Below are 55,948 nucleotides of genomic sequence, written 5' to 3'. Positions count from 1 at the left end.
GGGGGTATGTGGCTCGGAGTTCATGCGATAAATCTACCAGCGCTGCCTCAGAATGGGCTTCTTTATTGCCTCCAGATTTGCCTTGATTGAGGACGAATCATCTACTGGTGTTAAAGTTGATGGTGAATTGTTCCTGTAGGGTGGTAAAAACCATGGCAAGCTCCCCAAAGCTGGATGGAACCGACCGGCGCATCCTGCGCGCGCTGCGGCGTGACGGCAGGCTCTCCAACCTCAAGCTGGCCGAGCAGGTCGGGCTGTCGCCCACGCCCTGCTGGAACCGGGTGCGCGCGCTGGAGGAAAGCGGCGTGATCGAGGGCTACGCCGCGCTGCTGAACCAGAAGGCGCTGGGCCTGCCGGACACGGTGCTGATCGAAGTGACGCTGGACCGGCACGATGACGACATGCTGGACCGCTTCGGCGAAGCCCTGGCGGAGTTGCCGGAAGTGATGGAAGCCTACCTGCTGACCGGCGAATACGACTACCTGATCAAGGTGGCGGTGGCCGGCACGGAAGGCTACGAGGAATTCTTGCGGCACAAGCTCTACAAGCTGCCGGGCCTGCGGCACAGCCATTCCACCTTCGTGCTGCGCTGCATGAAGCGGGAGCCGTCGGTCGAGCCTTGACCTTGGGGCTTCAGGTTTCAGGTTTTGAGGATTGAGGATTGAAGCTTGAGGCCCGGCAAGGTGGCGCGCCTCCAGGCCGCCTGCCGTTCAGGCCGCGGGCTGGCTCCAGCGGTCGGTGCACAGCAGCTCCGCCAGCGGGCGTCCCTGGCGCCAGCCTTCCAGTTCCAGCATGGGCGCGGGATAGAAGGCGTCGACCGGACCCAGGCAGAGAATCGCGATCGGCAGGCCGCCCGGCGGCAGCCGCAACAGGGTTGCCAGCGCGCCGGGCTCGAACATGGACACCCAGCCCAGTCCCAGGTTTTCCACGCGCGCCGCCAGCCAGAGGTTTTCAATGGCGCAGGCCGCCGAGCACAGCGCCATCTCGCGCGGCATGGTGCGGCGGCCGAACACGGTGCCATCGTCCGGCGCCAGCGCCACCACCAACAGCTCGGCGCACTCGCGCACGCCTTCCACCTTCAGGCGCAGGAATTCGCTATCGCGTTCGCCCAGCGCCGCCGCTGTCCGGTGGCGCTCGGTCTCGACCAGGGCCGCGATGTCCTGCCTCAGTGCGGGGTCGGCAATGCGGATGAAACGCCACGGCTGCATCAGGCCCACGGACGGGGCGCTGTGCGCGGCCTGCAGGACGCGCATCAACACCGCCTCGTCGACCGCGGCGCCCGCCATGAAGTGCCGCATGTCGCGGCGCGACGCGACAAGGCGGTAGAAGCTCTGCCGCTCCTCTGGCGAGAACGTGGTGCAGGCTGTTTCGGTCATGGTCGCGGGCATGGCGTGGCGGGGGCGCGAAAGCCGGCATTGTAAGCCTGTGGGGAGGGCGGCGGGCGGCATGCGCAGATCCGCCGCGCGGGCCCGGGATGTGGCGGCGCCCAAGCGAGGCTGCCCGCTGGCCGGCGATGGCTGATCCAGCGGGAACTAGCGCGCCGAATCCGGCGGCATCGCACTCACATGGCAGGAAATCTTCCCGCCAATCGCCTCGAACCCCTGCGCCAGATCCGCCAGCAGGTCATCGATATCCTCCAGCCCGATATGCAGGCGAATGACCTGGCCGCGCGCTGACCAGTCGGTCACGCTGCGCGCGCCGCGCAGGTCGGCGATCACGGCAAGGCTCTCGAAGCCGCCCCAGGAGGCGCCGATGCCGAACAGCGCAAGGCTGTCGACGAAGCGCTCGGCCGCATCCGGCGCAGCATCGCCCAGAGAGAACGACAGCAGCCCGTTGGTGCCGCGGCAATCCCGGCGCCACAGTGCATGGCCGGGGTCGCCGGGCAGGGCGGGGCAGAACACCTCGGCCACTTCCGGGCGTGCGCGCAGCCAGTGCGCTACCGCCAGCGCGCCGCGCTCGTGCTGGGCCAGGCGCGCGCCCAGCGAGCGCATGCCTCGCTGTACCAGGTAGGCATCGTCGGGGCTGACGGCCATGCCGAAGGCGTCGGCGGCGGCGGCAAGCGCCGGCCAGGCGGCCTCGGTGGTGCAGACCGTGCCCATCATCACGTCGGAATGGCCGGACAGGTATTTGGTGGCAGCCATCAGCGAGATATCCGCGCCGAGCGCGAGCGGGCGGTATAGCAGGCCGGAGCCCCAGGTGTTGTCGGCCGCCACCAGCGCGCCGTGCCGACGGGCGATGCCGGCAATGGCGGGCAGGTCGCACATCTCGTAAGCCAGCGAGCCGGGCGCCTCGACGTAGACGAGACGGGTTTCCGGCCGCAGCCTGGCTTGCAGGTCGTGGCCGTCGCTGGCATAGAAGCTGGCGGCAATGCCGTGCTGCGCCAGAAAACCCTCGGCGAGCTTGCGTACCGGCTCATAGACGCAATCCGGCAGCAGCACATGCTGGCCGGGGCGCAGGCAGGCCAGCAGCGTCATTGCCGCGGCGGCGAGTCCGCTGGGGAACAGGCGGGTGCGGTAGCCGCCCTCCAGCTCAGTGACCATGTCCTCCAGCGCGAAGGCGGTGGGATTGCCGCGCGCGCCATAGGTGAAGAGCCGCTCGTTGCCGCGCCGCGAGCGCATCTCGCGCATCTGCGCGACGGAATCGAAGAGCACCGTGCTGGCGCGTACCACGGGCGGGTTGACGGGCTGGCCGCCGTCCACGGTGCCGGTACGGCCGGCATGCGCGAGGCGGGTAAGCGTGCTGTGTTTCATGGTTTGGCCCGATCAGGGTGAGGCACCGTACCGCGCCGGCGCGGCCGGCGTGGCTGTGCGTGGCTGTGCGTGCGTATATCGTGTTGCTGGCGCAGGCGGTTGCAAATCCCATGCCCATACCGTTTGCGCGCCGGACTGCGATCCATCAGTCCATGCGCGCGCCGGACAGCTTGACGATATGCGACCAGCGCGCGATGTCTGCCTTGAGCTGCACGGCGAACGCATCCGGTTTGCTGGCCACCACATCGCTGCCGCCGTCATTGATCAGTTTCACCACTTCCGGCATCTGCAGCACCTGCACGATGGCGCGGTTCAGGTAGGCGACGCGCTCGGGCGGGGTGCCGGCCGGCGCGAACACGCCATACCAGTCTTCGAAGCGGGCATTGCGATAGCCCAGTTCTTCCAGCGTCGGCACCTTGGCGAACACGCCGAGGCGGCGCGGGCTGGTCACCGCCAGCGCGCGCATCCGGCCGCCCTGGATAAAGCCGGCCACCGAGGCGGTGGAGGTGATCAGCACGTTCACCTGGCCGCCCAGCAGGTCGTTGATGGCGGGGCCGGCGCCCTTGTAGGGCACATGCTGCAGCGTCACGCCGCTGTCCTTGTCCAGCACCACGCCGACCAGGTGCGACAGCGTGCCATTACCGGGCGTGGCAAAGGTGATCTTCTGCGGCTGGGCCTTGGCCTGCGCAGCCAGTTCGGCAAAGGTCTGCCATGGTGCATTGGCGGCCACCACGATGGCCAGCGGCGCCGCGTTGATCTGCGTGACCGGCGTGAAGTTCTTCACCGGGTCGAAGCCCGGGGCGCCGTACAGGGTCGGGTTGACGGCCATCACCGATACCTGCGAAGTGAGCAGGGTGTAGCCATCGGGCTTGGCCTCGGCAACCAGGCGCGTACCGATATTGCCGCCGGCGCCGCCGCGATTGTCGGTGACGGCGGTCTGGCCGAGCACCTCGCCCAGCCGGGTGGTGACGATGCGGGTGATGGCGTCGTTGCCGCCGCCGGCGGGGAAGGGCGAGACGAAGCGCAGCGGCTGCGACGGGTAGCCGCCGACCGGCGCCAGCGGCTGGGCCGTGGCGGGGGTGGTGGCGAGGGCGAATGCGGCGACGGTGGCGGTAGCGAAGGTGCTGGCCAGGACATGCTTGATGCGTGACATGAAGAACCCCTGTATCTGTAGAGAGATGTCAGTGCGAAGGGAGGCTGGGCGGGCTTCTGCGGCCCCGCGCGATGCATCGCGCGCCGCTCCAGCCCCTGTGTTCCCGGAATGCCGGGGCGTCCCCTTGGCGCTGCACCGTCGAGCCGGTTGGGAATCGTTGCCTTGCGACTCGCCTTGCCGGCTGCGCGCGTCCGTCGCCGTGCCGGTGGGTGGGCGGTGGATGCGCGAGCGGGCTCGGTCGCTGGTGGCGGTTCATGGTGCGAAATGGCTTGGATCAGGCAGGAACGGATCGCATGGCGCTGGCTCAGGCGAAGCGGAAGGTGGCCAGTTCCTGCGCGTCGAGCTGGCCGATCAGGTTGGTTTCCCAGGCCAGGTAGCGGCGCGCGGCTTCCTTGTTGCCGTCGTGGCGGTCGTGCACGAAGAACAGGAAATCGATGCAGCGCGCATCCGGCAGGCAGTCCGCGCTGCCGGTGACCAGCGCGAGGCCCGCGGCCTGCCACGCGCCGACGCCGCCGTCGAGCACGCTTACGTCGCGGTAGCCGAGCGCCACCAGTTCCGCCAAGGCCAGCGCCGCTACGCCAGGCTGCCCGGCGTCCCCGATCAGTACCAGCGCCGTGTCGTGCGGCACATCCGCCAGGTCGCGCGCAACTACGGGGCGGATCGACCAGCGGCTGCCCTGGATGTGTCCCGCGCGATACGCCGCGCTGGGGCGCACATCGAGCGCAAGTGCGCGTTGCCCGGCCAGTTGCGCGGCCAGCGTGGGCGTATCGATGCGGCGGAGCACGGTGGTGGGCGCCGCGGGGCCATCCCGGGCGGCCAGGCCGCCGGCCAATGCCGCGGCAATGCCGCCTTCGAGCACCACCGCGTCGTGCCCCATCTGGCGCAGCCAGCTGGCCACCACGGGGGCACGCACGCCGTCGGCGTCCATCAGCACAAGGCGGGCACGCCGCACGCCCACGTACTGGTCGGTGGCCTGGATGAGCTGGCCGCCGGGCGTGTGCTGGGCCCCGGGCACCGAACCGGCTGCGTATTCCTCCGGCGTGCGAACGTCGCACAGGTAGGTGGTGCGCAAGCGGTCGTCCAGCCACATGCGGGCTTGCGCGGCACCGATGCACGGCACGGCGAAGCGGCTGGCCATGGCCTGCGCGGCATTCCGGGCGGCGTCGAGACCGCGCGGCGCGTCGTTGTCCGGATAGCGGCGCGTGCCGCCATGCTCCAGCTTGAAATCGTTCAGGTACCAGCCCTGGGTGCCGTTCTCCAGGGCGAACACGGGATTGGGCACGCCGAAATGGATCAGCGTCTGGGCGCCGATGATGCTGCGGGTGCGGCCGGCGCAGTTGATCACGATGGGCGTGGTGGCGTCCGGCACGAGGTCACGCAGGCGGTAAGCCAGTTCGCCGTTGGGGCAGCAGATGGCGCCGGGGATATTCATCTTGCGGAACTCGGCGGCCGGGCGGCCGTCGAGCACCACCGGCGGCTGCCCGCTGGCCTGCATGGCGGCCAGCCCGGCGGCCGAGACGCGCGGCGTGCCGTAGTGATGCTCGGCCAGTTCGCCAAAGGCCTTGGAGGGCACGTTGACGCCGGCGAACAGGACGTAGCCCGCGGCCTGCCAGCCGGGCACGCCGCCATCGAGCACAAACAGCCTTGTGTAGCCGAGTGCCGCCAGGGCGTGGGCGGCGCGCGGCGCCACGCCGTCGCCATCGTCGGCCAGCACGATGCGGGCCGAGGCGTTGGGCGCCAGGCGGCCGATGTCGAGCTCGAGCCGGCTATAGGGCAGCGGCACGGCGTAGAACGGGTGGCCTTCGCCGTACTGGCCATGCTCGCGGATATCGAACAGGGCGATTTCATCCTGGTCGTGCAGCCATCCCTTGAGGACGACGGGATCGACCAGGGCGTAATGCGTAGCGGCGGTATCGACCGTATCGGCGGTAGCGGGCGCAGCGAGGAGAGCGGGCATGTGTTTGTTCAGGCAAAAAGGGGGCCTGGCCTCCTGGCCGCGCACGGGCGGGAGGCAAGCGGTAATGCATTGGGTGAGGGTTGGGCCGGGCGTGCCGGCGCGGCAGCCCGGTGTCTGCTAGCGGCGCGTCTTGACGCCCACGCCCATGACCTGGCTGCGGCCGGTCTCGAGGTCGAAGGAGAGGCGGTCGGTCAGGGTTTCGAGCGCGCGGCCGTACATATGCAGATGACGGATCACGGCTTCGCCGCGGATTTCCACCGAATGGATGTCATCGGGCAGCAGCGCGATGCCCGTGCCCGGGCCGACTTCCACGGTGTGCGAATGCGCGAGCGTGCCCACGCCGGGCTGGCTGCCGTCGTCGGTGCGCAGGTAGACGTCGTTGTATTCCGTGCCGACCACGCCCGCCACGCAGGCCCACGTGGTGTGGTTGTGCGGCGGGATGCGCTTGCCGGGCCGCATCACGTTCAGGTATAGCGCGAAGGTCTGGTCGGTGTCTTCGGCAATCAGGTAGCGGGCCTGGCGCTCGCCCTCCTCGGGCGGGGCGAATTCGCTCTCCGCCCACAGTTGCGGGCTGGCCGCGAGTTGCTCCACCTGCGTCAGCACGCCGGCCAGCGAGTCACGGGTGACGCCTGCGCTGGCAACGATTTCCTTGATGGATCGAATGGCGTCCCCGACGGCGGCCTGGCGTTGTTGTGCGATCGACATGTCTCTAGAATCCTTGCTGGGTCTCTGGTAAGTCTTGTGGGATATTGGCTTGCGGGGCGTTGCGTAGCGCCGTCAGGTTTCACTGTAATGAAGGCCACCGCCCGAAACCACTTAATCACCCATGAAAACACTTAAGCAAGTCTAATGAATGCGTAATCTCGATCTGGATCTGCTGCGCACCCTGGTCGCCATTGCCGATCACGGCACCTTCGGCGCCGCTGCCGAGCGGCTGCATCGCACGCAATCCGCCGTCACCCAGCAGATGCAGCGGCTGGAGGAGCAGGTGGCGCTGGCGCTGTTCGAGCGGCAGGGGCGGGGCAAGCAGCTCACCCGGCATGGCAACAAGCTGGTGGAGTACGCGCGGCAATTGCTGAGCCTGAACGACGAGGCGCTGCGCGTGCTGCGCGAGGGCGACCTGACCGGATCGCTGCGGATCGGCGCGCCGCACGATGTGGCCGACACCATCCTGCCGCCGCTGCTGTCCCATATCGCGCGGGCTTCGCCTGCCTTGCGGCTGGAGATCCACGTGGGGCGCAGTCCCTTCCTGATGGAGTCGCTGCGGCGCGGGGAGATCGACCTGACCGTGTCGACGCGCGAAGACACCAGCCTGGACGGCCTGGTGTTGCGCACCTCGCCCACCATCTGGGTTTGCGCGGCGGATTTTGCCTATGAGCACGGCAGCACGGTGCCGCTGATCCTGGCCGATGAGCCCAGCCTGTTCCGCAAGCTGGCGCTGGAGGCGCTCAAGGAGGCTGGCGTGCCGTGGCGCGCCGCCTACCTGGCGCCAAGCCTGATCGGCATCAAGGCGGCCATTCGCGCCGGGCTGGGGATTACCGCGCGCAGCATCGACCTGCTGGGGGCCGACATGCGCGTGCTGGGGGACAAGGATGGGCTGCCGCGCCTGCCGGATGTGACGTACTACCTCTGGGCACGTCCGAATGCCGCCAACCCGGTGGCCCGGCAGGTGTTCTCCATGCTCAAGACCACCTTGCAGCGCGGCCTGTCGGCGCCGTGAGCGGGCCCGGCGGCGAGCGCTGCGCCCGCTCAGGCCACCGGGGCCAGCCGGAAGGCGCCCACCGCTTCGGCAAGCTGGTGCGCCTGCGCTTCGAGCGAGCCGGCGGCGGCGGCGGCCTGCTCCACCAGCGCGGCGTTTTGCTGGGTGACCTGTTCCATCTGCGTCACCGCCTGGCTGACCTGGACGATGCCGGCGCTTTGCTCCAGCGATGCCGAGGAGATGTCCTCCATGATCCGCGCCACGCGGCGTACGGCCTCCACGGTCTCGCTCATGGTCTGGCCGGCCTGCGCCACCAGGGCGTTGCCGGCGCTGACCTTGCTGGCCGAGTCGTCGATCAGGGATTTGATCTCGCGCGCAGCGTTGGCGCTGCGTTGCGCCAGCGCCCGCACCTCGCCCGCCACCACCGCGAAGCCGCGGCCGGCTTCGCCAGCCCGCGCCGCTTCCACGGCCGCGTTCAGGGCCAGGATATTGGTCTGGAAGGCAATGCCGTCGATCACGCCGATGATGTCGGCGATGCGTTGCGAGCTGCCGTTGATGTCGCCCATGGTCTGCACCACCCCGCGCACGTCGTCGCCACCGCGCATGGCCAGGCGGGCGGCCTCGGCGGCCAGTGTGCTGGCCTGGCGCGCGCTCTCCGTGTTGTTGCTCACGGTGGAGGTCAGCTGCTCCATGCTGGCGGCGGTCTGTTCGAGCGAGGCGGACTGCTGTTCCGTGCGGGAGGAGAGATCCGTATTGCCGGCGGCAATCTCGCGCGCGCCGATATTGACCGAATCCGAACTGGCCCGCACTTGCGTGACGGTGCGGATCAGCGCCTCCTGCATGCGTGCCACCGCGGTGAGCACGCGTCCCACCTCGTTGCCGCCCGCGGCTGCCGCGCGCTGGCTCAGGTCGCCCTCGGCCACGCGGCCAAGGTGCTCGGCGGCGGCGGCCAGGGGCCTGACGATGAATGCGCGCAGCCCAAGGTGTACCGCGACGATCAGCCCAAGCGCGGCCGTGATGCCCACGACCACCAGCTTGACCACCAGGCCGTAGCGTGCGCCGCTGGCCTCGGCCTCCTGCTGCGCGAGCTGGCTTGCCTGCTGCTGGAAGGCTGCGGCACCTTTCGAATAGGCGGCGCCGGAGGGTGTCACCTCCTTGTCGTTGACGGCTGCATAGCCGGCGGGGTCCCCGGCGCGCAGCGCTGCCATGGCGCGCTCGACCGTGGCGGCGTGCGCCCGCGCGGCCCCAACGACCTGGCGGCGCAGGGCCTCGTCTTGCCCTTCCAGCGCGGCGGCGGCGCCAAAACGCTGCAGTTGCTCGCCCGAGCGCTTGAGCGATGCCTGCGCCGCGTCGAGTGCGTTGGCATCGACCCCGGCGCTGCCTTCGCGTGCCGAGGAATAGGCGCGCGCCAGCGCCGAGCGGGCGCGGGTCATGTCCTTGTAGGCATCGTCCAGCAGCAGGGTGCGGGCGGCGATCTGCTGGACGCGCTCGGTGGTCTGGTTGGCGGCGCGCAGCGCGAGCACGCCGACGCCGGCGCCAAACACGATCATCAATGCAAAGGTCACCAGGATCGCCAGCAGCCCAGTGCGCACGCTAAGGTTTTTCATCGTCGGGATCGAAACGAGGGTTTGAGGTCAGTCCGCTAACGGCCGGCGGCGTCCAGACTTGACCGGGCGATGGCGTATTGTTTGAGCTAGATCAAGTGCGACAGGCCGTCCGCGGGATGCAGGGCGCCTGTTCCGGCACACAGCGCGGCGCCAGTTCAAGTTTTGTTGCGTTGCACCGATAGAGAGGGCGTCCCCCTCCAGCGAACCGCCCCCTTCGCATCATGATCGCAAGCCTCACCATCCGCGCCCGTCTCATTGCCACGGTTTCCCTGTTGTTCCTGCTTGCGCTCGGCATAGGCGCGGCCGCCTTGCTGGGCTTGCGCGCCGCCAACCAGGCACATGAGGCCACCTATTCGAACCAGCTCGCCTCGGCCCTGGCGCTGGGCGAGGCGGATCTGAGCCTGACCCGGGCCCGCACCGCGCTGGATCGCGCCATGCTTTATCCCGACAGTCCCGAGGCATCCGGTCTGCTGGAGCGCACCGAAGAGCTGGTGGCGCGCTCGGATACCGCGTGGAAGCGGTTCATGGCCTTGCCCCGCGACAGCGAGGAGGACCGCCTGGCCAGCGAGGTCGCCGGCAAGCGGGAGGCCGCCAACCGCGATGGCATTGCGGCCATCATCGCAGCGCTGCGTGCCCGTGACCGTGCCCTGGCCGACCAGATCATGGATGGCAGGCTTTCCAGGCTGTTCCGCGATGCCAATGACAGCAGCCTCAGGCTGAGCCAGTTGCAGCTCAGGATGGCGGCGGGCAATTTCGATGCATCGCAGGTGGCGTACCGTCAATTCCGCAACGGCGTGATTGCCGCCATCGTGCTGTCGCTGCTGGTGGCGGCCGCCTGCGCGGTGTTTCTGCTGCGTGCCATCGTTGGCCCGCTGGAACTGGCGCTGCGGCAGTTCGACCGCATCGCGCAGGGCGATCTCAGCCACCCGGTGCGGGTGACGCGCCGCGACGAGATGGGCCGCCTGCTGGAAGGGCTGGGCCGCATGCAGGGCAGCCTGGCCACTACCGTGGGCCGCGTGCGCGACGGCTCGGAGGCCATCACCGCGGCCACGCGGCAGATCGCCGCCGGCAATGCCGACCTCTCCGGCCGTACCGAGGCGCAGGCGGCATCCTTGCAGGAAACGGCGTCCAGCATGGAGCAGATGACCTCCACCGTCCGCCAGAACGCCGACAACGCGCGCCAGGCCAGCCAGCTCGCAGTCAGCGCGGTCGAGGTGGCGCACCAGGGCGGTGCGGTGGTGGGCGAAGTCATGGCCACGATGGGCGATATCAGCGCGGCGGCCAAGACCGTGGCGGAGATCATCGGCGTGGTCGACGGCATTGCCTTCCAGACCAATATCCTTGCGCTCAATGCCGCCGTGGAGGCCGCGCGGGCCGGCGAACAAGGGCGCGGCTTCGCCGTGGTCGCCGGCGAGGTGCGCAGTCTGGCGCAGCGCAGCGCGGGGGCTGCCCGCGAGATCAAGTCCATGATCGAGACCTCGCTGGCGCATGTAGCGACCGGCAGCGGCCTGGCCGGGCGGGCCGCAAGTACCATGGAGGACGTGGTGGCGGCGATTCGCCGCGTGACCGACATCATGGGCGAGATCGCAGCCGCGTCGCTGGAGCAGAGCAGCGGCATCGAGCAGGTCAACCGGGCGGTGACCTCGATGGACGAAGCCACCCAGCAGAATGCCGCGCTGGTGGAGCAGGCCACTGCCGCTGCGGCGTCGCTGCAGGACCAGGCGCGCCAGCTCGACCAGGCCATTGCCGCGTTCCGCATATAGGCTGACGGGGCGGGCGGGGCGGCGCGCCATGACGCCGCACGCGCACTTTGTACGTTAGGCCCCATTGAGCTAGGGTATACGCGGTGACGAACGCAGCGTAACAGTGCCATCGTTGCCAGCAGGCGGCCGGCACAGGCCGAAGCGCCGGGCTGCCCCCGGTTTCCTCGCAAACGGACCTGAATCGTGCGACGTCGTCTCTGGCCCAGGCTCCTGATACTGGCCCTGCTTGCGGGGGGCGCGTACGTGCTTGGCGCCGTGGTCGCCGAGGAACTTGCCACCTCGCGGCTGCAGGCGCGCTACTTTGCGGCGCGGGCGAAAGGGGTCGCCTTTGCGGTACAGCCCGGCCCGAGCGATCGCATCCGCTTTCCGGAAGACGGTCCCTATGACGTGCGCTTCGGCTATAGCCGGCTGCCGCAGTTCACCGAGTTGCTGGAGGCGCGCGGATTTCGGCGCGAACACCAGGCGCGCTGGTCGGACAGGATGCTCGAGCTGACCGATTCCGGCCTGTTCGCGCCATACCGCGAAAAAACCCATGCCGGCCTGGACCTGCTCGACTGCAATGACGAGCCGTTCGGCCCCCCCCGGCTGCCGCGGCGGGACTATGCCAGCTTCGGCGCGGTTCCGCCGTTGCTGGTGAGCGCCTTGCTCTTCGTCGAGAACCGCGACCTGCTCGACCCCGAGTTTCCCATGCGCAATCCGGCGCTGGATGTGCGCCGTTTTGCGCGCGCCGCCATGGACCAGGGCATGCACTTCTTCAATGAGAAGCACGATGCGGCCGGCGGCAGCACGCTGGCTACCCAGATCGAGAAATACCGCCATTCGCGCGCGGGCCGCACCGGTTCGCCCAGGGAAAAGATCAGGCAGATGGCCAGTGCGTCGATACGGGCGTACCTGGACGGGCCGGATACGGTCGCGGCCCGCCAACGCATCCTGGTCGATTACCTGAACACGGTACCGCTGTCTGCCCGGGCCGGCATCGGCGAGATCAACGGGCTGGGCAACGGGATGTGGGCCTGGTACGGGCGGGATTTCGACGAGGCCAACCGGCTGCTGGCGAGTGCCGTGGGGCCGGGGCCCGGCGCGGGCCAGGCCGAGGGCGAGCAGGGCCAGCTGCAGGCACGGGTGTTCAAGGAGGCCCTCTCGCTGATCATCGCGCAACGCGGGCCATCGCACTTCCTGCGGCGCAATACCGAGGCGCTGGCAGCGCTGACGGATAGCCACCTGCGCCTGCTCGCCGCCGCCGGCGCCATCCCGCCATGGCTGCGCGACGCCGCGCTGGCCCAGCCCTTGAAGCTGTCGCCCGCCGCGCTGGACCGCCCGGAAATCTCGTTCGTGGCGCGCAAGGCCATCAGCGGTGTCCGTTCCGACCTGTTGCGCTATCTCGGGCTGGGCAGCAGCTATGAACTCGACCGCCTCGACCTGACGGCGCACAGCACGATCAACACGGCGCTGCAGCGTGTCGTCACCGACGCACTGCTGGCGGCGGGCACGCGCGACGGCGCCCACGCCGCCGGGCTGTATGGCCACAACCTGCTGCGGGAGGGCGACGATCCCGGCAAGCTGGCCATGAGCTTCACGCTCTATGAACGGGTCGCCGGCGCGAACCTGCTGCGCGTGCAGGCCGACAACCTCGATCTGCCTTTCGACCTGAACCGCGGCGCCCGGCTGAACCTGGGCTCGACTGCGAAGCTGCGCACGCTGGTGACTTACCTGGAGATCATCTCGGAGCTGCATGAGCAGTATGCCGGCATGTCTGCCGCCCAGTTGCGCGAAGTCAGGCCGGCCCCGCTCGATGCGCTGCGCCTGTGGGTGGTGAACTACCTGCTCACCGCCTCCGACAAGAGCCGGCGCGCCATCCTGGAAGCCGCCATGCAGCGCCGCTACTCCGGCGGCGCGGGCGAGGCGTTCTTTACCGGCGGCGGCCTGCAGACGTTTACCAATTTCGAGCGCTGGGAAAGCCTGAAGATCATGCCGGTCGAGGAAGGCTTCAAGCACTCGGTGAACCTGGTGTTCATCCGCCTGATGCGCGATATCGTGCGCTACGAAACCTACCGGCTGCATCCCGACGCCGACGAGTGGCTGAACAACCCGGATGCGCCGCAACGGCATGCCTACCTGGTGCGCTTCGCCGACAAGGAGGGCAGCGATTACCTGCGCGCCTTCTACCTGAAGTATCAGGGCAAGACGCAGGCGGAGGCGGCCAGGCGCGTGCAGGAAGGCCGGACCCTTACCCCTTTGCGGCTGGCGGTCACGCTGCGCAGCATCGATCCCGACGCAGACCTGGCCCAGTTCAGCAAGGCGATGCGCGCAGGCCTGCCGCACGCGCCACTGACCGACGACATGCTGGCCAAGATGTACCGCAAGTACGGACAGGACAAGTTCAACCTCAACGATCGCGGCTATCTGGCGCACGTGCATCCGCTCGAGCTCTGGCTGCTGGACTATCTGCGCCAGCGGCCCGACGCCAGTCTCGACGAAGTATTGCGCGACAGCACCGCGCAGCGTCAGGAGGTGTACGCGTGGCTGTTCAAGACCCGGCATCCCGGCGGCCAGACGCGCCGCATCCGCAGCCAGCTCGAGCGCCAGGCATTCGGCGAAATCGCGCGCCGCTGGCAACGGCTGGGCTACCCGTTCAGCGCCATCACGGCGTCCTACGCCTCGGCGATCGGTGCGGCGGGCGACCGGCCCGCCGCGCTGGCCGAACTGGTGGGCATCATCCTGGCCAATGGCGTGCGCCAGCCGGCCAGTGCCTTGCGGAGCCTGGATTTCGCCGCGGGCACGCCCTATGAAACCGGATTCGGGCTGGGCACGCAGGGTACCCGGTTGCTGAGCGAGGATATTGCCGACGTGGTGCGCGCGGCGATGATCGGCGTGGTGGACAGCGGCACGGCGGGTTCGCTCAAGGCGGCGATGAGCGGCAGCGGCGTGGTGGCCGGCGGCAAGACCGGCACGGGCGATCACCGCTTTGAGGTCTACGGGCCGGGCGGCCGTCTTATTTCATCGCGCGTGGTCAGCCGGTCCGCCACCTTCGTCTTCTTCCTGGGCGATCGTTATTTCGGCAATGTCACGGCCTATGCGCACGAGCCCTATGCCGCGCGCTATGCCTTCACCAGCGCCTTGTCGGTGCAATTGCTGAAATCGCTCGCGCCGACCATCCTGCCGCTGGCGCGGGATGGCGGCACGCGTCCCGCGCTGGCATGCCGGCATTGAATCCGCCTGGCCGCCGGCAGGGCGGCCGGACAAGGACGGCGCTAATCCCAGCCGTGGCGACGGGCGCAGTACTCGTCTTCGGACGCCTGCGCGTCCCGTTCGTATTCGGCGATCACCTGCAGCGTGGCCGACTGGAGCAGGGAGCCCGCGGTCAGCGTGGCGGCAAGCTCGCGCAGGCCTTGCAGGCAAATGGCGGTGCGGGTCGGGGCTTGTTCCTGCATGATGCGTTGCTGGCTCGAAGATGGGCCCGACGCGTGGCCCGATGCTTCGATTGTAGGGAGCCTGCGCCTGCCCGAATGCAAAGCAATGTGTCGGCTCGCACCTTCAAGGCGCGAGGCGGCGCATCAGGCCTGTCAGAGCCATGAAAAGTATCGTGCAAGCAGCCCGGCGGCCAGCAGGGTGCTGCAAATCCACAACACCACGATCACCGCCGCGGCGACGCGGCTGCGCGGGCGTTGCGCGGCCGCCACAGCCGCGGCGCGGAACTCGCCCATCAGTGGCGGGGGGATCATCCTGATGGTCAGGATGACGCCGAGGGGAACCAGCACGACGTCGTCGAGATAGCCCAGCACGGGAATAAAGTCGGGAATCAGGTCGATCGGCGACAGGGCATAGCCGGCCACCAGCAGCGCCATCGCCTTGGCATGCCAGGGCGTGCGCGGGTCGCGCGCGGCCAGCCAGAGGGCGTGCACATCGCGCAGCACCTCGCGGGCCCACTGGCGTCCTTGCCCGGCCAGGCGCAGCAGGCGGGCGCGCAGGTCGTCCATGACCGGCACCACCGCCAGCACCAGCAGCAGTGCCGCCAGGACGAGCGTGGCGCTGAAGCCCAGTTGCTTGAACCCCAGCGCACCGGCAACGCCACCCCCGAAGAACAGCGCCACCAGCGTGGCCAGCACGCGCAGCTTGGGGCGGTTGGCCAGCACCACCGGCGTGGCCGGGTCGGCCCTGGCTATGTTCCAGTAGAACAGCTTGCCGATTTCGATGCCGATATCGGTAATCATGCCGGTGATGTGGGTGGTGCGGATCTCGGCGTTGGAGATCTTGGTGATCAGGGCGTTCTGCAGGCCCATGATGAAGCACAGCACCATCACCGTGGCCGGCACGAACAGCCATTGGCGGGTACCCAGGTTGCCGCCCAGCAGGCCGAAGCAAAGGAGCAGCAGGGCTTCCAGCATCAGCGGCAGGGCGTATTCGCTATGCAGCCGTTCGCGCCGCGCCCAGTTGATCAGGACTGCCGAGGTGGCGGCGCCAGCCAGGAACGACAGCAGGGCCCCGAGCCCCTCCAGGATCAGCCCGGCCTGGCCGAGCGCCAGGCGGTCGGCCATGGCCGAGACGATGCCGGTCATATGCGAGGTGTACTGCTGCACCGCGAGGAAGCCGCCGGCATTGGTGGCCCCGGCCACGAAGCTCAGATAGCCGGCGAGCCGGCGGTTGGCCAGCTGGCTGCGGCGCTGGCCGGTCAGGCTGCGCAGGTAGGCGATCGGCATGGGGGCGGTATCCGTGGGGTGGCCGCTCAGTCGGTCAGCAGTGCGCAGATGACGCGCAGCGCTACCGATTCGTCCACGCCGCTGGCCTGGATGCGCAGGCGGAGCCCTGCGCGCGACGACAGATGCATGACCTCCTTGACGTTCTTGGCGTTGGCCGTGTAGTCGTTGCTGCTCAACAGGATATTGCACTCGAACTGGCTGGCCGTCTTGGTCAGCCGGTCGGCCCTGCGGCCCTGCAAGCCGTGGGGACTGGACATTTCAATCGTTGCTTCTACCACGGCACCCTCGGTCGAACCTCGATAAAGCGTGGATATCGGAGACTGCGGGCACGGGTGGCGCAGAGGCCGGGAATGGCCTCGCCCCACAGGGTTGCCTGTCAGCCAGCATGCGATGATAACCCGCCGCATCCTACTGATCGACCCGGTGAACGGGAAAGCGTTCGCAAGCCTGTGTGCGATACCGGGCGGTCAACTGGCTGGCCGGCTGTTTTGCAGCCATTGGCCAAGCATGCAGCATGACGCACGCGGCGGGTCCGCTGCTGGCAGAATAGGGGGGCGCCGGCTGCCCGCAGTCTCACCTGCGTGCCAGCCCATCTGTCAGCCAACTTCCCGGAGCCTTCGCCAAATCATGCAAGCACGCCTGCCATCCGCTGTCGCCCTTGTTCCTCCGCTCCGGCTGGTGTTGCCGGCGCTGGTTCTGGCCGGCGGTCACGCCTTTGCGCAATCCATCCCGGTGCCCGCGGTGTCGCCGGCGGTGGAGCGGACCTATGCCAGCCTGGAGGCCGCCCCGCTGGTCAAGAAGGTACTGGCCGACGTGAAGGCGGACGACGCGCGCTCGCTGGGAGACCTCAAGGCAATGACCGAGATCCCGGCGCCGCCGTTCAAGGAAAAGGCGCGGGCCGAATATTTCCTGGGCAGGCTCAAGGCGCTCGGCCTGGCCGACGCGCATATCGATGCCGAGGGCAATGTCATCGGCATTCGCAAGGGCGCCGGGAGCGGCCCCCGGCTGCTGGTCTCGGCCCATCTCGACACGGTGTTTCCGGAAGGCACCGATGTCACGGTGAAGCCGCGCGACGGCAGGCTGTATGCGCCGGGCATCTCGGACGACACGCGCGGCCTGACCGTCCTGCTGTCGTGGCTGAAGGTGCTGAACGACAACCAGGTCCGCACCGTCGGCGACCTGGTGTTCGTGGGCAATGTCGGCGAGGAAGAGCTGGGTAACCTGCGGGGCATGAAGGCCGTGTTCCGCGAGCATCCGGACATCGACGGCATGGTCGGGCTGGAGCCCGGGGTGGGCGACCGGGTGCTGACCCTCGGCACCGGCAGCCATCGCTACGAAGTCACTTTCCGCGGCCCGGGTGGCCACAGCTTCGGCGCTTTCGGCCTGCCCAGCGCCATCCACGCCATGGGACGCGCCATCGCCAAAGTCGGCGACGTGCGGCCGCCCGAGGATCCCCGGACGACCTTCACTGTCGGCACCGTGAGCGGCGGCACCTCGGTCAACGCGATCGCAGGCGATGCGCGCATGAGCGTGGATATCCGCTCGAATGCCACGCCTGCCCTGCTGGAGACGGAAAAGCAGATCATGGCGGCCATCGACGCCGGCGTCGCCGAGGAAAACCGGCGCTGGCATGCCAGCCAGGCCGCCAGCCAGATCACCTACCAGGTACGGCTGATCGGCGATCGTCCCGCCGGGCACACCCCGGCCGATGCCACCATCGTGCAGGCGGCGGTGCGCGCCATCAAGGGCTATGGCAAGGGCACGCCGAGCCTGCGCGGCGCCAGCACCGACGCCAATGTGCCGATGTCGCTAGGCATCCCCGCCATCATCATCGGCAGCGGCGGCAAGACCGGCGGCTTCCATGCGCGCGACGAGTGGTACGACCCGGCCAACGCCTGGGAAGGCGCGCAGGTCGGGCTGACCACGGTACTCGGGCTGGTGGGTGTGCAGGGCGTGAGCCAGCCGCTGCTGGAAAAGCGCGCGGCGGCGAAGTAGCGCGGCGGCCCCAGGCTGCCAGTCCGGCGTTCGAGTTCGGCCAAGGGCGGGTTCCAGCAGACTGCCGCGGCCGCAGCGCGCGCAACCTAGGTTTTTTGTCCTAGCGCCGCTTTGTGGATCGCCGCCCGTATGCGCGGATACGTGCCGCAGCGGCAGATATTGCCGGCCATGGCGGCGTCGATGTCCGCGTCGGTCGGCTGGGGTGTCTGCCTGAGCAGGGCGCAGGCGGACATCAGCTGTCCGCTCTGGCAGTAGCCGCATTGCACGACATCCAGTTCCGTCCACGCTGCCTTCAGGGCCTGCGCCTGCGCGCCTTGCAGCCCCTCGATGGTCGTGACCTCCCGCTCGCCCACGGCGGAGACCGGCGTCACGCAGGAGCGGACCGGCGCGCCATCGAGATGCACCGTGCAGGCGCCGCACAGGGCCATGCCGCAGCCGAACTTGGTCCCGGTCATCTTGAGTTCGCCGCGCAGCACCCAGAGCAGCGGGGTGTCGGCCTCGGTCTGCACATTGACCACCTTGCCGTTGATCTTCAGTGAGAGCATGTCAGTCTCCAGGGGCCGGGTCAGGCCAGTTGCAGGGGAAGGGCGCGCAGGCGCTGGCCAGTGAGGGCGAACAGCGCGTTCGCAATGGCCGGGGCGATCGGCGGGGTGCCCGGTTCGCCAACGCCTTCCGGAGGGGCCTGGCTCGGCATGATTTCGGTTTCGATCGCCGGGCAGGCATCGATGCGCAGCACCGGGTAGTCATGGAAATTGCTCTGCTGCACCTGGCCTTCGGCAATCGTGATCTCGCCATACAGCGCCGCCGAAAGGCCGAAGACGACCGCGCTTTCCATCTGCTGGCGGATCAGGTTCGGGTTCACCGGGGTGCCGCAATCGATCACGCAGACCACCCGGTGCACACGGATGCGCTTGTCCGGGCCGAGCGAGACCTCGGCCACCTGCGCGACAATCGAGCCGAACGACTGGTGCAACGCCACGCCGCGCGCCCGCGGGGCGCCGTCGGCGGCGGGCGCAAGCGGCTTGCCCCAGTCCGATAGCGCCGCGGCGCGCTGCAGCACGGCCAGGTGCCGGGGGTGATGCGCCAGCAAGCCAGACCGGAAGGCCACCGGATCCTGGCCCGCGGCAACGGCCACCTCATCGACGAAACTCTCCTTGAAGAAAGCCTGGTGCGAATGCCCCACCGAGCGCCAGAAACCCACCGGCACGGGCAGCTCGACGATCTCGTGCCCGATCCGCGCGTTTGGCCATTCATAGGGCTGGTCGAAGGCGCCTTCCGAGGTGGTCTTGTCGGGACCGGCAGCCGGCAGGCCAAAGCTGCGCGCCAGCACATTCGGCATGATGGCCTGGCCGGCCGAGGTGTTGTGCCAGGCGACCAGCTTGCCAGCCTTGTCGAGGCCCGCCTTGAAGCGAGAGACACAAGCCGGCCGGTAAAAATCATGCCGGATGTCCTGCTCCCGCGACCAGATGGTCTGCACCGGCCGGCCTTCCACTTCGCGCGCGATGGCCGCGGCCTGCGAAATGAAGTCGGCCTCCAGGCGCCGGCCAAAGCCACCGCCGAGCAACTGCACCTTCAAGTCCACCTTGTCGGCCGGAATGCCCAGCGCCCTGGCGGCCTGGTCGCGTGCGATACGGGGCACCTGCGTTGACGCCCAGACGGTGGCCGCCCCGTCCTTGAGCCGCACCGTGCAGTTGGCCGGCTCAAGCGCTGCGTGCGCCAGGTAGGGCGCGTGATATTCCGCAACGACCGTCCTGGCCGCCGTGGACAGGGCGGCATCGACGTCGCCGTGGCTGTAGTAGGCGTGCCCCTGGGCTTCATCCAGCGTCTGGGCCAGTTGCCGCTGGATGGCCGCGCTCGATGCCTGCGCGGCGGCGCCGTGGTCCCACTGCACGGTGACCTGCTTGAGCGCACGCATGGCGCGGTAGGGCGTATCGGCAATGACGGCCACGCCGCCGCTGCCGCCGTTGTGCGCACCGACCTGGATCACTTTGACCACGCCGGGCAGCCTTGCCGCCGCCGTCCCGTCGAAACCGGCCACCGTGCCGCCCAGGGTCGGGCACATTGCGACACTGGCATAGAGCAGGCCGTCCGGCAGGACGTCGATGCCGAAGCGCGCCGAGCCGTCGAGCTTCGATGCCGCTTCAATGCGGCGTACCGGCTGGCCGACAAGCTTGAAGCGTGCCGGATCCTTGAGGGCCACCGTGTCGGGCCGTGGCTGCCGCGCGGCCAGCGCCGCCAGTTCGCCGAAGCTGGCCGTGCGGCCCGAGGCATGCAGCACCTTGCCGGCCTCGGCACGGCATTCGCCCGCCGGCACCTTCCACTGTTCGGCGGCAGCGCTGATCAGCATCGCGCGCGCCGAGGCGCCGGCTTCGCGCATGGGCAGCCACAGGTCCTTGATGCTTGACGACCCGCCCGTCATCATCGTGCCGATCTCGCGCATGAGCTTGCGGGTCATCCATCCCGCCGCCGTCTTGACGGCGCCATCGTCGTCTGGATGAAAAGGCAGTCCATCGACGGTGGCCGCCTGGTTGTTGTAGATCTTGTCGATCGGCGAGTGCTCCACCCTTACCTGGGCCCAGTCGGCGTCGAGTTCCTCGGCCAGCAGCATGGCCAGGCCGGTGTGCACGCCCTGGCCCATCTCTGACTTGCTCATCATCACCGTGACGGTGTTGTCGGAAGCCACTTTGACCCAGCCGTTGAGTCCCGCCTGCGAATCATCCAGCGGCAGCGGATCGGCCGTGACCAGGCGCTGGCGCGGCGGCATCACCGACCAGCCGACCACCAGCGCGCCCATGGCCCCCGCGATGCCGGCGCTGCGGAGCAGAAAGGTTCTTCGGTTCAACATGGGAGGTCTCCGGGTGCCGCATAAGATACCGGGCTTGGTCCTGGCCAAAGATCGCGCGTTGTAAAATCGCTCGCCCCTCCTTGGCAGGTTGCAGTCCATGGCCTGCGTATCTTATGTTTTATGTTGTCAGTGGCAACATACCATAGCAACGGATGTAACCCATGTCAACATCGAGGCTCGACGATGAGTTCAACCCGCCTTCCACTGCCGGCCAGCGAGGCGCGGCGAAAGGCGCCGCAAAGCGCGCGGGCGCGGCACGGTACCACCATGGCGACCTGCACGCGGCCTTGAGAACCGAGGCCGAGCGCATCCTCAAGACGCGCGGCGCGACGGAGGTGAGCCTGCGGGAAGTGGCGCGCGGGGTGGGGGTATCCCACGCCGCGCCATACCGTCACTACGCCAACCGCGAGGCCCTGCTGGCCGATCTGGCGGCGCGCGGCTTCGAGCGCCTGCATGCGCGTTTCGAGGCGTTGCCGCGACGCGTCAAGGCAGCGCGCCGCTTTGCGGCCTTGCTGCAGGCTTACCTGGAGTTTGCGGCAAGCGAGCCTGCCATCTACCGGCTGATGTTCGGGCCGGACCTGCGCAAGGCCGATCATCCGCAACTGGCGCAGGCAGGCTACCGGGCGCTCGACGTGGTGCGCCGGGCCATAGAGGCGCTGGATATCCCGCCGCCGGCCACCGCGGAGGCAATGGCGGCCTGGAGCCTGGCGCACGGGCTCGCGCTGCTGATCCTCGACCAGCGCCTGGAGTTCGAGCCGGGCGTGGACGAGCCCATGGAGCATCTTGCGCTGGTCAGGCGGGCCGCCGATATTTTCATGGCGGGCTTGCAGGCTGGCCGGTTGAGCGCCGCGGTGGCAAAACCGGCCGGAGCCGCACCGAGACGCAAGCCATGACACGCCGCGCCATGGCGGCGCGGCGTCTTTGGCTACGCGATCAGCGCTGCGAGTGCCGGTCGCCGGGCTCGGCCGGTGGCCGTGGCGTGGCGATCCACTGGGCCACGGCGGCGGCATCCAGCGGGCGGGAAAACAGATAGCCTTGTCCCATGCGGCAGCCCTGCGATAGCAGGAAGCACCGCTGCGCTTCGTTTTCGACGCCCTCGGCGACCACCGCGAGTTTCAGGCTGTCGCCGATGCGGATGACGGCGCTGGCCAGTTCGCGGGCGGCGGCATCGCTCTCCAGGTCGATCACGAAGCTCTTGTCGAGCTTGAGCTGGTGCACGGGCAGCTGCCGGAGATAGCCAAGGCTGGAGTAGCCCGTGCCGAAATCGTCCATGGACAGGCGTACGCCCTGCGCGTGGATGGCCGCGACAGTGGCGGCAAGGCTGGCGTCGTCCTCCATCAGCAGGCCCTCCGTCATCTCGAGCATCAGCGCCTCGGCGGGCAGGCCATGGCGGGACAAGGTCTGCGCGACCTGCGCCGGCAGCGTCGGGTCGCGGAAGCTGGCGGGCGAGATATTGACCGATATGGTCGGCACCGAGAGCCCTTCGCGGCGCCAGGCGGCGAGTTGCGCGCACGATTGTTCCAGCACCCAGCGGTCGAGTGTGCCAATCAGGCCGCTGTCTTCGGCCAGCGGCACGAAACGGGCGGGCGAGACCGTGCCGAAATGCGGGTGCTGCCACCGGACCAGGACTTCGAGGCCGTAGAGCCGTCCATCCCGCAGGAACACCTGGGGCTGGAAATTGAGGTGCAGCTCTTCGCCGATCAAGGCCTCGCGCAGCGCAGACTCCAGCGCCAGGCGTTCCTGGGCGGCCCAGTTCATCTCGATGCTGAAGAAGCGGAACAGGTTGCGTCCAGCGGCCTTGGCATCGTACATGGCCATCTCGGCGCAATGGAGCAGGTAGTCCAGCGCGTCGCCGTCGACCGGAAACATGCTGATGCCGATGCTGGCGGACGGCGCGATGCTGACGTGATCGATGCGCAGCGGCTGGCGTAGCGCGGCCAGGAGGCGTTCGCCCGCGGCGATGGTCTGCGTGCGGTCGCTATTGGGCAGGACCAGCGCGAATTCGTCGCCCGAGAGCCGGGCCACCAGCGCGCCGTCGCCGGCCTGCGCGGCGAGGCGCACGGCGACTTCGCGCAGCAGCTTGTCGCCGCCGGCGTGGCCCAGCGAATCGTTGATATGCTTGAATCGGTCCAGGTCGACGAACAGCACGCTGAGCGTGGCGCCGGCCTGCTGCGTGGCAAGCAGCAAGGTGGCAGCCTGCCTTTGCAGCAGGCTGCGGTTGGGCAGGCCGGTCAGCGAGTCGTAACGGTCCAGTTGCAGGATGCGTTCCGCCGCCTCCTCGCGTTCGAACGCGAGCTTGCACAGCGCCACGCAAACCTCGACCAGCTGCAGGTGAAAGGCATCCGGCCGGCGGACCGTCCGGTAGTAGAACGCCAGCGTGGCCAGCACACGCCCGTCGCCCGCCTTGATCGGATAGGACCAGCAGGCCGCCAGGCCGAGCGGCAGCGCCAGGTCGCGATAGCCATCCCACAGCGGGTCGGTGGCGATGTCGCTCACCACGACCGGTTCGCCGAACCAGGCAGCCGTGCCGCAGGAGCCGGTCATGGGGCCCGCGTTCAGGCCCTCCAGCGCCGCACAGTAGTGCGGCGGCAGGCCGGGCGCGGCCAGCGTATGCAGGCGCCGGTCGGCGTCCACCCTCAGCACGGACGCGATCACGGCGGGCGCCACGCGTTGCACCTCCTGGCAGATCAGTTCCATCACCGCCGGCAGCGGCTGCTCCATCACCATGGCATGCAGCACTTTGCGCTGCAGCAGTTCGTAGGTTTTCTTCTGCGTGATATCGGAGAGGATGACGATGCCATGATGCTGCGCGCCGTCGGCCCGGCCCAGGTGCCTGACCGTGGCCGAGACCCATAGCGGGCTGCCGCAGCGCGCATAGACCAGCGCTTCGTGGCGCTCGGTGGCGGCAGTCGGGCGCGGCGTCTGCAGGCGGTGCATCACGGCCGGATCGGTGAATTCGCCGGCCAGCAGTTCGGCAGGCGTCTTGCCGGCCATCTCGCCGGGCGTAAAGCCCAGCATGCGCGTCAGGCCGGCGTTCGCGTAGACAATGCGCCAGTCGGCATCGACCACGAGGACGGCGCTGTCTATTTCGTCGGCGATCACCGATAGCAGCGGATGGCCTTCGCGGCTGGCTCCGGCAGACTCCTTCACCAGCAGGGTGTGCAGCGTGGCGTCTCCCAGGCGGGTACGGGATTCGGCGACGTAGCCAAAGCGCAGCGTGCCGTCGCGGCGCTGAATCTGCACGGCGGGTAAAGGACTGAGGCCTTCGCTATCCGGCCCGGGTCCGGCGGCGTGGGCGGCGTTGCCGATGCCTGGCAGCCGTTGCACGAGCGTATCGATATGCATGCCGACGACTTGCGTCCGGCATGCGCCGTAAAGTGCCTCCGCCGCGGCGTTCAGGAAGATGACGCGGTTGTCCGCGTTCAGGACGAAGACGGCGTCGGTTGCCTGCTCGAGCGAATTGCGGAACAGCTGATGGGGGTCGGCTATGCTGAGCGCTTTGTCTCTGTCTGGCATGAGTGAGGTAAACGTCGCTAAAGGCCGCGATGCCCGCCTGGCCCGTCTGGGCTCGCGAGACATTGACTCGGCTCTGATGCAGCTATCGGCATTCGTAGCCATATCCTGAAGTTTTTTTGGAATCGCTCCGGGGCGCGGCCCGCCCGCCGATACCCCCGGATCGCCATGACGGAGCGTGAGCGCGCGCAAATCCGCGCGCGGCTTGGCATAATTGCGCCCTGTCCGGACGGGGCGCGATGCGCGCCCGTTCTTGTCGATACGGGAGATTTCATGATCATCTGCGCCGGCGTAGGCCCCGGGCACCTGGACTTCCTGACGCATGGCGTAGCGGAACTGATCCGCGGCGCCGATATCGTGGCCGGCTTCGATGCGGTGATCGAGGTAGTGCGGCCGCTGCTGCCGCAGGGCGCGCGGGTCGTGACCATGGGCTATCAGGACCAGGTGGCCCGGCTCGACCGGGTCGCCGCCGAGCATCATGCCGGCCGGCGCTGCGTCGTGCTGTTCATGGGCGACATGCATTTCAGCGGCTTTCAATACCTGGAGCGGGTCGAGCGGGCATGCGGCCATCCGGTGGATACGGTGCCCGGCATTTCTTCCGCCCAGGTGCTGGCCGCGCGGGGCAAGGTCTGTTTCGACGAAACCACATTCCTGACGTTTCACCGCCGCGGCGACCTCGAACCGTTCAAGCGTCATCTCGTGCACGTATTGGCGGACCAGCGCAACGCCATTGCGATTCCTCGGCCCTGGGATTTCATGCCCAAGGACATCGCCGCCTGGCTGCTTGCCCAGGGCGTGTCCCCCGGGCATCCGGTCGAAGTCTGGGAGAACCTTACGCTGGCCGACGCCGCGTGGCGTGGCACGTTGGGCAGTTGCACGCAGGCGTTCAGCGACATGAGCATCATGCTGATCCGCGCCCTGGCGCCAATGCCCAGCCAGATCGAACCCCCGCCGCACCCCTGAGCCACGTGCCGGCGGTGCCGGGCCGGGGAGGCTTGATCTGCCGCAACGGCTGCGCATTGCCCGCTTGCACTGCCCTGGCCAGGGAGTAGAGTCCATCCGGAATGGTTGAATAGCATCAGCACCGGCACCGGCACTGCCATGGCAACGGCTCCAGCTAACATTACCGGCACGGAGGAACAAACATCATGGATTTCAAGACCCTGCTTGTCGAACTCGGATCCGACCCTGGCTGCGCGGATCGCGTGGCCTTTGCGGCGGACCTGGCGCAGCGCGCCGCGGGACATGTGATTGGCCTGACGGCCACCGGCATGCGCCTGGAGCCATTCCGGGGCGCGGGCGACGAGGCCGGGCGCTACGCCGAGCTGGCAAGGCGCCAGCTGCTGGCGCAGGGCGCCGAGGCCGCCGCCGCCTTCCAGCGCGCCATGCACGAGGCGGCACCCGGCGTGGGCTTTACGCACCGGATCATCGAGGACGACGCAGGGTGGGCGCTGGCGCAGCAGGGGCGCATGGCCGATCTCGTCGTGTTGGCCAGGCCAGCCGGCACCGATGGCATGCCGGTGCTGGTGGCGCAAACCGCCGAGTACGTCCTGCTCAATGCCGGCCGACCGGTGCTGCTGGTGCCGCAAGGTGTGCGCCGCCTGGTTTGCCAGCATGTGGCCATCGCATGGGACGGCGGGCGGGAAGCCGCCCGGGCCGTGGCCGATGCCATGCCTCTGCTGCGGCAGGCCAGCCGTGTCACCGTGGTGGCCGCGTCCAGTACGCATGACCGCACGGTCACGCACAGCGCGCCCGACGTGCACGGTGCCCACGCCGGTTTGCGCGACCAGCTGGAGCGGCAAGGCGTCGCGGTCGCGATGCATGCCGTGCAGGGAAGCCACCGGGTGGGCCAGCTCCTGCTGGAGGCGGCGCGGCATTTGCAGGTCGACCTGCTGGTGGCCGGCGGCTACGGCCACGCGCGCCTGCGCGAGCTGGTGACCGGGGGAACCACGCGTACCCTGATGCGACATGCCGACATGCCGGTGCTGATGTCGCACTAGGCGGCCGGCGGTCCCTGCTACCTGGCAGGGCCCGTGCGCGGATTCGATATGCAAATGCATGTCAGTTAGATTCGCGTAGCGCAACCGACCGCCTTGCCCCGGCTTCCCATCCATGGATCGGGCAGGGGCTTCCATCCTGAACAGCGAAGCGATGCGGGCCGCAAGCGCCGGCATCGTCGCTCCGGCCTTGCCATTCAAGACCCGTCAACCGGTTTTCGTCCCGGCATTTCCGGAACCGGTGCGCAAGGACGCGTGCGCGCCGAAGGTTTACCGCGCACAATCACGCCTGCGGCGCGGACGCGCTTGTTCGCGCCGCGCGGTAACCGATTTTCGAACCAGCGGATCGGCGAGCCAGCGCACCGCGACCAGACAACGAATGAACGAAATGATGGAGAGAGGTCGATGCAAGTCGATGTTGTGAGCGACGAGGCCGGGGTGGATCCGCAGGCACGGGCCCAGGCCGCGAGTCGCAGCACCTGGGTGAGCGTGGCGGTGAACATCCTGCTGACCTGCATGCAGTTGCTGGCCGGCGTGGTGGCCGGCTCCCAGGCCTTGATCGCGGATGCGATTCATTCGCTTTCCGATCTGGTCTCGGATTTCGTGGTGCTGTTCGCCAGCCACCATAGCCGCAAGGGCGCGGATGCCGATCACCACTATGGTCACCAGCGTTTCGAGACCGCCGCCGCGCTTGCGATCGGCGTGCTGCTGCTGGCGGTCGGGGCCGGCATGCTGTGGTCGGCCGTGCAAAAGCTGGAGCATCCGGAGCTGATCCAGCCGGTCAAGTCCGTGGCGCTTTGGGTGGCATTGGGCGCGCTGGTGGCCAAGGAACTGCTGTTCCGCTACATGCTTGCCGTAGCCGAGCGCGTGCGCTCCAGCATGCTGGTCGCCAATGCATGGCATGCCAGGTCCGATGCGGCCTCCTCGCTAGTGGTTGCGGTGGGGATTGGCGGAAATCTGCTTGGCTATCACATGCTCGATCCGGTAGCGGCGCTTGTGGTCGGCCTGATGGTGACCAAGATGGGCTGGAGATTTTCCTGGGACGCCTTGCATGACCTGATGGATCGCGCAGTGGACGAGCGGAGCGTCGAGGCGATCCGGCTGGCCATCCTTGCGACGCCGGGCGTGGCGGGACTGCATGACCTGAAGACGCGCAAGATGGGCGATGCCATCCTGGCGGACGTGCACCTGGAGATCGACGGCGCGATCACGGTGGAAGAGGGGCACCGTATCGCGGTGGAAGCCCGCCTGCGCGCACTGGAGGTGCAGGACGTGCTGAACGTGATGACCCATGTCGACCCGGTGCGCTTGCCGCGGCCGCCAGCCGTGGACCCGGCTCGCGCGCGGGCGGCATAGGCGTTGCCCCGTATTTCCGCATTGCGGCAGCGCCACACAATCCGCCCCATGGACCCATCGCAAAATCCCTCTTCTTCGATGAGATTCCTGCCTTATCTCGTCGCCGCCACCTTCTTCATGGAGTACCTGGACACCACCGTGCTCGCCACTGCCTTGCCGCAGATGGCGCATTCGTTCGGGGTCGGGCCGAATGACCTGAGCCTGGGCATGACGGCCTACATGCTGGCGCTCGCCGTGTTCATCCCGATCAGCGGCTGGATTGCCGATCGCTTCGGGTCGAGGACGGTGTTCGGCGGCGCGATCGTCGTATTCACGGTGGCCTCGGTACTGTGCGGCGCGTCGAACGGCCTCGTCGAGTTCACCGCGGCGCGGGTATTGCAAGGGATCGGCGGCGCGATGATGGTGCCGGTCGGGCGGCTGATCGTGGTGCGCAATACGGACAAGCGCCAGCTGATCAAGGCCATTTCCACCATCACCTGGCCTGCCATCGTCGCGCCCGTGGTCGGGCCGCCGATTGGCGGCTTCATTACCACCTATGCCTCGTGGCGCTGGATCTTCCTGCTGAACGTACCGTTTGGCATCGCGGCGCTGATCGCCACCATGACGATGATCCGCAACGAGCGCGCGAGCGAGCGCCGGCCGCTCGATATCGTCGGCTTCCTGCTGAGCGGGGCGACGCTCACCTTCGTGCTGTACGGTACGGAACTGGCAAGCCAGCAAGGCTCCAGCCTCGCCACGGCCGCAGGCTTCGTGGCCGCGGGCATCGTGCTGGGCGTGATCGCCGTGCGGCACGCGGCGGGGCGGGCGCATCCGCTGCTGGATTTCACGACGCTGCGCGTGCCGACGTTTTCTGTCACGGTGATCACCGGATCGGTCACCCGCATCGGCATTGGCGCGGTGCCGTACCTGATGCCGCTGCTGTTCCAGGTCGGCTTCGGGCTCTCCGCGTTCCGCTCGGGACTGTTGCTGCTGGCCAGCGCGCTGGGCAATCTCGGCATGAAGGCGCTCACGACCCGTGTGTTGCAGCATTACGGCTTTCGTGCCACCGCGATCGTCGATGTCGTCTTTGCCAGCGTGTTCATTGCGGCGTGCGGACTCCTTACGCCGCAGACGCCGCTCGCCGTCGTGCTGTTCGTGGTGTTCGTCTACGGCGTGACGCGCTCGATGCAGTTCTCGACCCTGGCAACGCTGGCTTACGCCGATATCCCGCAAGCGCAGATGAGCAGCGCCAACACATTGTGGAACGCCGCCCAGCAGATGACGATCGGCCTCGGCATCGCATTCGGCTCGCTGTCGCTGCGGATGGCGGCGTCGATACGCGGCGAGGCAAGCGAAACGCTGCATTTCACGCTCGGCGATTTTCGCTGGGCCTTCCTGTTCGCGGGCGCGGTGACGCTGGTGTCGCTGATCGGCTATGTGCGGCTTGCGCCCGATGCGGGACGGCATCTGGCGAGCGGGCAGGGCGCGCAGCGAGCGCGTTAATGCCGGCCCGCCATCGCCGCGGGCCCTGCCGGCCGCCATCCGGGCCGCACTCTCTTACAGCAGCGATCCGTCCACCGCCAGGATATCCGGCGCCATGTCCACGAGGATGGCGGCCTGGCGCTGGACCAACGCGGCGATCGCATGCGCCATATCGCGTTCGTCCTCGATGTACAAGGGATCTGCTGCCTGTCTTGCGGCGTGCATGGCCGCTGCACGCGCCAGGCTTGTCATGATCCGGATGGCCGTCGGCCGGCGGATGCCGATGCGCGACATGAAGTCCGCGAAGGCAAAAGGCGTGACCCGGGCCATGTCGAATTCATCGCCAATCGCCATCGCAAGCTCATGCATGAACCGGTCGTACTGGACTACCGAGACCAGATCGTAGAAAGGGGCGGGCGTCAGGCCCGCCCGCGTGCAGAAGAACGAGAAGTTCTTGCCGTGCGCGTCACTGTTGCCGATCAGGAACTGGAAGGTGGCCCATTGCAGTATGATGCGCTGGGCAATGGCCCGGTCGACCGTCTTGTCCCGCAGTGAAAAAAGGCGTTCGAAGCTGATGCCGTCGCGGATGGCCGCAACGTCCTTGGTGGCGCCGAAATTCCGCTCGTACTTGTAGCTCACCGGAAGATCCAGCGCCTGGCAGGCGTCGACGATATGCAAGCGCCTGACTCCGCCGTTTTCCTTCATGCGGTCGAACCGCGTGACCAGCAGGATCGGGCTGGGAATGCGGCGAATCGACACCGGCGCAACCGGCAAGCCAAGGCGGCCTGCCAGCGTCATGCAGAAATGCTCGTTGGCTACCATGCAGGAGGCCGAATCGTGGGCGGATTCGGGTTTGACGATGTGGGTCGATGCCACGGCTGCCCCGTCGGCCAGGTACATGCGATCCCCATCCATGAACACGGCCAGCTTGTCCTGGTGGCCGGCGATGGACAAGCGCACCCGGCCGTCCCAGACGGAGAAGGGAACCTGTTCCCGTTCGCGTATGCGCTGGTTCAGCTCGTCGGCGGAGATCTCGCGCAGCCGTGGCGCCACGGGCTGCGGCGGTGCATCGGCATGAAAGCTCAGCGCGCCCGCGGTCTCGCCGCCGAGCTGGCGGATCAGGCCGTAGACGTTGTTCTTCGAGACTTGACCATAGACCGAGGCGATGTCCAGTGCCCGGCCCTCGGGAAGCAGGTTTTCGATGAAGCGCCTGATGCTTGCCGAACCCGCCGGCTGGTCGAACGGGATCGCAGGCGACAGCGGGTAGCCCCGGGCGGCAGTACGCCAGGCCTCGTCATAGGCAAACGAGAAGCTGTCCTCCAGCGCATCGTAGTGGACCGTCCCCACCAGATCCGGCCCGTCGTACACGGAGAGGGGATGCGTGGCCATCAGGCACGCTCAAGGGGAAAAAACGGCAGGTCGATATCCATCAGGGCGGCTTTGGGCCCAAGGACCATGCCCAGGCCCAATCCCGCGAGGACGAGCAAGAGCTTGTCGGTCTGCACGGGGCGGCCATTCTCCAGTCTCGATAGAAGACTCGCCGACACGCCGCAAAAGCTCGCCGCGTCGTCAATGCGAAGCGCTTGCTCAAGGCGGCGGTTGCGAACGAGCGCCCCCAGTTCGGCAAGGGTGGAGATGCGCGGCTGCACTGACGGTATCGAGGGGGGAAGCTGACGAGCCATGTGATGTGAATTCCCGGATACCCAGATTCTGTACGTTATTGTTTCCTTCTACGAAAACAATTGCCGTGCCAGGCAGTGGTTGAGCATTGTTTTTTGATAAAGAAACTATAGTCCGGCAAGCATAGACGGTCAACGTTATTTCCGATTACGGAAACTACGACTATCACTGCGCGTATATACACCATGGTTTCTTTAAACGGAAATTTAGTGGTGTATAGTGCTCATTCCCCGTGCCGCCGCATCGCCTGGCCAGGCCAAAGCCAGAACTCCCCGCGGAACTCTCGAGAGGCAGATCAGTCACACCATCCATATCCACCGGAGTCAACGCAAAATGATCCTGTAAGCCCGCTTCAACACTGTTCGCGCTGGTCGAGCCCTCCGGGTTCCGGGCGCGCAATCTGTCTTGTCGGGAGCTTGCATGGCTGACTTCGAATCGATTCCGTTCGCGGTATTCTCCGCGTCCCCTTCTTCTGTTTCTTCCAGCGATGCCGGCGCAGCCTCGGACGTGGCGCCATTGTCATTGCCCTCGGCTTCGGCTTCGCGTCTCCATCCGCCTGCGGCGTTCTCGCTGTCGCTGCGTCATGTCACCGTGGCGTTGCCTGACGGGCGCGTGGTACTGGACGACCTGAGCGGCACCTTCCACGCGCAACGCATTGGCCTGGTCGGCCGCAATGGTGCCGGCAAGAGCCTGCTGGCAAAGCTGCTGGTGGGGCTGCTCACGCCGGACGCCGGGCGGGTGGTCAGGAGCGGCACTGTCGCTTATGTTCCCCAGGATGCAGCGCCGGCGGAACACGCCACGCTGGCGGAAGTGGCCGGCCTGGCCCCCGCCTTCGATGCACTCGCGCGGCTCGAACGCGGCGAGGCGCTGCCATCGGACTTCGACCTGCTGGAAGGGAGATGGGATCTTGGCGAGACGCTGCATATGGCGCTGGCGGCGGCCGGCCTCGGGCACCTGGAGCCGCAGCGGCCCGCCGCCAGTCTCAGCGGCGGCGAGCTCACACGCGTGGCGCTGATCGGCGCCTTCCTTTCGGGCGCGGACGGGCTGGTGCTGGACGAGCCCAGCAATCACCTCGACCGTGACGCAAGGCAATGGCTGCGCGAGCGGCTGCGGCAATGGCGCGGCGGGCTGGTGCTGGTGAGCCACGACAGGGAACTGCTGGACGACATGGCGCACATCGTGGAGCTGACGCCGGACGGCTTGCGGCACTATGGCGGCAACTACTCGCTGTACCAGGCGCAACGCGAGGCCGAGGCCGCCGCCGCGCAAGCCGCGCTCGACCATGCCAGGGCTAGCAGAAGCGCGGCCCTGCGGGATTTGCGGCGCCAGCACGATGCGCATCAGCGCCGCAGCGCGCATAACGACCGGGCGGGGACGACGGCCAACCTGCCCGCCATCTACCTGGGCCGGCTGAAGGACGGCGCGCAAGCCTATTCCGGCCGGGAACAGCGGCGCCAGCAGGAAACCCGCGCTGCGCTGGACGACGCGGTGAAGCAGGCGGCAGAGCGTGCCGGGTCAGGCACGCCTGTGGCCCTGATGCTGCCGGGCGCGGTGGTCGCCGCGGGCAAGCGCGTGGTGCATCTGGAAGACGCGGTAGCGCCATTCCCGGTGGGGGCCAGGCCGCTCAGCCTGACCTTGTCGGGGCCCGTGCGGGTTGCCGTGACCGGTCCCAACGGCAGCGGGAAAACCACGCTGCTGAATATGCTGGCCGGTATCGGCGAGCCCGTTTCCGGTACCGGCGCGGCATGTGTTCCCTGCGCGCGGCTGGACCAGCACGCGGCATCGATGCTGCGGCCTGGCCAGTCCGTGCTGGAGCGCTTGCGTGAGCTGGAGAGCCCCTTGCCTGAGGGCGTGCTGCGCAGCCATCTGGCCTTGCTCGGCCTGGGCGCCGGGCTGGTGCGGCAACCCTCGGCGGCGTTGAGCGGCGGAGAGCGCCTGAAAGCCGCCCTTGCGTGCGCGTTGTGGGGCGGAACGCCTGCCCAGCTGCTATTGCTGGACGAGCCGACCAACCACCTCGATATCGACTCGGCAAGCGCGCTCGAGCAGGCCCTGGATACCTATCCGGGGGCAATCCTGGTCGCTTCGCACGACCAGCGTTTTCTCGATGCGCTGCGCGTGAGCCACAGGCTGGAGTGGAGCGCGGGAGAATGGCAATTGACGGCTTGCGCGTAGCGGGGCCGCCCCCGTTCACTCCTGTTCCCCCGCGCCGCCGGCGCCTTCCTCGACCGACCGGGTGCCCGCGCGCCGCAAGGCGTCGAGCGCGGCGCTGACGGCGGTGCGGCCGAAACCATCGTCGCGCCAGTACATGGAGACCGAGCCGAAACCCGCCAGGCGCAGCGGCAGGATGCGCAGCGCCCCGAGCTGCTCCAGGCGGCGCGCGGTCCGGTGCGAGGCCACGCCGATCATGTTGCTGTGGTTGAGCAGGGTCAGGTTGAGGATGACCGAGTTCGACTCCACGCAATCGCCCGGCATGCTCCTGCCGGCGGCGTTCAGCGCCGACTCCAGCGTATTGCGGATCGGCGTGCCGCGCGGCCAGACGATCCACCGGTAGGCTTGCAGGTCGTTCCAGCCAGGCTCCGCCAGCTCGAACAGCGGATGGCGCGGGCGCGTCACGAAGTGGATCGGCTCCATATAGAGTGCCTCCGCGCGCATCTGCCCGTCCTGCAGTTCCGGCGCCGAGCGTCCCACCACGATATCGACCTCGCCCCGGGCCAGTTGCGCCATCAGCAGGTTCATCGTGCTCTCCACCAGCCTGACCTGGGCTTTGGGCAGCCGCTGCAGCAGCGAGGTGACTGCCAGCGGGACGGTGTCGGCCGCGGAAGCCCCCGAGGTGCCGATCACCACCAGGCCGCTGCCGCCTTCGCGCATGGCCTGCATATCGTCGCGGGCGGTATCCAGGTGCGCTTCAATGCGCCTGGCATGCGCGATCATCGACTCGCCGTAAGGCGTTGGCCGCAGGCCGCGGGCGTGCCGCTCGAACAGCGGCAGGCCGACGTCGTCTTCGAGCTCCTTCAGCCACTTCGAGAGCGCGGGCTGGGTGGTGCTGAGTGCCGCTGCCGTCTGGCTCATGTTTCCGGTCTGCGCGAGGCTAAGCAGCATCTGCAGGTTGCGCAGCCGGAGGCGCTGGGTCCAATCCATCAGGGTAATCCCTTTGAGCTATATCCATATCTATATGGATAAGAGGAATTGATTATTTTACAAGGTATATCTCCGGGCGTATAACTCTTTCATCGACGCGGGACAGCCAGCTCGCTGCCCCGGCCAGACCAGACCAAAGACCGGAGACCAGCATGTCAGACGCAGCAAAGCGCGCGGACCGTTCAGCCTATTACAACCGCATCGGCCGCAATCACATGGCCCCGCTATGGGAATCGCTGCACGCGCTGGTGCCGCCCCAGCCACGGCCCCAGGCGCAGCCGGCGATCTGGAAGTACGCCGAGGTACGCCCGCTGGTGATGCAGGCTGGCGAGGTCATCAGCGCGGCGGAAGCGGTGCGCCGCGTGCTGGTGCTGGAGAATCCCGGCCTGCCTGGCAAGTCGAGCATCACCTCCACCCTGTATGCCGGCCTGCAGCTGATCCTGCCTGGCGAGATCGCACCCAGCCACCGCCATACGCAATCCGCGCTGCGCTTCATCGTGGAAGGCCGTGGCGCCTGGACTGCCGTCAACGGCGAGCGCACCACCATGCATCCGGGCGATTTCATCATCACGCCGTCGTGGACCTGGCATGACCACGGCAACCCGTCGCTGGCCGATGGCGGCGAGCCGGTGGTCTGGCTCGATGGCCTGGACATCCCGCTGCTGGTGCACCTGGACGCAGGGTTTGCCGAGAATTACCCGGAAGCCTCGCAGCCGGTGCTGCGTCCCGAAGGCGACAGCTTCGCCCGCTTCGGCCACAACATGATGCCGGTGCGCCACCGCGTCACCGATCCCACTTCGCCGATCTTCAGCTATCCCTATGAACGTAGCCGGGAAGCACTCGACCAGCTTTACCGCAACGGCGAACTGGACGCCTGGGATGGCGTGAAGCTGCGCTATGTGAATCCGGCCACCGGCGGCTGGCCGATGCCGACCATGGCTACCTTCATGCAGTACCTGCCTGCCGGTTTCCAGGGCAAGACCTATCGCAGCACCGATGCCACCGTCTATTCCGTGGTGGAAGGGCGCGGCACGGTACGGATCGGCGAGGCGCAGTTCCAGTTCGAGCCGCGCGACACCTTCGTGGTGCCGTCATGGCAGCCGGTGCAGCTGGCCTCGGTCGAAGACACCGTACTGTTCAGCTATTCCGATCGTCCTGTGCTGTCGGCGCTCAACCTGCTGCGCGAAGAGCGCACCTGATTCTGTTTCCCGCGGGGGAGGGCACGGCGGCATGCCGGTGACCGCCTTCCCCGGCCCCATCCATCTTCCCTGTTTTCCTGATTCCCATACCGAGGTCTTCCATGTCTTTCGTCGTCACGCCTCCCGCCACCGTGGCCATTCCGGTCGTTGGCAGCAATGAGCTATTCCCTGTCCGTCGCGTCTATTGCGTGGGCCGCAACTATGCCGCGCATGCCCGCGAAATGGGTTTCGATCCGGACCGCGAGCCGCCGTTCTTCTTCTGCAAGCCGGCGGACGCCGTGATCCCGGTGGCCTATGGCGAGACCCTGACGCTGCAATACCCGGCGCAGACCGCCAACTACCACTACGAAGCCGAACTGGTGGTCGCCATCGGCAAGGGCGGTTCGGACATCCCGCTGGAACAGGCGCTGGACCACGTGTGGGGCTATGCCGTGGGCCTGGACATGACCCGCCGCGACCTGCAGATGAAGATGCGCGAGATGGGCCGCCCCTGGGAAATCGGCAAGGCCTTCGACGCCTCGGCGCCCATTGGCCCGATCCATCCCGCCAGCGACGTGGGGCATTTCGACCAGGGTGCGATCTGGCTGACCGTCAATGGCAGCGACAGGCAGCGCAGCGATGTGACCCACCTGATCTGGTCGGTGGCCGAGACCGTGGCCGACCTGTCGAAGTTCTTCCGCCTGGAGCCGGGCGACCTGATCTACACCGGCACGCCCGAAGGCGTTGGTGCCGTCAAGCCCGGCGACCTGATGGCCGTGGGCGTGGAGCGGCTGGGCGAATTGTCGGTGCGCGTGGCCTGATCATTCTTGCGAGGGCTGCACCGTGCAGATCTATAGTTTTTTCAATAGCTCGACGTCATACCGCGTGCGCATCGCGCTGGCCCTCAAGGGCCTGCCGTACGACTACCGCCCGGTCAATATCCGCACCGGCGAGCATCGCGCCTCGGACTATGTGGCCGCCATCAACCCGTCGGCCGTGGTACCGGCGCTGGTGGACGGCGACTTCCACCTGGGCCAGTCGCTGGCGATCATCGATTACCTGGATGCGCATCACCCCGAGCCGCGCCTGATCCCGCAAGAAGCGGAATTGCGCGCCAGGGTGCTGGAGCTGGCCTATGTCATTGCCTGCGACATCCACCCGGTCAACAACCTGCGCATCCTGCGCTACCTGCAGGACACGCTGGGCGTTTCGCCGGAGCAAAAGGACGCCTGGTACCGGCACTGGGTCGAGGAAGGGCTGGATGCGGTGGAACGCCTGCTGGCGCAGCACGGGCGCGGACCGTGGTGCTTCGGCGAGCAGCCCTCGCTGGCGGACTGTTGCCTGGTGCCGCAGATTGCCAATGCGCAGCGCATGGGCTGCGACACCTCGCGCTTCGTGCGGGCCATGGCGGTTTACCGCCATGCCAGCGGGCACCCCGCCTTCCAGCAGGCAGAACCTCAGCGGCAGCCGGACTACACGGCGCGCTAACCGGGGTGTGCCCGGGCGTTGCGTGCCGGGCGCGCACCCAAGGAGACCATCATGAATGACATCCGCAGCACGGACCGCAAGGTCATCGTCGTCGGCGGCGGTATCGGCGGACTGGCCGCCGCGCTGGCGCTGGCCCGCCAGGGCATCCGCGTCGAATTGCTCGAACAGGCCGAGAAGATCGGCGAGATCGGCGCGGGCATCCAGCTCGGCGCCAACGCCTTTGCCGCGCTGGACGCGCTGGGCGTGGGCGAAGCCGCGCGCAAGCGTTCGGTCTTTACCGACTACCTGATGATGATGGACGCCATCGACGCCACCGAGGTGGCCAAGGTGGACGTCGGCGAGCCCTACCGCAAGCGCTTCGGCAATCCTTACGCGGTGATCCATCGGGTCGATATCCATCTGTCCATCCTGGAAGCCGTGCAGGTGCATCCGTTGATCCAGTTCCGCACCGCGACCCAGGTGCGCGCGCTGGAGCAGGATGAATCCGGGGTCGTCGTGATCGACCAGCACGGCGAGCGCCACCGGGCCGATGCCGTGGTTGGCTGCGACGGGGTGAAGTCGGCAATCCGGCAGGCCTTGCTTGGCGACGAGCCGCGCGTGACCGGCCACGTGGTGTACCGCGCGGTGGTCGATGTGGCGGATATGCCAGCCGACCTGCAGATCAACGCGCCGGTGGTGTGGGCCGGCCCGAACTGCCATCTGGTGCATTACCCGCTGCGCGGCGGCGAGCAGTACAACCTGGTGGTGACCTTCCACAGCCGCGAGCAGGAAGTCTGGGGCGTGCGCGACGGCAGCAAGGAGGAAGTGCTCTCGTACTTCCAGGGCATCCATCCCCGTCCCCACCAGATGCTGGACCGCCCGAGTTCCTGGCGCCGCTGGGCCACCGCGGACCGCGATCCGGTCGAGCGTTGGAGCTTCGGACGCGCCACCATCCTGGGCGACGCGGCGCATCCCATGACGCAGTATCTTGCCCAGGGCGCCTGCCAGGCGCTGGAAGACGCCGTGACGCTGGGCGCCGCGGTGCAGGCGACGGATGGCGATTTCACTGCCGCCTTCGCGCTCTATGAAAAGGTCCGCATCCCGCGCACCGCGCGCGTGCTGTACTCCGCGCGCGAAATGGGGCGCCTCTACCACGCCAGGGGCGTGGAGCGGCTGGTGCGCAATTCGCTGTGGGTTGGCCGCACGCAGGAGCAGTTCTACGACGCGCTGCAGTGGCTGCACGGCTGGCGTGCCGAGGATTGCCTGGGAGGCGCGCGATAGGGGCAGGCAGCGCCCCGGCGACAAAGCCCATCAAAGCGGCCCGATCCCGGATCGGCCGCCTCGAAAGACAATGAAGGAGACAGCTGTGCCCACCCAACCATCCATCGGTATCACCGAGTTCATCGATCGCCATCCCTTGTCGGGGTTCCAGGTACTGATCGTCGCGCTGTGTTTCCTGATCGTCGCCATCGACGGCTTCGATACCGCCGCCATCGGCTTTATCGCGCCGGCGATCCGGGCCGAATGGCAGCTCACGCCGGCACACCTGGCGCCGCTGTTCGGTGCCGGGCTGACCGGCCTGATGGCGGGGGCGTTCCTGTTCGGCCCCCTGGCCGACAGGTTTGGCCGCAAGAGCGTGCTGATCTTCTGCGTGCTCTTTTTCGGCATCGCCAGCCTGGCCTCCGCGTTCGCCGGCTCGCTCTGGGGACTGGTGGCGCTGCGCTTCCTGACCGGCCTCGGGCTTGGCGGCGCCATGCCCAACGCGATCACGCTGACCTCCGAGTATTGCCCGGCCAAGCGCCGCTCCTTTCTGGTGACCACCATGTTCTGCGGATTCACCATCGGCTCGGCGCTGGGCGGCCTGGCCTCGGCAAGCCTGATCGAGGAGTATGGCTGGCGCTCGGTGCTGCTGATGGGCGGGGTGCTGCCGCTGTTGCTGCTGCCATTCATGTTGTGGCGGCTGCCTGAATCGGTCCGCTACCTGGTGATGAGCGGCAAGCAGCCGGAGCGGGTGGCGGCCACGCTGCAACGGATTGCGCCGGGAGAGTCCATCGCGCCCGGCAGCATCGTGGTCACGGACAAGCGCATGCCCGGTTCGCCTGTGGCCCACCTGTTCCGGCCCGAGTTGGTGCGGGGCACCTTGCTGCTCTGGCTCACCTTCTTCATGAGCCTGCTGGTGATCTACCTGCTGTCGAGCTGGCTGCCCACGCTGCTGCGCGCCACCGGCGTGTCGCTGAAGACCGCCGCGCTGGTCACCATGATGTTCCAGGTGGGCGGCACCGTCGGCGCCATTGTGCTGGGCTGGCTGATGGACCGCGCGAATCCGCACTATGTCCTGGCGGCGACCTACGCGCTGGCGGGCGTTTTCATCGCCGCGATCGGCAGCCTGACCGCGGCGCCGTGGCTGGCGGGGGTGGCGGTATTTGCCGCGGGCTTCTGCATCTCAGGCTCGCAGGTCGGCGCCAATGCGCTGTCCGCGGCCTACTATCCCACCGACTGCCGCGCCACCGGCGTGAGCTGGGCCAATGGCGTGGGCCGCATGGGCTCGGTGGTGGGATCGGTCGGCGGCGGCACCATGCTGTCGATGGGCCTGACCATGCCGGCGCTGTTCCTGCTCGTCGGTATTCCGGCACTGATCGCGGGCGCGACCATGCTCAAGCTCGGGTGGCATCGCGCTGGGCTGGCGCGGCGCGTGGCCGTGGCCTGAGCACAAGGGCAGGGGATTCGTCCTTGACCCATCAAATGATAATGCTTATCATTCATAACTCGGGTTTGTGACACGGCCTGAGTCAGCAAATGGGTTACCGGACACGTCATGTGTCCGGTTTTTTTTGCATGCTGGCGGCTATTGGCAGCCACCTGCACAGGCCAATGCTGCAATTCATCGCTGCAACGCCGGGCTGCTGGTTACCGCCATGGGCCAGACACCCGGCCGGTGCCGGCAGCCAGTCGGCGGTGTGCGGCGGTGCGCCGTGTTCAACCCTGCTCCCACGCGCTGCACCACCCCGCGGCCGCCACCTGCTTGTCGCCAAATAGCACGCAGCCGCCCGTGGCAGGGCTGCTGCCTTCCTGGAATAGCTGGCAGTTGGCGCAGGTCTGGCTGGGGGCATGCCCGGGATACCTGGCCTGGTCCACCTTGCGCGTATCCGCCTTGTAGCCCAGCTTGACGGCCTGCGGGTCCTTCTCGTCGAGCTCGGCGGCGCCGGCTGGCGTCGCCATGGCCGCAAGGCTTGCGGCCATGGCCACCGGCATGGTCTTCAGGAAATGACGGCGGGTCGGCATGCTGCTTTCCTCTTTTTGGGGGGACAGGATTGGGGGACAGGAGTGGGTTTGGCCGATGAATCGAGGGGCTCGGCCTTTGCTGGCTGGATTGTGGCACAGCAAGCTGTTGCGCCGCAGCCGTGCATTGCCTTGCGGCTTCAGGTCTGCCGGAAGTAGGCGCTCGGGCTGACGCCGAAGGTCTTGCGGAACACGGCCGCGAAGGCGCTGGGGCTGTCATAGCCGTGGTCCAGCGCTACCTCCAGGATGGGGTCGCCCTGCGCCAGTCTCGGCAGGCTGAGCAGCAGCCGCGTGTGGCGGCACCAGGCGCCGAAGGTCATGCCGGTTTCGCGCTTGAACAGGCGGGCGAAGGTGCGGCTGTTCATGTGCAGTTCGCCGGCCCAGCCTTCCAGGGTTGCCGGGGCCGCCGGATTCTGGATCAGCCGGGTGCAAAGCCTGGCGGTACGCGCGTGCTGCGGCATCGGCAGATGCAGCGAGAGCACGGGCGCCGACTGGATCTCGTCGAGGATCAGTTCCATGACGCGCTGGTCGCGTCCCTCCAGCGCGTAGGCGGGAGGTATGCGCACCGCGTGCAGGATCAGTTCGCGCAGCAGCAGGCTGACCTCGATGGCGCGGCAATCCGGCGGCAGGCCCGGGCGGGCGTCCTCGGCCACGAAGACCGTGCGCATCCGCACGTCGCCAACCGTGCCGATGCTGTGCTTCATCAGCGGGGGCACCCAGACCGCGCGGCCGATCGGCACCACCCAGTCGCCGCGCGCGGTGCGCACGATCATGACGCCGGAAATGGCGTGGATCAATTGCCCATGCCGGTGCCAGTGCTCGGCCAGATCCGAGCCATCCGGCTGGTCGGTGGCCACGACGACGATCGGTCTGGGCGTTGCCAGCGATTGCTGGAGGGCGGAATCGGACAGGGTCTTCATGGCGCTGGCATTCCCGGCAATGCGGTCTTTCTATCGAGCGGGGAAGTTTATCCCGCTTGCCGATGGCGGATGCGGCGGGCAAGCAGGATGGCTAGGCGGCGGCCAGCGCCTGCTCATCGATCTGCGCGGGCCGGTCACGCAGGCGCAGGGCCAGCAAGGCTGCCACGCACAGCACCCCCAGCACTGTCGCCAGCGTGAAGCCGAGCCCGCGCGCATCGGACAGCATGCCGAACAGCGGTGACGCCAGGCCACCCACGGACAGGGCCAGGCCCAAGGTAATGCCACTGGCCATGGCCGGATTGCGCGGCAGGTAGTCTTGCGACAGCGTGACCTGTGCCGAGAACGGCAGGAACATCGCCATGCCGAGCAACACGGTGAATACCAGCGCCAGCGGTGCGGTCGGCGCCAGCACCAGCCCGCCGAGCATGGGCAGCATCAGCACATAGCCGGTCCGGATCGCGGTCATGCGGCCCAGCCGGTCGCCGAGCCAGCCGCCCAGCAGGGTGCCCGCGGCGCCTGCCGCGGTGAAGGCGGTCAGTACCGCGCCGCCCAGGAAGGCGCTGCCGCCAAGATCGCGCGTCACATGCAGCGACAGCATCGACAGCACCGTGACATAGGGGATGGACCAGCCAACGATGACGGCCACCAGCAGGCTGAAAGCACGCCAGTTGTTGTTTGCCAGCGCCGGGCGCGCCCGCCTGGCCGCAGCGGCGCCCGGCGCGCCCGCGGGCCGCGCCGCAGCCACCAGCCACAGCAAGGCCATCAGCAGGGCGGGGATGCCCAGCAGGTAACTGCGCGACAGTGCACCGCCGCCCACGGCGAGCGCCGCCAGCAGGGGGGCGAACGAGGCGCCGATGGTGCCGCCCACCGAGAACACGCTCATCGCCTTTTGCGAGGCGCCGCCGGCGGCGCGTGCCGCTACGGTGGCTGGCGGATGGTAGGCGGCGATGCCCAGCCCGCTGAGCGCAATGGCCAGCCACGTCGCCTGGTAGGTGGCGGCCATGCCGGCCAGCACCACCCCGAACGCGGCGACCAGGAAGCCCGTCGGCACCAGCCAGCCACGATGCGCGCGGTCGGCATAGGCGCCGAACAGCGGCTGGACCACGCTGGACAGGCCCGTGGCGGCCAGCATCAGGCCGCTGACGGCGGCGTAGCTATAGCCGCGCTCCAGCACCATGAACGGCAACAGGGCAGGTACCAGTCCCTGGTAAAGGTCATTGACCGCATGCGTGCCCGTCAGCAGGCCGAGTCGTTTCTTGTTCATGCGGCACCTCCCGGTCGACGGGCGCGCGGGTTGGGGGCGTATAACAACATGTCAGGATCCTCCTTCTTGTCGGAAAGAGGATCGTAGACAACGGCGCTGAATGCATCTCGCTTGGAAACTACAAGATTCGTCGCAAAATGGACAACGCCGGATAATCGTGGATACGCTGCCGGGCCTATGGCAAACTCGCGCTACCTTTTTCGGCCGGCTCGCTCGCCGGCAATCGTTCACTCACCATCAAGCCCATGACCGCGCCGACCAATACCGATACCCTCCGCCATGCCCTGCAGGCACCGCTGCCCCTGCAACCGGGGCCCTTGATGGGCCCTGCCTTTGCGCAGGCGGGCGAGGCCGGGCGATTTGCCATCTACACCGAGCCGCCGGAAGCGCCCGGGCGCGACGAGGTGCTGGCGGCGCTGCGCGTTCAACTCGAGGCACAGCCTGGCGGCGACGAAGCGGTACGCGGCGAAGTCCTCGACAGCGACGACTGGGAACCCGGCCAGGCATTCGAGATGGACATGGACAGCGACGACGTCTGCGGCCAGGTCCTTTTCTACCGCTTGATTCTGGCGCGGGAACTGGATCCGGTCGGGTATTGCGCATTCGAGATCAATGCGGACGAGACCGGCGTGGTTTTCGTCACCCTGGTGGAGTCGTGGATCCGGGCGCCATACCGGCAGCTCGGGCTGGAACGGGGATTCGTGCTGCAGATGGCCGATGCCGTGTATGCCGTGCTGGCTGAACTCGATGTCCGGCTGCATGCGGCGGGCCAGGCCGGCGCGTCGTTCGAAGTGCTGCTGGGGCTGGACGAGCCGTCTTCCGCGGGAAGCTCGCTGCTGCAGTCGCTGGCGGAAACGCTTCAAGGCCTGACTGGTACGCCGGACAGGGCCAGCGCAGCGGGGCTCGATCCATTGCGCATCACCAGCGCCAATGTGTCGGTACTTGCCGCCAATTGAACGGGTGGGTGCCGACAGCTGCCGACAGCTGCCGCCAGCGTGGCAGCGTTTGCATGGATATCGGGGTGGTGTATTATGCCGCACTTTTGGCCAGGTTTATCACTGGCCAATGTCGATTGCGCAATGGGCTGTGCCATGTTGGCATCGCCGTTGCCGCCACCTGGGGAAAACATGTCATTAAAATCGCGTCGCCCGCTGCTGAAGCTGGCGCTGGGCGCAAGCCTGTGCCTGGCATTGACGGCGGGTGCCGCCGGCGTCGGGGAGATTGGCCAGCCCGCGCCGCATATTGCCTTTGAAACGCTCGATTACCGCGATGAATTGCTGAACCGCGATCCTGCGCTCACCGAGGCAGTGCTGGCCTTCTTCGGCCTGGAGACCGGCACCTATTTCTGGGAAGACGACCTGGTCGCAAGCCAGGCCTGGGACGGGCTCGGCCAGCGCAGGAGCAACCAGGTGGTGCAATTGCCCGATGGCAGGGTTCTGCTGGCCTCGATGCGCACGCTGTCCACCGGCGAGGAGCGGACCGCGCTGCTGGCCGATGCGCAGGGCAATCTGCAGGCAGTGGCCCTGGCCCATCTGCAGTGCGGCAAGAAGTGCCTGCCTCACGAACAGCGCAGGCTGACCGTGTTCCTGCGTGCAGGTGTCGGGCAGGCATCGGCCGAGCCGCTGGTTGCCTGGGGCCGGCGCGACCCGGACCCGGAGGCAGACGCTGGCGCGCCGCGGCCCGTGCAGGTCGAGTTCCGCACGGTCGATCCCGGCAGCGCCGAGCGCGCCGCGCCGCCCGCGGTGCCGGCCGGAATGCCAGGGAAGGTGCCCTTGTACCCTTACTCGCGACGCGCTCGCGATGACAACAATCAACGCGGTCAGGCGGTATTCCTGACCCCCCATTCCGTTGCCCAGGTGGCGGCGTACTATCGCAAGCTGGCGCAAAGCGATCGGCAGGTGCGCTGGAACGATGGCGGCGAAGCCGGTGGCGTATTGTGGTTCAAGCGCGGCAAGGGCGAGGGCATCGTCGAGGTGTCGCCGCAGCGCAATGATCCGCTGACGCGCGTGCGCATCGAGTACAGCCCGGTGGCGCCCTGAACAGGCCAAGGCCGGCGGGCTAGCGAGCCAGCCCGCCGGCATCGCGGCATGGCCGGCGGGCGGTGCGGCGGTGCCGGGCGTGTCAGTCCAGCGGCCTGCCCGGCCGGAAACCATCCCGCAGTTCCCGCTTCAGCACCTTGCCGATCGCGCTGCGGGGCAGTTCCTCGGCCAGTTCCACGGCGGCGAGCCGCTGCGTCTTGCCGACCCGCTCATTGGTCCAGTCCATCAAAGCCCCGGCGGATGCAGGCGCCCCTTCGCGGCGAACCACGAAGGCCACCGGCGTTTCGCCCCAGCGCTGCGACGGCACGCCCACCACCGCGCAGTCGGCCACATCGGGATGCTGCCGGAGGATGCTCTCCAGATCGCTCGGATAGATGTTGAAGCCGCCGCTGATGATCATGTCCTTCTTGCGGTCCAGCAGCGTCAGGAATCCATCCTCGTCGAAACGGCCGACATCGCCGGTCCGGATGAAGCGCTTTCCGCTGGCGTCGCGCCATTCCGCGGCGGCGGTCTTTTCCGGTTGCTTGTGATAGCCGGCCATGATGGCGCCGGAATGCCCGACCACCTCGCCAATCTCGCCGATGGGCACCTCGTGGCCGTGGTCGTCGATCAGGCGGATATCGTGCCCCTCCATTGGCCGGCCGACGGTATGGAGCTTGGCCGGAAACTCGTGGGCGGCGAGAGCGCAACTGCCGCCGCCCTCGGTCATGCCGTAGTACTCCACCAGGCCGCCTGGCCAGCGCTTGAGCACGTCGGCCTTCAGTGCCGCGCTCATGGGCGCGCTGGTGGAGAACTTCATCCTGAACGCCGACAGGTCGTAGTTGCCAAAATCGGCGCGTGCCATCAGGCGCTGGTATTGCACCGGCACCAGCATGCTGTGGTTGACGCGGTAACGTTCCGCCAGTTCCAGATAGCGTTGCGCATCGAACTTCGGCATCAGCACCGCGGTGCCGCCCAGCGCCAGCGTGGGAATGAAGCTGACCAGCGTGGTGTTCGAATAGAGCGGCGTGGAAATCAGCGTGACGGCCTCGGGCCCGTAGCCGCCCATTTCGTGGACCCGCCGGATCTGGTTCCAGCGCAGGGCGTGGCCGTGCACGATGCCCTTGGGCGTCCCCGTGGTGCCGGACGAGTAGATGATGTTGAACACCTGTTCCGCGTCCACTGGGCGCACCTCCGGCCGGCTTCCCGCGGGCGCCAGCCATGCTTCGAACGACAGGCCGGTGGGCGCATCGGCCAGGCCGACCAAGCGGGCTCCGATGCCGTCCCTGAGCGCCGCAATCTCAGCCAAGACGTCCGGGCCAATGAAAAGCAGCCTGGCCTCCGCATCATCCACCATGCCGGCCAGGCTTGCCGGGGTGGATGACGGGGCGAGCGGGACGATGGCGACGCCGGCCCGCAGGCCGCCGATAAAGACCGCGGCATACTCGATGGAGGCGGCGGCGCAGACGGCCAGCGCGTCGCCGGGCCGCAGGCCGTCGCGCTGCAGGGAGGCCGCCACGCGGTCGGCCAGTTGGTCGAATTCGGCATAGCCGACCGAGCGCTGGTCGTCGACCACGGCAAGGTGGTGCGGCCGCTCGGCGGCATGGGCACGGACACAGTCAGCGAGGTTGCCGACGGGTTGCGCCAGGATGTCGTTGATATGCATGAGGAATTCCTGTCTCCATTTGGCGTCGCGCTGGACGGGGCCTGAGCCGTCAGCGCGAGCGGATTTATGGTCTTGGGCGGCTGGCCGTCCAAGCCTTCGCCAGCCGATCTCCTCCCGTACCGATGATGGTCCTGGCAGGGCGCGACGAGGGCGTCCCGGGAGTCTAGTCCGGAGTGGCCCCTCTATCAACGGCCCGGATTCCAGGTGAAAATCAATTAAATGGCAAAAACGATATCAAGGAACGCATTGATTCAAATTTGACATTTGATGGCGCGCCACATGTATCATGTGCGCCCGAGTGCTTCCGGTCGGCTAATCGGCACTTAACGCTTGGCAATAGGCAAGCAACACCAAGCAATAAAGAAAATAAAGAAAGGAATTAGGTAATGAGCGTTCTCAATAAGGTTGAAGGCGGTTATCTGCAGTTGTTGCGGGTCCTGGTGCTGGCGATGGCCACGCTCGTGCTTGTCTGCGCCGCTATTTTCGGCGCGCGAGCCCTGATGAACTACAACGCCAAGCCCAAGGCGGTTTCGGAAGACATCGCCATCAGCGCGGCCTCCTTCCACCTCGGCAGCGAGCCGGAGGAAAAGGAAGCCGAGGGCGATGGCAAGAATGACGTCCACGCGGCCGAGCACGCGAAGCTGGCAGACAGCCTGCTTGCCGTGATCAAGAAGCATGGCAAGGCGCTGGCCGGCCCGACCTTCGAGGTTGACAAGACCGAAGTGCACAATTTCGTCGAGGCGGCGTTGGGCGAGGAAGACCTGGGCGATAAATTCGTGGCAACCCAGACCGCATACATCGACCAGGTTTTCGCGCGAGCCGATGTGGTAAAGCATGTCAAGAACAGCGAAACGTTCTATGAGACGCTGAACAAGGCCTTCGGGGACTACCGCAAAGCCTATCTTGCGGAGAAGGAGCGGATCTCGGGCGAAAAGGCGGTGGCCGAGGGCGAAGCCAGCAGCAAGCAGGTCGAGGCCGCGCAGTCGATCTACCTGATCGGTGCGCTGTTCTCCGCGTTCATCCTGCTGGTGCTGTTGATCGTGCTGATCCGCATCGAGCGCAGCATCCGCTCGATTTCCGTGGGCAAGCCGGCGGTGTGAGATACAGGGCCGCCATGGCGGCGCATAGGCATGGAACTTCGATTTACGATCACGGCAAGCCAGTTGGACGATTTTGCCGAACGGGCCAAAGCGAGCCGCCAGGCCCGCCAGGCCCGTTTTGACCGAAGGCGGGAGCGGGCGGAAGCATGGATCGAGCGATGCCAGCGGCGCTGGCTGCCGTTGCTGTTGCTCGTATTGCCATTGCTCGGTAGCGGCCTGGTTCTCTATCTTCCCGCGCGGCGGTTCAGCATTGAAGCGGGCATTGCCCTGGCCATCGTCTCCGTCGTCTACTTCTTGCTTTGGCGGCGTTACGCCCGGCGCATGGTCGATGCCCTGCTTGGGCGCCCGCTCAAGCGGCGCACGATGCTGTTTCACCGTCTCGCGAGCAAACTGGAGCACTCCCTGGATCGCTCGAACCGGCGTCGCCTGGCTGCGCTGCAAGGGTGTCACAGGATCCATATCGCACCGGCGGGATTGACCCTGGAGCCACCCGGGCGCAAGGCCATTTCGCTCGCCTGGGGCCAGATTGCGCAATTGCGCGAGAACGGGGAGTTCTACCAGATATCGACGCGCGTCCAGAAGCGGATCGGCGTGGGATACCTGATTGCCAGGCAGAGCCCGGAGATGGATCCGGAGGCATACCAGGCCGGGCTGCAGTCTCTGGTGCAACGCGTTCTCGAAGGACGGGCGCACGGCTGACGAAGGCCTGGCGCCGCCTTGTCCGGGCCGCCCGTCTGCCGGCGCGGGAAAGGATGGACGGCCGATCACCGTCCGATATCAAGCCCCGGGCGCCGGGCGCAAAGGTTCGCCGGAGTGGAGCATGGCTATGACTGGCGTGCGATCTCCTCGAGCAGCGCGGCTTCCATTGCTTCGATCGGCGCCCGTGCGCAACCGGTGTAGAACTCGACCTGCGCGCACGCCTGGTGCAGCATCATGCGGGTGCCGTCGATGGTGCCGCAACCCAGTGCGGCAGCGTCGCGGATCAGTTTGCTCCTGACCGGGATGAAGGCCGCATCCATGACAAGCAGATGCGATGCCAGTTGTCCCGCCACCGGATTGATGTCGGGCGCGCGGAAGCCGGCGGCCGTGGCGTTGGCAAGGATATCGAAGCCGGACGCACGGAAGTCGGGAAGGGCGCCGCCAAAGCGCAGACCCAGTGAATCCGCCAGGGCCTGTCCGCGTGCCGCGGTGCGGTTGAACAGCGTCACTTCCGCGCCGGCCTCGCGCAGGCCGTAGGCCATGGCCCGCGCGGCGCCGCCCGCGCCGAGCAGCGCGACACGCTTGCCGCCAAGCGCGGTCGCCTCCTCGAACGCGCGCACGGCGCCGGTGCAGTCGGTGTTGTAGCCGGTGAGCACCCCGTCGACATTGTTGATGGTATTGACCGCGCCGATGGCGCGCGCGCTGTTGTCGAGCCGGTCCAGATGCGCGATCACGGCCTCCTTGTGCGGCATCGATACGTTCATGCCGCGCACGCCCAGCGAGCGGATCGCCTGCACGGCGCCCGGCACGTCCTGCACGCCGAAGCAAACGAAGGTGTAGTCGAGCTCGAGCGCGCGATAAGCCGCGTTGTGGATGCGGACATTGAAGGTGAAAGGCTCGCCCATGATCGAGCCGCACAGGGTGGGAATGGAGCGGGGCATTGCGGATTCGTCCTTAAAGGGAAATTGTGTGGCGGCTCAGGCCGCTGCAGCAGCAAGGTCGAAGCGCGCGGCGGGACGCCGTCCGGCCAGTGCGTCCAGCAGGTTGCGGGTGGCCAGCTCGGCCATGGCGCGCCGGGTCTCATGCGTGGCCGATCCGATATGCGGCAGCGCCGTCACCAGCGGGTGGCGGCGCAAGGGGGAATCCTGCGGCAGCGGCTCGGTGGCGAACACATCGAGTCCGGCCGCGCGCAAGTGTCCGCTGTCGAGCGCCGCGAGCAGGGCGGCTTCCTGCACGATCTGGCCGCGCGCGCCGTTGACGAAGATGGCGCCCGGCCTCATCAGCGCGAACTCCCGCGGGCCCATCAGGCCGCGCGTGCCCTCGGTGAGCGGCAGGGTAACGGCGACGATATCGGCTTGCTGCAATGCGTCATCGAGCGTAGTCCGGGCAGCGCGGCCAGCAAGCTCGGGCACCTCCACCGTGGTTTCATTGACGTACAGCACCCGCATGCCGAAGCCCAGCGCCGCGCGGCGCGCGACCGCCTGGCCGATGCGGCCGAAACCGAGGATGGCCAGGGTCTTGCCGTGCACGTCCCAGCCGAACAGGCTTTCGCCGATGTTGCGGGTCCAGCGGCCCTCCCGCACATGGGCGGCCAGTTCGGCCAGGCGGCGGCTGGCCGCCATGATGAGCGCGAATACCGTGTCGGCGGTGGTCTCGGTGAGCACGCCGGGCGTATGGCAGAGCACAATGCCATGCTCGCGCAGCCACGCAAGGTCATAGTTGTCGATCCCGACCGAGATGCTCGAGATCACCTCCAGGTGGCGGGCCCCGGCCAGTTCGGCCGCGCCGAGCCTGTAGCTGGAACCGATCAGGCCGTGCGCGTCCGCCAGCGCCGCGCGGAAGGCCGGCAACTGCCCGGGCTGGCGCGGGTCGGCGACGATCGCCTCGTGCTGTGCTTCGATGCTGGCCAGCAGGTCCTGCGGAATTGGGCGGAACACCAATACATTCTTGCGCATGATCATCCTCTTGCCGGCGATTCAATGCCGGCGGTTTCCAGTTGCCCGCGCGTCGGCAGGCCCTCGGTATCGCCCCGCACCTGCACCGCGCGGGCGCCGATCCAGGCGCCGCGCCGAACCGCATCCGCCACCGGCCGCCCTTCCAGCAGCGCGCTGATCACCCCCACGGCAAAGCCGTCGCCGGCGCCCACGGTGTCGACCACGCGCTCGACCCGGCAAGCCGGGATATGGCCGGAACCCGCCTCGCCATCGAAATAGGCGCCGTCGGCGCCGAGCTTGACCACCACCAGGCGGGCGCCGCGCGCGCGATAGAAGGCGGCGATGCGTTCCGGCTCGGCATGGCCGGTGAGAAACCGGCCTTCCTCGATGCCGGGCAGGATCCAGTCGCATTGCCGCGCCAGGTCGTTCAGCGTGGCGCGCATCAGTTCGGGCGAGGCCCACAGCGTGGGCCTCAGGTTGGGATCGAAGGAAACCGTGCGGCCGGCGCCACGCATGGCGGCGATGGCCTTGCGCGTGGCCGCCTGCGTGCCTTCGGCCAGCGCCGGGAACACGCCGGTGACATGGAGGTGCCGCGCGCGGCGCAACCACGCATCGTCCAGGTGCGCGGCGCCCATGCGGCTCGCCGCCGAGCCGCGGCGGTGGTACTCGACCGGCGGGTCGCTGCCATCGTCGACGCGGCCCTTGAACTGGAAGCCGGTGCGCTGGCCGGGCTCGCATACCACCTGGCTGCAATCCACGCCCTCGCGCTGCATCTCGCCAAGCAGGTAGCGCGCCATCGAATCGCTGCCCAGGCGGCTAGCCCAGCCTACCTTCAGGCCCAGTCGCGCGAGGCCGATGGCGACATTGGTCTCGGCGCCGGCGGTGCGCTTGTGGAAGGTCTGCACGTCCTCGAGCGGACCGGTTTCGCCCGCCACCAGCATCAGCATGGCCTCGCCCAGCGTCACTACGTCGAGATCGGTGCTCATGCGGGCAACTCCACCGAACGCAGCAGGTCGAGATGGCCCCGCGTGACCTGCACCAGGTCGTCACCCTGCAGCGGGAACTCGATTGCGCGCGGAGCGCCGGCCGGCAGGTTGCGCAGCACGCTGCGCCAAGGGGCGGACGACGCTTCCAGCGGCACGGCTATCCACTTGGCCGAGGTGCGCTGTACTCCTTTGCAGTGCACGTAGCCGACCTGGCCGGCCAGGACCCGGGCGGCGTCGAGCGGGTCTTCGCCGTTCCAGTGCCAGTTGCCCATGTCGAAGGTCATGGGTATCGCGTGCCCCAGTGCGGCGGCACGCGCAAAGAAATCGCGCAGCGGTGGCAGGGTGCCGGCCGACCCGGTCTGGTCGTTCTCCACCACCAGTTCGATCCCGGCGTGGCGCAGCCATGGCAGCAGCGGTTCCAGCGCCGCGCCGGCCTGGTAGCGGCCGAGCGACATCTTGACGCGCATGGCGCCGAGCGCCTGCGCGACACTGAAAGCGCGGTCGAGCGCGCCGGCGTCGAGGCTGCCGGCATCGTTCCATAGCCCCTCCGGGCTCGACCACACCACCGCCAGCCCGTGTTGCGCGGCCACGGCGCACTGCTCGGCCAGTTCGTCCTGGTGGCCGCGCTGCAGCTCGCCGCGGTACTCCACGCCGTCGGCACCGGCCGCCGCCGCGATCCGTGCCAGCGCGGCCTGTCCTTCGCGCTGCGCCAGTTCGGCGCCATAGGCGGCGAGCGAGACCAGCACCGCCGGCCGGGACATGGGGAGGGATTGTCCCTGGCTCATTTCAGTGCTCCCGCGTTGAGGAATTGCCGCAGCTCGGGTGTGCGGGGTTGCGCAAACAGCGCCTTCGACGGGCCCGCCTCGTGCACCTTGCCCTGGTGCATGAAGATGGTGGTATGCGCCATGCGGCGCGCGAACTCCATCTCGTGCGTGACCAGTACCATGGTCATGCCCGATGCCGCCAGGTTCTCCATCACGCGCAGCACTTCGGCGGTCAGTTCCGGATCGAGCGCGGAGGTCACTTCGTCGAACAGCATGACCTTGGGTTCCATCGCCAGCGAGCGGGCGATCGCCACCCGCTGCTGCTGGCCGCCGGAGAGCTGCTCCGGATAGCAGTCCTTCTTCTCCAGCAGGCCGACCTGGGCCAGCACCCGGTCGACGATGCCCGGGATCTGGCCGGCGGGCAGCTTCCTCACGATGGCCGGAGCCAGTGCAATGTTCTCGCCCACGGTCAGGTGCGGAAAGAGGTTGTAGCTCTGGAACACCATGCCCACGTCGCGGCGCAGGTCGAGCAATTGCTTCCTGTTGTGATCGAGCTTGTGCCCGGCCACGGTGATGTCGCCGGCATTGATGGTCTCCAGGCCGTTCAGGCAGCGCAACATGGTGCTTTTGCCCGAACCGCTGCGGCCGATGATGGCGACCACCTGGCCCGGTTCGATCGCGAACGACACGCCCTTGAGCACGGCGTTGGGCCCATACGACTTATGCACGTCGCGTGCTTCGACAATGGCTTCAACGGTTGACATGGAGTCTCCTTTCCATGCGCCTGGCTGCCGACGAGAGCGGGAAGCAGAGCGCGAAGTAGATAAGCGCGACGACGACGAAGACCGCGAAGGGCTGGAAGGTCGCGTTGTTGATCAACTGTCCGGCGCGGGTCAGTTCGATGACGCCGATGATCGAGGTGATCGAAGTGTTCTTGACCAGCTGGACCGAGAAGCCGACCGTCGGCGGCAGGGCCAGCCGCACGGCCTGGGGCAGCACCACGAAGCGCAGTTGCTGCCAGCGGGTCATGGCGAGCGCCTCGCTGGCCTCCCACTGGCCTTGCGGTACGGCCTCGATGCAGCCGCGCCAGATTTCACCGAGGTAGGCGCTGGCGTAGACCGACATCGCCAGCATGGCGGCGACCATCGGCGACAGCTTGAGCCCGAGCACGGAGAGGCCGTAGTAGCTGAGGAACAGCACGATCAGCACCGGCGTGCCCTGCACGACCTGGATATAGGCCGTGCTGGCCAGGCGCAGCAGGGGGCTGCGCGAGGTACGCGCGAGTGCCACCAGGAAGCCAGCCAGCGTGCCGCCGGCGAAGGCCAGCAAGGTCACCCACAAGGTCCAGCGGGCCGCCAGCAGGAGAATCCCGAGATGGTTCCAGGAGAACTCGGTGATCATCGGGCGCTCCCTGCGGTGACCGGTGCCAGCGGCGTGCGTGCCAGGGGCCCAACGCTGGCCGTGCGTGCGGCCTTCCTTGCCCGTGCCACCGCGCGGCGGCGCCTGAAAACGACATTGCCGAGCAGGGCGAACATGGCCCGCAGCAGCAACGCCAGCCCGATGTAGATGAACATCACCAGGATGTAGCTTTCAAAGGTGCGGAAGGTCTGCGAATCCACCTGGTTCGCCACTGCGGTCAGTTCTTCCACCGAAATCGCCGAGACCACGCTCGAGGTGAGCATCATCAGGGTGAACTGGCTGGTCAGCGCCGGATAGACCTTCTCGAAGGCGGGCACCAGCGCCACGTGGCGGATCATCTGCCAGCGGGTCATGCCCAGCGCGGCGGCAGCCTCCAGCTGCGAGCGGTGGATTGCCTGCAGGCCGGCCCGGATGATCTCCGTCGAGTAGGCGCCCAGGTTGACGGTCATGGCGATCAGCGCAGCGGTGAGCGCATCGATCTGCAGGCCGACGGTCGGCAAGCCGAAGAAGATGATGAAGAGCTGGATCAGGAACGGCGTGTTGCGGATCGCCTCGACGTAGAGCGTGGCGGCGCGGCGGGTCCACGGACCGCCATAGGTGGCGGCGATGGCGCCGACGGTGCCGGCCAGCGTCCCGAGCAGGATCGAGCCGAAGCTGAGCGCGAGCGTCATCCCGGCACCCTCGGCGAAGCGGTCGAGCTGCGACAACACCGGGGCCCATTCGAATTGGTAGTGCATGCGTGTCTCCTGGCGCGCCGGATGGTGCTGGCGCGCGGGGTTCAGAACACCGGCAGCGCGGGCAGCGTCTTGCCGGTCCACTTCTGCGCGATGGCATCGAGCTCGCCATTGAGCCTGGCGTACGAGATGGTGGTGTTCAGCCACTGGCGCAGTTCGAAAGCGTCCTTGCGCACGGCCATCGAATTGGGCTGTACCGAGAAGGCGAACTTGGCGTCGAACTTGCCGGCGCCGCGTGCTTTCATGATCTCGTTGCCGGTGGTGTTGGGCAGGGCGATGGCATCGACCTGGTTGCTGATCAGCGCCTGGGCGCAAGTGGCGTCGTCTTCGAAGCGGACGATATTCATGCCGGGCACCGCCAGCCGGGTCAGCGCGGAATCCTGCGTGGTGCCGCGCGTCACGCCGACCTTCTTCTTGCCGAGATCAGCCAGCCTGGCGTACTTGGCCGCGGCCGGCGCGAAGATGGTCAGCTCGAAGGCGCTGTAGGGCGAGCTGAACATGATGGCCCGGGCCCGCTCGGGTGTCGGCGCCAGGGTCGCCACCAGGAAGTCGACCTTGCCGGCTTCCAGCGCCGGAATGCGGCTGGGCGAGGTGAGCGGCACGATATCGACCGGCACGCCGAGGTACTTGCCCAGCAGGTTGGCCACATCCACGTCGTAGCCGGCGGGCTTGCCGCTGGCGTCGGTGGTGCCGAAGGGCGGCGCGCCGGTCACCACGCCGATGGTGACTTTTCCCTTCTTGACGATCTCGGCGACGGTCTGCGCCTGGGCGCTGGCGGCGCTGGCCACGACCAGCAGCGCGAGCAAGGGCTTGGCCAACTGGCGCAATAAGCGTTGGATATCCATCTTTGTCTCCTGCACGGGTTATTGATGTGTCGCCGGCGGCACGGTGGCTGGCGAATGCGGTTCTGAAACCGGTTTCAGGATTATAGGAAACCGGTTTCAGAACTCCACCAGTGGAAACCCTAGGCAGCAGGAAATCGGTTTGCGGGGCGCCGGGACGCGGCTCGAATACGCGTGTCAGTACCTTGCCGCTGCGCCAGCGGCAAGGCTTGCGTGAAACGTGGGGAATGGCTCAGGCGCGGCGGGTGGACCCGCGCCTGACCAGGGTGCCGGGCAGCAGGACCTGGCGCGGCGGCAGTTGCGCGCCTTGCAGGCGCTCGATCAGGCAATGGGTGGCGACCCGGCCGATATCGTCGGTCGGCTGGGAAATGGCGGTGATGCCGGGGCCGACCAGGGCGGCCCATTCCGGATCGTCGAAACCGATCAGGCCAAGGTCGGTGCCGAGCTGCCACCCCAGCCTGGCCGTGGCTGCGGCGATTCGCAGCGAGATCACGGCATTGGCCGCCAGCACCGCGGCCGGCGCATCGCCGGCGCGCCGGCGCAGTGCGCGCAGGGCTTCGTCCAGCGCGGCGTCGTCGCCGGCCCGGGCTTCGAAAACAGCACCGCTGAGCGAGTCCGCATGTTCGGCGATAAAACCCTGGAAGGCGCTGGCCCGTTCGTTGCGGGAACTGATCGCCTTCAGCGGTTCGGAGATGAATAGCAGGTGCCGGTACCCGGCTTCGCTCAGGTGGCCGGCCGCGGACTGCACCGCGGAGCGGTTGTCGAGCGCGATCAGGTCGACCTCGGCGTCGCCCACCTTGCGGTCTACCAGCACCACGGGCTTGCCCAGTTGCGCTGCGTCGGCAAGGGCGCCGGCGTCGTGGCCCAGCGTGTGCAGGATGAACCCTTCGACCCGGTAGGCCGACAAGGCGCGAATGGCTTCGCGCTCCAGTTGCTCGTCATTGGCGAGGTTGAACAGCATCACCATATAGCCCGCGTCGCGGCAGGCCTTCTCCACGCCGCGCAGCACGGCTACCGAGAACGAGTTGGAAACATCCGCCACCACCAGCCCGATCAGGCGCGATTTGCCGCGCTTGAGCGCCTGCGCCATGGGGCTCGGGCTGTAGCCCAGTTCGCGGACCGCCTTGGCGACGCGCGCCTCCACGTCGGCGGACAGCTGCTCGCCGCCCCGGTTCAGGTAGCGCGACACCGTCGCCTTGGATACGCCCGCATAGGTGGCGACATCCTGGATGGTGAGCTTGTCTGCAGGCTTCGGGGTGGGCGGGGACAGCGGCGCGGGACGGGACATAGTGGGTCGGTTGCGGTGAAACCAGTTTCACGATTATGCCCCGGACTGGCGCCGGGTTGCCAACGGCAGGGCGGCACGCAATCCGGCATTCCCTTGCCAGGTGCCGCTTCAATCGCTTAAAATCCAATACGAATGATTCTCATCCGCATTTATCAAGGCAAGGCGCCAGCCGGCGCTGTCCGCGCGGACGTCAAACCACCATGTCCGCAGCCGATCCCAGCCTTACCCAGGAAGTCCACCATCTTTACAGCGATCACCATGGCTGGCTGCGCGGCTGGCTGCGCAAGAAGCTGGGCAACGCCATGGATGCCGCCGACCTGGCGCACGATACCTACCTGCGCGTGCTGGCCGCCGGCGCCGCGCCGCGGCCCGAGCAGTCGCGACGCTATCTGACGCAGATCGCCAACGGCCTGGTGATCGACCTCTACCGGCGGCGCCATATCGAGGCTGCCTACCTGGCCACCATCGCCGGCCTGCCCGAAACCCTGTCGCCGTCGCCGGAAACCCGGGCTCTGCTGCTGGAAGCCCTGATCGAGATCGATACCATCCTCGACCGCCTCGCGCCCAAGGCGCGCCGCGCGCTGCTGCTGTGCAAGCTCGAGGGCCTGAGCTATCGCGAGATTGCGGAGCAACTCGGCGTATCGGTGTCGTCGGTGGAGAAATACATCGCCAGCGCGCTGGTGGCCTGCTACGCCGCGCTGTTCGGCGTCCCGGCATGACGGCGGCAGGACAGCGTCCGCCCGATGCCGACGACGCGGCCGCGGTCGATCCCGAGGTGG

The 55,948-nt window shown here is 67.7% G+C and carries 51 protein-coding genes (1 of these 51 cut by a window edge); 22 read left to right on the top strand and 29 right to left on the bottom strand.

Translation table 11 applies throughout. The features are described from left to right. Positions 1 to 24, bottom strand: partial view of a hypothetical protein gene (locus P3W85_RS09165; protein ID WP_276264548.1) — the 5' end (the start) only. It extends 366 nt beyond the left edge of the window; only the first 24 of its 390 coding nucleotides appear in the window; the start codon lies at positions 22 to 24; its stop codon lies beyond the left edge, outside the window. A 128-nt stretch (positions 25 to 152) separates the two neighbouring features. Here P3W85_RS09165 and P3W85_RS09160 point away from each other — a divergent pair, with 128 nt between their 5' ends. Next, on the top strand, positions 153 to 623 hold the full coding sequence (locus P3W85_RS09160; RefSeq protein ID WP_276264547.1) for an Lrp/AsnC family transcriptional regulator: 471 nt from the start codon (positions 153 to 155) through the stop codon (positions 621 to 623). A gap of 87 nt (positions 624 to 710) precedes the next feature. Here P3W85_RS09160 and bluB read toward each other — a convergent pair whose 3' ends face one another. From bluB to P3W85_RS09135, 5 genes are all read right to left on the bottom strand, one after another. Then, positions 711 to 1,376 carry a 5,6-dimethylbenzimidazole synthase gene (gene bluB / locus P3W85_RS09155; RefSeq protein WP_276264546.1) on the bottom strand — a complete coding sequence of 222 codons (666 nt, stop codon included), beginning with the start codon at positions 1,374 to 1,376 and terminating at the stop codon, positions 711 to 713. A gap of 156 nt (positions 1,377 to 1,532) precedes the next feature. After that, positions 1,533 to 2,750 (bottom strand): cystathionine beta-lyase, encoded by a 1,218-nt coding sequence (metC, locus tag P3W85_RS09150; RefSeq protein WP_276264545.1) that lies wholly within the window; start codon positions 2,748 to 2,750, stop codon positions 1,533 to 1,535. Between the two features lie 145 nt (positions 2,751 to 2,895). Further along, positions 2,896 to 3,903 (bottom strand): Bug family tripartite tricarboxylate transporter substrate binding protein, encoded by a 1,008-nt coding sequence (locus tag P3W85_RS09145; RefSeq protein WP_276264544.1) that lies wholly within the window; start codon positions 3,901 to 3,903, stop codon positions 2,896 to 2,898. Positions 3,904 to 4,207: 304 nt separating this feature from the next. Continuing rightward, complete coding sequence (locus P3W85_RS09140; protein ID WP_276264543.1) at positions 4,208 to 5,860, bottom strand: rhodanese-like domain-containing protein; 1,653 nt, start codon at positions 5,858 to 5,860, stop codon at positions 4,208 to 4,210. 117 nt (positions 5,861 to 5,977) lie between these two features. Beyond that, complete coding sequence (locus tag P3W85_RS09135; RefSeq protein WP_276264542.1) at positions 5,978 to 6,565, bottom strand: cysteine dioxygenase family protein; 588 nt, start codon at positions 6,563 to 6,565, stop codon at positions 5,978 to 5,980. A gap of 148 nt (positions 6,566 to 6,713) precedes the next feature. On the opposite strand from P3W85_RS09135, the gene P3W85_RS09130 reads away from it, so the two are divergent. Next, positions 6,714 to 7,580 (top strand): LysR substrate-binding domain-containing protein, encoded by an 867-nt coding sequence (locus P3W85_RS09130; protein WP_276264541.1) that lies wholly within the window; start codon positions 6,714 to 6,716, stop codon positions 7,578 to 7,580. A 29-nt stretch (positions 7,581 to 7,609) separates the two neighbouring features. On the opposite strand, the gene P3W85_RS09125 is transcribed toward P3W85_RS09130, so the two are convergent. After that, positions 7,610 to 9,166, bottom strand: a complete 1,557-nt coding sequence (locus P3W85_RS09125; protein ID WP_276264540.1) for a methyl-accepting chemotaxis protein — start codon at positions 9,164 to 9,166, stop codon at positions 7,610 to 7,612. A gap of 221 nt (positions 9,167 to 9,387) precedes the next feature. On the opposite strand from P3W85_RS09125, the gene P3W85_RS09120 reads away from it, so the two are divergent. Both P3W85_RS09120 and P3W85_RS09115 read left to right on the top strand, forming a co-directional pair. Then, positions 9,388 to 10,929 carry a methyl-accepting chemotaxis protein gene (locus P3W85_RS09120; RefSeq protein WP_276264539.1) on the top strand — a complete coding sequence of 514 codons (1,542 nt, stop codon included), beginning with the start codon at positions 9,388 to 9,390 and terminating at the stop codon, positions 10,927 to 10,929. Positions 10,930 to 11,112: 183 nt separating this feature from the next. Then, positions 11,113 to 14,139, top strand: a complete 3,027-nt coding sequence (locus P3W85_RS09115) for a transglycosylase domain-containing protein (RefSeq protein ID WP_276264538.1) — start codon at positions 11,113 to 11,115, stop codon at positions 14,137 to 14,139. Positions 14,140 to 14,180: 41 nt separating this feature from the next. Here P3W85_RS09115 and P3W85_RS09110 read toward each other — a convergent pair whose 3' ends face one another. The 3 genes from P3W85_RS09110 to P3W85_RS09100 all read right to left on the bottom strand — a co-directional run bounded on the left by P3W85_RS09110 (position 14,181) and on the right by P3W85_RS09100 (position 15,904). Next, on the bottom strand, positions 14,181 to 14,360 hold the full coding sequence (locus tag P3W85_RS09110) for a hypothetical protein (protein ID WP_017231319.1): 180 nt from the start codon (positions 14,358 to 14,360) through the stop codon (positions 14,181 to 14,183). A 132-nt stretch (positions 14,361 to 14,492) separates the two neighbouring features. Next, entirely contained in the window at positions 14,493 to 15,626 is a 1,134-nt protein-coding gene (locus P3W85_RS09105; RefSeq protein ID WP_276264537.1) for a DUF1275 domain-containing transporter, read from the bottom strand. 26 nt (positions 15,627 to 15,652) lie between these two features. After that, entirely contained in the window at positions 15,653 to 15,904 is a 252-nt protein-coding gene (locus tag P3W85_RS09100) for an HPr family phosphocarrier protein (RefSeq protein WP_276264536.1), read from the bottom strand. 349 nt (positions 15,905 to 16,253) lie between these two features. Here P3W85_RS09100 and P3W85_RS09095 point away from each other — a divergent pair, with 349 nt between their 5' ends. Then, a complete protein-coding gene (locus P3W85_RS09095; RefSeq protein ID WP_276264535.1) occupies positions 16,254 to 17,621 on the top strand; it encodes a M20/M25/M40 family metallo-hydrolase in 1,368 nt (455 codons plus the stop codon). Between the two features lie 86 nt (positions 17,622 to 17,707). Here the strand turns inward: P3W85_RS09095 and P3W85_RS09090 are convergent, their stop codons facing one another. Together P3W85_RS09090 and P3W85_RS09085 are read right to left on the bottom strand one after the other, a co-directional pair. Next, positions 17,708 to 18,166, bottom strand: coding sequence for a (2Fe-2S)-binding protein (locus P3W85_RS09090; protein WP_017230065.1), 459 nt, complete (start codon positions 18,164 to 18,166; stop codon positions 17,708 to 17,710). Between the two features lie 20 nt (positions 18,167 to 18,186). Further along, positions 18,187 to 20,466 carry a xanthine dehydrogenase family protein molybdopterin-binding subunit gene (locus P3W85_RS09085; protein WP_276264534.1) on the bottom strand — a complete coding sequence of 760 codons (2,280 nt, stop codon included), beginning with the start codon at positions 20,464 to 20,466 and terminating at the stop codon, positions 18,187 to 18,189. Between the two features lie 161 nt (positions 20,467 to 20,627). Between P3W85_RS09085 and P3W85_RS09080 the strand changes: the two genes are divergently transcribed. Then, a complete protein-coding gene (locus P3W85_RS09080; protein ID WP_276264533.1) occupies positions 20,628 to 21,359 on the top strand; it encodes a TetR/AcrR family transcriptional regulator in 732 nt (243 codons plus the stop codon). Positions 21,360 to 21,399: 40 nt separating this feature from the next. Here P3W85_RS09080 and P3W85_RS09075 read toward each other — a convergent pair whose 3' ends face one another. Continuing rightward, positions 21,400 to 23,982: a sensor domain-containing protein gene (locus P3W85_RS09075; protein ID WP_276264532.1), complete on the bottom strand. Its 2,583-nt coding sequence runs from the start codon at positions 23,980 to 23,982 to the stop codon at positions 21,400 to 21,402. Positions 23,983 to 24,147: 165 nt separating this feature from the next. Between P3W85_RS09075 and P3W85_RS09070 the strand changes: the two genes are divergently transcribed. The 5 genes from P3W85_RS09070 (at position 24,148) to P3W85_RS09050 (ending at position 28,814) form a co-directional block, all read left to right on the top strand. Then, positions 24,148 to 24,942, top strand: coding sequence for a cobalt-precorrin-7 (C(5))-methyltransferase (locus P3W85_RS09070; protein WP_276264531.1), 795 nt, complete (start codon positions 24,148 to 24,150; stop codon positions 24,940 to 24,942). Positions 24,943 to 25,127: 185 nt separating this feature from the next. After that, the gene (locus P3W85_RS09065) at positions 25,128 to 25,979 is read left to right on the top strand and encodes a universal stress protein (protein ID WP_276264530.1); all 852 of its coding nucleotides are present in this window, start codon (positions 25,128 to 25,130) and stop codon (positions 25,977 to 25,979) included. 112 nt (positions 25,980 to 26,091) lie between these two features. After that, positions 26,092 to 26,400 carry a hypothetical protein gene (locus P3W85_RS09060; RefSeq protein WP_276264529.1) on the top strand — a complete coding sequence of 103 codons (309 nt, stop codon included), beginning with the start codon at positions 26,092 to 26,094 and terminating at the stop codon, positions 26,398 to 26,400. After that, positions 26,382 to 27,332, top strand: a complete 951-nt coding sequence (locus P3W85_RS09055) for a cation diffusion facilitator family transporter (protein ID WP_276264528.1) — start codon at positions 26,382 to 26,384, stop codon at positions 27,330 to 27,332. Before P3W85_RS09060 ends, P3W85_RS09055 begins: the two co-directional genes overlap by 19 nt. A 78-nt stretch (positions 27,333 to 27,410) precedes the next feature. Next, entirely contained in the window at positions 27,411 to 28,814 is a 1,404-nt protein-coding gene (locus tag P3W85_RS09050; RefSeq protein WP_276264527.1) for a DHA2 family efflux MFS transporter permease subunit, read from the top strand. Between the two features lie 54 nt (positions 28,815 to 28,868). On the opposite strand, the gene P3W85_RS09045 is transcribed toward P3W85_RS09050, so the two are convergent. Both P3W85_RS09045 and P3W85_RS09040 read right to left on the bottom strand, forming a co-directional pair. Continuing rightward, entirely contained in the window at positions 28,869 to 30,182 is a 1,314-nt protein-coding gene (locus P3W85_RS09045; RefSeq protein ID WP_276264526.1) for a HipA domain-containing protein, read from the bottom strand. Further along, positions 30,182 to 30,442: a helix-turn-helix domain-containing protein gene (locus P3W85_RS09040; protein WP_346430251.1), complete on the bottom strand. Its 261-nt coding sequence runs from the start codon at positions 30,440 to 30,442 to the stop codon at positions 30,182 to 30,184. Before P3W85_RS09040 ends, P3W85_RS09045 begins: the two co-directional genes overlap by 1 nt. 451 nt (positions 30,443 to 30,893) lie before the next feature. Here P3W85_RS09040 and P3W85_RS09035 point away from each other — a divergent pair, with 451 nt between their 5' ends. Continuing rightward, positions 30,894 to 32,645, top strand: a complete 1,752-nt coding sequence (locus tag P3W85_RS09035) for an ABC-F family ATP-binding cassette domain-containing protein (RefSeq protein ID WP_276264524.1) — start codon at positions 30,894 to 30,896, stop codon at positions 32,643 to 32,645. A 15-nt stretch (positions 32,646 to 32,660) separates the two neighbouring features. On the opposite strand, the gene P3W85_RS09030 is transcribed toward P3W85_RS09035, so the two are convergent. After that, positions 32,661 to 33,611, bottom strand: coding sequence for a LysR substrate-binding domain-containing protein (locus tag P3W85_RS09030; protein ID WP_276264523.1), 951 nt, complete (start codon positions 33,609 to 33,611; stop codon positions 32,661 to 32,663). Positions 33,612 to 33,763: 152 nt separating this feature from the next. Between P3W85_RS09030 and gtdA the strand changes: the two genes are divergently transcribed. The 5 genes from gtdA to P3W85_RS09005 all read left to right on the top strand — a co-directional run bounded on the left by gtdA (position 33,764) and on the right by P3W85_RS09005 (position 38,963). Then, a complete protein-coding gene (gene gtdA, locus P3W85_RS09025; RefSeq protein ID WP_017224787.1) occupies positions 33,764 to 34,810 on the top strand; it encodes a gentisate 1,2-dioxygenase in 1,047 nt (348 codons plus the stop codon). Between the two features lie 101 nt (positions 34,811 to 34,911). Continuing rightward, positions 34,912 to 35,610 carry a fumarylacetoacetate hydrolase family protein gene (locus P3W85_RS09020; protein WP_276264522.1) on the top strand — a complete coding sequence of 233 codons (699 nt, stop codon included), beginning with the start codon at positions 34,912 to 34,914 and terminating at the stop codon, positions 35,608 to 35,610. Positions 35,611 to 35,632: 22 nt separating this feature from the next. Further along, complete coding sequence (gene maiA, locus P3W85_RS09015; RefSeq protein ID WP_017224789.1) at positions 35,633 to 36,277, top strand: maleylacetoacetate isomerase; 645 nt, start codon at positions 35,633 to 35,635, stop codon at positions 36,275 to 36,277. Between the two features lie 51 nt (positions 36,278 to 36,328). Then, the gene (locus tag P3W85_RS09010; RefSeq protein WP_017224790.1) at positions 36,329 to 37,537 is read left to right on the top strand and encodes a 3-hydroxybenzoate 6-monooxygenase; all 1,209 of its coding nucleotides are present in this window, start codon (positions 36,329 to 36,331) and stop codon (positions 37,535 to 37,537) included. An 85-nt stretch (positions 37,538 to 37,622) separates the two neighbouring features. Beyond that, a complete protein-coding gene (locus tag P3W85_RS09005; RefSeq protein ID WP_276264521.1) occupies positions 37,623 to 38,963 on the top strand; it encodes an MFS transporter in 1,341 nt (446 codons plus the stop codon). A gap of 269 nt (positions 38,964 to 39,232) precedes the next feature. Here P3W85_RS09005 and P3W85_RS09000 read toward each other — a convergent pair whose 3' ends face one another. From P3W85_RS09000 to P3W85_RS08990, 3 genes are all read right to left on the bottom strand, one after another. Beyond that, positions 39,233 to 39,538 carry a high-potential iron-sulfur protein gene (locus tag P3W85_RS09000; protein ID WP_017224792.1) on the bottom strand — a complete coding sequence of 102 codons (306 nt, stop codon included), beginning with the start codon at positions 39,536 to 39,538 and terminating at the stop codon, positions 39,233 to 39,235. A 137-nt stretch (positions 39,539 to 39,675) separates the two neighbouring features. Continuing rightward, positions 39,676 to 40,455, bottom strand: coding sequence for an AraC family transcriptional regulator (locus P3W85_RS08995; RefSeq protein ID WP_017224793.1), 780 nt, complete (start codon positions 40,453 to 40,455; stop codon positions 39,676 to 39,678). Positions 40,456 to 40,546: 91 nt separating this feature from the next. Then, positions 40,547 to 41,719 carry an MFS transporter gene (locus P3W85_RS08990; protein WP_276264520.1) on the bottom strand — a complete coding sequence of 391 codons (1,173 nt, stop codon included), beginning with the start codon at positions 41,717 to 41,719 and terminating at the stop codon, positions 40,547 to 40,549. 245 nt (positions 41,720 to 41,964) lie between these two features. Between P3W85_RS08990 and P3W85_RS08985 the strand changes: the two genes are divergently transcribed. Together P3W85_RS08985 and P3W85_RS08980 are read left to right on the top strand one after the other, a co-directional pair. Beyond that, positions 41,965 to 42,675 carry a hypothetical protein gene (locus P3W85_RS08985; RefSeq protein ID WP_017226266.1) on the top strand — a complete coding sequence of 237 codons (711 nt, stop codon included), beginning with the start codon at positions 41,965 to 41,967 and terminating at the stop codon, positions 42,673 to 42,675. A 171-nt stretch (positions 42,676 to 42,846) separates the two neighbouring features. Beyond that, positions 42,847 to 43,758: a hypothetical protein gene (locus P3W85_RS08980; protein ID WP_276264519.1), complete on the top strand. Its 912-nt coding sequence runs from the start codon at positions 42,847 to 42,849 to the stop codon at positions 43,756 to 43,758. Between the two features lie 82 nt (positions 43,759 to 43,840). Here the strand turns inward: P3W85_RS08980 and P3W85_RS08975 are convergent, their stop codons facing one another. Next, positions 43,841 to 45,403 (bottom strand): class I adenylate-forming enzyme family protein, encoded by a 1,563-nt coding sequence (locus P3W85_RS08975; protein WP_276264518.1) that lies wholly within the window; start codon positions 45,401 to 45,403, stop codon positions 43,841 to 43,843. Between the two features lie 386 nt (positions 45,404 to 45,789). Here P3W85_RS08975 and P3W85_RS08970 point away from each other — a divergent pair, with 386 nt between their 5' ends. Continuing rightward, positions 45,790 to 46,503 (top strand): hypothetical protein, encoded by a 714-nt coding sequence (locus tag P3W85_RS08970; protein WP_276264517.1) that lies wholly within the window; start codon positions 45,790 to 45,792, stop codon positions 46,501 to 46,503. A 63-nt stretch (positions 46,504 to 46,566) separates the two neighbouring features. Beyond that, positions 46,567 to 47,202 (top strand): hypothetical protein, encoded by a 636-nt coding sequence (locus tag P3W85_RS08965; protein WP_276264516.1) that lies wholly within the window; start codon positions 46,567 to 46,569, stop codon positions 47,200 to 47,202. 125 nt (positions 47,203 to 47,327) lie between these two features. Here P3W85_RS08965 and P3W85_RS08960 read toward each other — a convergent pair whose 3' ends face one another. From P3W85_RS08960 to P3W85_RS08920, 9 genes are all read right to left on the bottom strand, one after another. Continuing rightward, entirely contained in the window at positions 47,328 to 48,143 is an 816-nt protein-coding gene (locus P3W85_RS08960) for a shikimate dehydrogenase family protein (RefSeq protein WP_276264515.1), read from the bottom strand. 36 nt (positions 48,144 to 48,179) lie between these two features. Next, a complete protein-coding gene (locus tag P3W85_RS08955; protein ID WP_276264514.1) occupies positions 48,180 to 49,157 on the bottom strand; it encodes a 2-hydroxyacid dehydrogenase in 978 nt (325 codons plus the stop codon). Between the two features lie 2 nt (positions 49,158 to 49,159). Next, positions 49,160 to 50,122, bottom strand: a complete 963-nt coding sequence (locus tag P3W85_RS08950; protein ID WP_276264513.1) for a sugar kinase — start codon at positions 50,120 to 50,122, stop codon at positions 49,160 to 49,162. Then, the gene (locus P3W85_RS08945; RefSeq protein ID WP_276264512.1) at positions 50,119 to 50,907 is read right to left on the bottom strand and encodes a sugar phosphate isomerase/epimerase family protein; all 789 of its coding nucleotides are present in this window, start codon (positions 50,905 to 50,907) and stop codon (positions 50,119 to 50,121) included. Before P3W85_RS08945 ends, P3W85_RS08950 begins: the two co-directional genes overlap by 4 nt. Then, the gene (locus P3W85_RS08940) at positions 50,904 to 51,650 is read right to left on the bottom strand and encodes an amino acid ABC transporter ATP-binding protein (RefSeq protein WP_276264511.1); all 747 of its coding nucleotides are present in this window, start codon (positions 51,648 to 51,650) and stop codon (positions 50,904 to 50,906) included. Before P3W85_RS08940 ends, P3W85_RS08945 begins: the two co-directional genes overlap by 4 nt. Beyond that, entirely contained in the window at positions 51,637 to 52,287 is a 651-nt protein-coding gene (locus P3W85_RS08935; RefSeq protein ID WP_276264510.1) for an amino acid ABC transporter permease, read from the bottom strand. Before P3W85_RS08935 ends, P3W85_RS08940 begins: the two co-directional genes overlap by 14 nt. Next, entirely contained in the window at positions 52,284 to 53,042 is a 759-nt protein-coding gene (locus P3W85_RS08930) for an amino acid ABC transporter permease (RefSeq protein WP_276264509.1), read from the bottom strand. The genes P3W85_RS08935 and P3W85_RS08930 overlap by 4 nt, the downstream gene beginning before the upstream one ends. A 41-nt stretch (positions 53,043 to 53,083) precedes the next feature. Further along, the gene (locus tag P3W85_RS08925) at positions 53,084 to 53,884 is read right to left on the bottom strand and encodes a transporter substrate-binding domain-containing protein (protein ID WP_276264508.1); all 801 of its coding nucleotides are present in this window, start codon (positions 53,882 to 53,884) and stop codon (positions 53,084 to 53,086) included. 229 nt (positions 53,885 to 54,113) lie between these two features. Continuing rightward, a complete protein-coding gene (locus tag P3W85_RS08920) occupies positions 54,114 to 55,169 on the bottom strand; it encodes a LacI family DNA-binding transcriptional regulator (RefSeq protein ID WP_276264507.1) in 1,056 nt (351 codons plus the stop codon). Between the two features lie 200 nt (positions 55,170 to 55,369). Here P3W85_RS08920 and P3W85_RS08915 point away from each other — a divergent pair, with 200 nt between their 5' ends. Then, entirely contained in the window at positions 55,370 to 55,888 is a 519-nt protein-coding gene (locus P3W85_RS08915) for a sigma-70 family RNA polymerase sigma factor (protein WP_276264506.1), read from the top strand. Positions 55,889 to 55,948 lie beyond the last annotated feature (60 nt).

Origin of the sequence: Cupriavidus basilensis, from assembly GCF_029335485.1 — a bacterium.
GTDB classification, from domain to species: Bacteria; Pseudomonadota; Gammaproteobacteria; order Burkholderiales; family Burkholderiaceae; genus Cupriavidus; species Cupriavidus basilensis_E.
The sequence above is the reverse complement of the archived record's forward strand: the minus strand, read 5'-3'. Positions and strand labels throughout refer to the sequence as shown.

Bases quoted from the DNA above. Each gene is read 5' to 3' on its own strand.
- P3W85_RS09160 (WP_276264547.1), top strand. From the start codon at position 153: ATGGCAAGCTCCCCAAAGCTGGATGGAACCGACCGGCGCATCCTGCGC.
- bluB (WP_276264546.1), bottom strand. From the start codon at position 1,376: ATGACCGAAACAGCCTGCACCACGTTCTCGCCAGAGGAGCGGCAGAGC.
- metC (WP_276264545.1), bottom strand. From the start codon at position 2,750: ATGAAACACAGCACGCTTACCCGCCTCGCGCATGCCGGCCGTACCGGC.
- P3W85_RS09145 (WP_276264544.1), bottom strand. From the start codon at position 3,903: ATGTCACGCATCAAGCATGTCCTGGCCAGCACCTTCGCTACCGCCACC.
- P3W85_RS09140 (WP_276264543.1), bottom strand. From the start codon at position 5,860: ATGCCCGCTCTCCTCGCTGCGCCCGCTACCGCCGATACGGTCGATACC.
- P3W85_RS09135 (WP_276264542.1), bottom strand. From the start codon at position 6,565: ATGTCGATCGCACAACAACGCCAGGCCGCCGTCGGGGACGCCATTCGA.
- P3W85_RS09130 (WP_276264541.1), top strand. From the start codon at position 6,714: ATGCGTAATCTCGATCTGGATCTGCTGCGCACCCTGGTCGCCATTGCC.
- P3W85_RS09125 (WP_276264540.1), bottom strand. From the start codon at position 9,166: ATGAAAAACCTTAGCGTGCGCACTGGGCTGCTGGCGATCCTGGTGACC.
- P3W85_RS09120 (WP_276264539.1), top strand. From the start codon at position 9,388: ATGATCGCAAGCCTCACCATCCGCGCCCGTCTCATTGCCACGGTTTCC.
- P3W85_RS09110 (WP_017231319.1), bottom strand. From the start codon at position 14,360: ATGCAGGAACAAGCCCCGACCCGCACCGCCATTTGCCTGCAAGGCCTG.
- P3W85_RS09105 (WP_276264537.1), bottom strand. From the start codon at position 15,626: ATGCCGATCGCCTACCTGCGCAGCCTGACCGGCCAGCGCCGCAGCCAG.
- P3W85_RS09095 (WP_276264535.1), top strand. From the start codon at position 16,254: ATGCAAGCACGCCTGCCATCCGCTGTCGCCCTTGTTCCTCCGCTCCGG.
- P3W85_RS09090 (WP_017230065.1), bottom strand. From the start codon at position 18,166: ATGCTCTCACTGAAGATCAACGGCAAGGTGGTCAATGTGCAGACCGAG.
- P3W85_RS09085 (WP_276264534.1), bottom strand. From the start codon at position 20,466: ATGTTGAACCGAAGAACCTTTCTGCTCCGCAGCGCCGGCATCGCGGGG.
- P3W85_RS09080 (WP_276264533.1), top strand. From the start codon at position 20,628: ATGTCAACATCGAGGCTCGACGATGAGTTCAACCCGCCTTCCACTGCC.
- P3W85_RS09075 (WP_276264532.1), bottom strand. From the start codon at position 23,982: ATGCCAGACAGAGACAAAGCGCTCAGCATAGCCGACCCCCATCAGCTG.
- P3W85_RS09070 (WP_276264531.1), top strand. From the start codon at position 24,148: ATGACGGAGCGTGAGCGCGCGCAAATCCGCGCGCGGCTTGGCATAATT.
- P3W85_RS09065 (WP_276264530.1), top strand. From the start codon at position 25,128: ATGGATTTCAAGACCCTGCTTGTCGAACTCGGATCCGACCCTGGCTGC.
- P3W85_RS09060 (WP_276264529.1), top strand. From the start codon at position 26,092: ATGGATCGGGCAGGGGCTTCCATCCTGAACAGCGAAGCGATGCGGGCC.
- P3W85_RS09055 (WP_276264528.1), top strand. From the start codon at position 26,382: ATGCAAGTCGATGTTGTGAGCGACGAGGCCGGGGTGGATCCGCAGGCA.
- P3W85_RS09050 (WP_276264527.1), top strand. From the start codon at position 27,411: ATGAGATTCCTGCCTTATCTCGTCGCCGCCACCTTCTTCATGGAGTAC.
- P3W85_RS09045 (WP_276264526.1), bottom strand. From the start codon at position 30,182: ATGGCCACGCATCCCCTCTCCGTGTACGACGGGCCGGATCTGGTGGGG.
- P3W85_RS09035 (WP_276264524.1), top strand. From the start codon at position 30,894: ATGGCTGACTTCGAATCGATTCCGTTCGCGGTATTCTCCGCGTCCCCT.
- P3W85_RS09030 (WP_276264523.1), bottom strand. From the start codon at position 33,611: ATGGATTGGACCCAGCGCCTCCGGCTGCGCAACCTGCAGATGCTGCTT.
- gtdA (WP_017224787.1), top strand. From the start codon at position 33,764: ATGTCAGACGCAGCAAAGCGCGCGGACCGTTCAGCCTATTACAACCGC.
- P3W85_RS09020 (WP_276264522.1), top strand. From the start codon at position 34,912: ATGTCTTTCGTCGTCACGCCTCCCGCCACCGTGGCCATTCCGGTCGTT.
- P3W85_RS09010 (WP_017224790.1), top strand. From the start codon at position 36,329: ATGAATGACATCCGCAGCACGGACCGCAAGGTCATCGTCGTCGGCGGC.
- P3W85_RS09000 (WP_017224792.1), bottom strand. From the start codon at position 39,538: ATGCCGACCCGCCGTCATTTCCTGAAGACCATGCCGGTGGCCATGGCC.
- P3W85_RS08995 (WP_017224793.1), bottom strand. From the start codon at position 40,455: ATGAAGACCCTGTCCGATTCCGCCCTCCAGCAATCGCTGGCAACGCCC.
- P3W85_RS08990 (WP_276264520.1), bottom strand. From the start codon at position 41,719: ATGAACAAGAAACGACTCGGCCTGCTGACGGGCACGCATGCGGTCAAT.
- P3W85_RS08985 (WP_017226266.1), top strand. From the start codon at position 41,965: ATGACCGCGCCGACCAATACCGATACCCTCCGCCATGCCCTGCAGGCA.
- P3W85_RS08980 (WP_276264519.1), top strand. From the start codon at position 42,847: ATGTCATTAAAATCGCGTCGCCCGCTGCTGAAGCTGGCGCTGGGCGCA.
- P3W85_RS08975 (WP_276264518.1), bottom strand. From the start codon at position 45,403: ATGCATATCAACGACATCCTGGCGCAACCCGTCGGCAACCTCGCTGAC.
- P3W85_RS08970 (WP_276264517.1), top strand. From the start codon at position 45,790: ATGAGCGTTCTCAATAAGGTTGAAGGCGGTTATCTGCAGTTGTTGCGG.
- P3W85_RS08960 (WP_276264515.1), bottom strand. From the start codon at position 48,143: ATGCCCCGCTCCATTCCCACCCTGTGCGGCTCGATCATGGGCGAGCCT.
- P3W85_RS08955 (WP_276264514.1), bottom strand. From the start codon at position 49,157: ATGCGCAAGAATGTATTGGTGTTCCGCCCAATTCCGCAGGACCTGCTG.
- P3W85_RS08950 (WP_276264513.1), bottom strand. From the start codon at position 50,122: ATGAGCACCGATCTCGACGTAGTGACGCTGGGCGAGGCCATGCTGATG.
- P3W85_RS08945 (WP_276264512.1), bottom strand. From the start codon at position 50,907: ATGAGCCAGGGACAATCCCTCCCCATGTCCCGGCCGGCGGTGCTGGTC.
- P3W85_RS08940 (WP_276264511.1), bottom strand. From the start codon at position 51,650: ATGTCAACCGTTGAAGCCATTGTCGAAGCACGCGACGTGCATAAGTCG.
- P3W85_RS08935 (WP_276264510.1), bottom strand. From the start codon at position 52,287: ATGATCACCGAGTTCTCCTGGAACCATCTCGGGATTCTCCTGCTGGCG.
- P3W85_RS08930 (WP_276264509.1), bottom strand. From the start codon at position 53,042: ATGCACTACCAATTCGAATGGGCCCCGGTGTTGTCGCAGCTCGACCGC.
- P3W85_RS08925 (WP_276264508.1), bottom strand. From the start codon at position 53,884: ATGGATATCCAACGCTTATTGCGCCAGTTGGCCAAGCCCTTGCTCGCG.
- P3W85_RS08920 (WP_276264507.1), bottom strand. From the start codon at position 55,169: ATGTCCCGTCCCGCGCCGCTGTCCCCGCCCACCCCGAAGCCTGCAGAC.
- P3W85_RS08915 (WP_276264506.1), top strand. From the start codon at position 55,370: ATGTCCGCAGCCGATCCCAGCCTTACCCAGGAAGTCCACCATCTTTAC.